At 72.0% G+C, this 56,069-nt stretch carries 54 protein-coding genes; 40 read left to right on the forward strand and 14 right to left on the reverse strand.

Annotated elements, in window-relative coordinates:
• Positions 1–10: 10 nt before the first annotated feature.
• Positions 11–2,512, forward strand: coding sequence for an ATP-dependent Clp protease ATP-binding subunit (locus tag BJ975_RS00295; protein WP_179422540.1), 2,502 nt, complete (start codon positions 11–13; stop codon positions 2,510–2,512).
• Between the two features lie 161 nt (positions 2,513–2,673).
• Complete coding sequence (locus tag BJ975_RS00300; RefSeq protein ID WP_218845693.1) at positions 2,674–3,258, forward strand: GrpB family protein; 585 nt, start codon at positions 2,674–2,676, stop codon at positions 3,256–3,258.
• 105 nt (positions 3,259–3,363) lie between these two features.
• Here BJ975_RS00300 and BJ975_RS00305 read toward each other — a convergent pair whose 3' ends face one another.
• Positions 3,364–4,251 (reverse strand): A/G-specific adenine glycosylase, encoded by an 888-nt coding sequence (locus BJ975_RS00305; RefSeq protein ID WP_179422542.1) that lies wholly within the window; start codon positions 4,249–4,251, stop codon positions 3,364–3,366.
• Between the two features lie 46 nt (positions 4,252–4,297).
• On the opposite strand from BJ975_RS00305, the gene BJ975_RS00310 reads away from it, so the two are divergent.
• On the forward strand, positions 4,298–5,044 hold the full coding sequence (locus tag BJ975_RS00310; RefSeq protein WP_179422544.1) for a hypothetical protein: 747 nt from the start codon (positions 4,298–4,300) through the stop codon (positions 5,042–5,044).
• 3 nt (positions 5,045–5,047) lie between these two features.
• Here BJ975_RS00310 and disA read toward each other — a convergent pair whose 3' ends face one another.
• The 4 genes from disA to BJ975_RS00330 are packed head-to-tail and all read right to left on the reverse strand — an operon-like array spanning position 5,048 to position 8,970.
• Positions 5,048–6,109: a DNA integrity scanning diadenylate cyclase DisA gene (gene disA, locus BJ975_RS00315; RefSeq protein ID WP_179422546.1), complete on the reverse strand. Its 1,062-nt coding sequence runs from the start codon at positions 6,107–6,109 to the stop codon at positions 5,048–5,050.
• A 40-nt stretch (positions 6,110–6,149) separates the two neighbouring features.
• Positions 6,150–7,499: a DNA repair protein RadA gene (gene radA / locus BJ975_RS00320; protein ID WP_179422548.1), complete on the reverse strand. Its 1,350-nt coding sequence runs from the start codon at positions 7,497–7,499 to the stop codon at positions 6,150–6,152.
• 49 nt (positions 7,500–7,548) lie between these two features.
• Positions 7,549–8,187 carry a VOC family protein gene (locus BJ975_RS00325; protein WP_179422550.1) on the reverse strand — a complete coding sequence of 213 codons (639 nt, stop codon included), beginning with the start codon at positions 8,185–8,187 and terminating at the stop codon, positions 7,549–7,551.
• A gap of 42 nt (positions 8,188–8,229) precedes the next feature.
• Complete coding sequence (locus BJ975_RS00330; protein WP_179422552.1) at positions 8,230–8,970, reverse strand: hypothetical protein; 741 nt, start codon at positions 8,968–8,970, stop codon at positions 8,230–8,232.
• Between the two features lie 46 nt (positions 8,971–9,016).
• Here BJ975_RS00330 and BJ975_RS17045 point away from each other — a divergent pair, with 46 nt between their 5' ends.
• Genes BJ975_RS17045 through BJ975_RS00345 form a run of 3 tightly spaced genes read left to right on the forward strand, consistent with a single transcriptional unit; the run spans position 9,017 to position 12,733 of the window.
• Entirely contained in the window at positions 9,017–11,002 is a 1,986-nt protein-coding gene (locus tag BJ975_RS17045; protein ID WP_179422554.1) for an SGNH hydrolase domain-containing protein, read from the forward strand.
• A 5-nt stretch (positions 11,003–11,007) separates the two neighbouring features.
• Positions 11,008–11,919 (forward strand): Ppx/GppA phosphatase family protein, encoded by a 912-nt coding sequence (locus BJ975_RS00340; RefSeq protein WP_179422556.1) that lies wholly within the window; start codon positions 11,008–11,010, stop codon positions 11,917–11,919.
• Between the two features lie 25 nt (positions 11,920–11,944).
• Positions 11,945–12,733 carry a sugar phosphate isomerase/epimerase family protein gene (locus tag BJ975_RS00345; RefSeq protein WP_317628234.1) on the forward strand — a complete coding sequence of 263 codons (789 nt, stop codon included), beginning with the start codon at positions 11,945–11,947 and terminating at the stop codon, positions 12,731–12,733.
• Positions 12,734–12,739: 6 nt separating this feature from the next.
• On the opposite strand, the gene BJ975_RS00350 is transcribed toward BJ975_RS00345, so the two are convergent.
• Complete coding sequence (locus BJ975_RS00350) at positions 12,740–13,087, reverse strand: VOC family protein (protein ID WP_179422558.1); 348 nt, start codon at positions 13,085–13,087, stop codon at positions 12,740–12,742.
• A complete protein-coding gene (locus tag BJ975_RS00355) occupies positions 13,084–14,034 on the reverse strand; it encodes a bile acid:sodium symporter family protein (protein WP_269303858.1) in 951 nt (316 codons plus the stop codon). Before BJ975_RS00355 ends, BJ975_RS00350 begins: the two co-directional genes overlap by 4 nt.
• A gap of 90 nt (positions 14,035–14,124) precedes the next feature.
• Between BJ975_RS00355 and BJ975_RS00360 the strand changes: the two genes are divergently transcribed.
• The 9 genes from BJ975_RS00360 (at position 14,125) to BJ975_RS00400 (ending at position 20,909) form a co-directional block, all read left to right on the forward strand.
• The gene (locus BJ975_RS00360; protein ID WP_179422560.1) at positions 14,125–14,682 is read left to right on the forward strand and encodes an LOG family protein; all 558 of its coding nucleotides are present in this window, start codon (positions 14,125–14,127) and stop codon (positions 14,680–14,682) included.
• A gap of 58 nt (positions 14,683–14,740) precedes the next feature.
• Positions 14,741–15,523: a pyrroline-5-carboxylate reductase gene (gene proC, locus BJ975_RS00365; protein WP_179422562.1), complete on the forward strand. Its 783-nt coding sequence runs from the start codon at positions 14,741–14,743 to the stop codon at positions 15,521–15,523.
• A 4-nt stretch (positions 15,524–15,527) separates the two neighbouring features.
• Entirely contained in the window at positions 15,528–16,703 is a 1,176-nt protein-coding gene (locus BJ975_RS00370; RefSeq protein ID WP_179422564.1) for an acetoin utilization protein AcuC, read from the forward strand.
• A 208-nt stretch (positions 16,704–16,911) separates the two neighbouring features.
• A complete protein-coding gene (locus BJ975_RS00375) occupies positions 16,912–17,097 on the forward strand; it encodes a helix-turn-helix domain-containing protein (RefSeq protein WP_179422566.1) in 186 nt (61 codons plus the stop codon).
• A 129-nt stretch (positions 17,098–17,226) separates the two neighbouring features.
• Positions 17,227–17,328 carry a 30S ribosomal protein bS22 gene (locus tag BJ975_RS00380; protein WP_019143756.1) on the forward strand — a complete coding sequence of 34 codons (102 nt, stop codon included), beginning with the start codon at positions 17,227–17,229 and terminating at the stop codon, positions 17,326–17,328.
• A gap of 3 nt (positions 17,329–17,331) precedes the next feature.
• The gene (locus BJ975_RS00385; protein WP_179422568.1) at positions 17,332–18,306 is read left to right on the forward strand and encodes an NAD-dependent epimerase/dehydratase family protein; all 975 of its coding nucleotides are present in this window, start codon (positions 17,332–17,334) and stop codon (positions 18,304–18,306) included.
• Complete coding sequence (locus BJ975_RS00390; protein ID WP_179422570.1) at positions 18,303–19,661, forward strand: lysophospholipid acyltransferase family protein; 1,359 nt, start codon at positions 18,303–18,305, stop codon at positions 19,659–19,661. Before BJ975_RS00385 ends, BJ975_RS00390 begins: the two co-directional genes overlap by 4 nt.
• Before the next feature lie 14 nt (positions 19,662–19,675).
• Positions 19,676–20,362 carry a hypothetical protein gene (locus BJ975_RS00395; protein ID WP_179422572.1) on the forward strand — a complete coding sequence of 229 codons (687 nt, stop codon included), beginning with the start codon at positions 19,676–19,678 and terminating at the stop codon, positions 20,360–20,362.
• Complete coding sequence (locus tag BJ975_RS00400; protein WP_179422574.1) at positions 20,355–20,909, forward strand: RNA polymerase sigma factor; 555 nt, start codon at positions 20,355–20,357, stop codon at positions 20,907–20,909. Before BJ975_RS00395 ends, BJ975_RS00400 begins: the two co-directional genes overlap by 8 nt.
• Before the next feature lie 90 nt (positions 20,910–20,999).
• Here the strand turns inward: BJ975_RS00400 and BJ975_RS00405 are convergent, their stop codons facing one another.
• Together BJ975_RS00405 and BJ975_RS00410 are read right to left on the reverse strand one after the other, a co-directional pair.
• On the reverse strand, positions 21,000–21,380 hold the full coding sequence (locus BJ975_RS00405; RefSeq protein ID WP_179422576.1) for a hypothetical protein: 381 nt from the start codon (positions 21,378–21,380) through the stop codon (positions 21,000–21,002).
• A 151-nt stretch (positions 21,381–21,531) separates the two neighbouring features.
• The gene (locus BJ975_RS00410) at positions 21,532–23,850 is read right to left on the reverse strand and encodes an MMPL family transporter (RefSeq protein ID WP_179422578.1); all 2,319 of its coding nucleotides are present in this window, start codon (positions 23,848–23,850) and stop codon (positions 21,532–21,534) included.
• Between the two features lie 81 nt (positions 23,851–23,931).
• Between BJ975_RS00410 and BJ975_RS00415 the strand changes: the two genes are divergently transcribed.
• Positions 23,932–24,543, forward strand: coding sequence for a TetR/AcrR family transcriptional regulator (locus BJ975_RS00415; RefSeq protein ID WP_179422580.1), 612 nt, complete (start codon positions 23,932–23,934; stop codon positions 24,541–24,543).
• Here BJ975_RS00415 and BJ975_RS00420 read toward each other — a convergent pair.
• Complete coding sequence (locus BJ975_RS00420) at positions 24,540–25,421, reverse strand: HAD family hydrolase (RefSeq protein ID WP_179422582.1); 882 nt, start codon at positions 25,419–25,421, stop codon at positions 24,540–24,542. The two genes, BJ975_RS00415 and BJ975_RS00420, sit on opposite strands and share 4 nt — an antisense overlap.
• 53 nt (positions 25,422–25,474) lie before the next feature.
• Between BJ975_RS00420 and BJ975_RS00425 the strand changes: the two genes are divergently transcribed.
• The 17 genes from BJ975_RS00425 to BJ975_RS00505 all read left to right on the forward strand — a co-directional run bounded on the left by BJ975_RS00425 (position 25,475) and on the right by BJ975_RS00505 (position 44,472).
• Positions 25,475–27,025: a class I adenylate-forming enzyme family protein gene (locus BJ975_RS00425; RefSeq protein ID WP_179422584.1), complete on the forward strand. Its 1,551-nt coding sequence runs from the start codon at positions 25,475–25,477 to the stop codon at positions 27,023–27,025.
• A 76-nt stretch (positions 27,026–27,101) separates the two neighbouring features.
• Entirely contained in the window at positions 27,102–27,362 is a 261-nt protein-coding gene (locus BJ975_RS00430) for a glutaredoxin family protein (RefSeq protein WP_179422586.1), read from the forward strand.
• A gap of 59 nt (positions 27,363–27,421) precedes the next feature.
• Positions 27,422–28,744: a polysaccharide pyruvyl transferase family protein gene (locus BJ975_RS00435; protein ID WP_179422588.1), complete on the forward strand. Its 1,323-nt coding sequence runs from the start codon at positions 27,422–27,424 to the stop codon at positions 28,742–28,744.
• 4 nt (positions 28,745–28,748) lie between these two features.
• Positions 28,749–30,794 carry an acyltransferase family protein gene (locus tag BJ975_RS00440; protein ID WP_179422590.1) on the forward strand — a complete coding sequence of 682 codons (2,046 nt, stop codon included), beginning with the start codon at positions 28,749–28,751 and terminating at the stop codon, positions 30,792–30,794.
• Between the two features lie 105 nt (positions 30,795–30,899).
• Positions 30,900–31,571 (forward strand): redox-sensing transcriptional repressor Rex, encoded by a 672-nt coding sequence (locus tag BJ975_RS00445; protein WP_179422592.1) that lies wholly within the window; start codon positions 30,900–30,902, stop codon positions 31,569–31,571.
• 76 nt (positions 31,572–31,647) lie between these two features.
• Positions 31,648–32,943, forward strand: coding sequence for a glutamyl-tRNA reductase (locus tag BJ975_RS00450; protein WP_179422594.1), 1,296 nt, complete (start codon positions 31,648–31,650; stop codon positions 32,941–32,943).
• On the forward strand, positions 32,940–33,866 hold the full coding sequence (gene hemC, locus BJ975_RS00455; RefSeq protein WP_179422596.1) for a hydroxymethylbilane synthase: 927 nt from the start codon (positions 32,940–32,942) through the stop codon (positions 33,864–33,866). The genes BJ975_RS00450 and hemC overlap by 4 nt, the downstream gene beginning before the upstream one ends.
• Positions 33,863–35,539, forward strand: coding sequence for a bifunctional uroporphyrinogen-III C-methyltransferase/uroporphyrinogen-III synthase (locus BJ975_RS00460; RefSeq protein WP_425545970.1), 1,677 nt, complete (start codon positions 33,863–33,865; stop codon positions 35,537–35,539). The genes hemC and BJ975_RS00460 overlap by 4 nt, the downstream gene beginning before the upstream one ends.
• Before the next feature lie 120 nt (positions 35,540–35,659).
• Complete coding sequence (hemB, locus tag BJ975_RS00465) at positions 35,660–36,628, forward strand: porphobilinogen synthase (RefSeq protein ID WP_179422598.1); 969 nt, start codon at positions 35,660–35,662, stop codon at positions 36,626–36,628.
• A 49-nt stretch (positions 36,629–36,677) separates the two neighbouring features.
• Entirely contained in the window at positions 36,678–37,997 is a 1,320-nt protein-coding gene (hemL, locus tag BJ975_RS00470) for a glutamate-1-semialdehyde 2,1-aminomutase (protein ID WP_179422600.1), read from the forward strand.
• A 14-nt stretch (positions 37,998–38,011) separates the two neighbouring features.
• A complete protein-coding gene (locus BJ975_RS00475) occupies positions 38,012–38,662 on the forward strand; it encodes a histidine phosphatase family protein (RefSeq protein WP_179422602.1) in 651 nt (216 codons plus the stop codon).
• Positions 38,659–39,234 (forward strand): TlpA family protein disulfide reductase, encoded by a 576-nt coding sequence (locus BJ975_RS00480; RefSeq protein ID WP_179422604.1) that lies wholly within the window; start codon positions 38,659–38,661, stop codon positions 39,232–39,234. The genes BJ975_RS00475 and BJ975_RS00480 overlap by 4 nt, the downstream gene beginning before the upstream one ends.
• Positions 39,231–39,992 carry a cytochrome c biogenesis CcdA family protein gene (locus tag BJ975_RS00485; RefSeq protein WP_317628233.1) on the forward strand — a complete coding sequence of 254 codons (762 nt, stop codon included), beginning with the start codon at positions 39,231–39,233 and terminating at the stop codon, positions 39,990–39,992. Before BJ975_RS00480 ends, BJ975_RS00485 begins: the two co-directional genes overlap by 4 nt.
• On the forward strand, positions 39,989–41,569 hold the full coding sequence (gene resB, locus BJ975_RS00490) for a cytochrome c biogenesis protein ResB (RefSeq protein ID WP_179422606.1): 1,581 nt from the start codon (positions 39,989–39,991) through the stop codon (positions 41,567–41,569). The genes BJ975_RS00485 and resB overlap by 4 nt, the downstream gene beginning before the upstream one ends.
• Positions 41,566–42,492, forward strand: coding sequence for a c-type cytochrome biogenesis protein CcsB (ccsB, locus tag BJ975_RS00495; RefSeq protein WP_179422608.1), 927 nt, complete (start codon positions 41,566–41,568; stop codon positions 42,490–42,492). The genes resB and ccsB overlap by 4 nt, the downstream gene beginning before the upstream one ends.
• A gap of 22 nt (positions 42,493–42,514) precedes the next feature.
• Entirely contained in the window at positions 42,515–43,417 is a 903-nt protein-coding gene (locus tag BJ975_RS00500; RefSeq protein ID WP_179422610.1) for an ABC transporter ATP-binding protein, read from the forward strand.
• The gene (locus tag BJ975_RS00505) at positions 43,414–44,472 is read left to right on the forward strand and encodes an ABC transporter permease (protein ID WP_218845694.1); all 1,059 of its coding nucleotides are present in this window, start codon (positions 43,414–43,416) and stop codon (positions 44,470–44,472) included. The genes BJ975_RS00500 and BJ975_RS00505 overlap by 4 nt, the downstream gene beginning before the upstream one ends.
• 142 nt (positions 44,473–44,614) lie before the next feature.
• On the opposite strand, the gene BJ975_RS00510 is transcribed toward BJ975_RS00505, so the two are convergent.
• On the reverse strand, positions 44,615–44,878 hold the full coding sequence (locus BJ975_RS00510; protein WP_179422612.1) for a PLD nuclease N-terminal domain-containing protein: 264 nt from the start codon (positions 44,876–44,878) through the stop codon (positions 44,615–44,617).
• Positions 44,879–44,973: 95 nt separating this feature from the next.
• Between BJ975_RS00510 and BJ975_RS00515 the strand changes: the two genes are divergently transcribed.
• Together BJ975_RS00515 and cds1 are read left to right on the forward strand one after the other, a co-directional pair.
• The gene (locus BJ975_RS00515) at positions 44,974–45,240 is read left to right on the forward strand and encodes a DUF4229 domain-containing protein (protein WP_179422614.1); all 267 of its coding nucleotides are present in this window, start codon (positions 44,974–44,976) and stop codon (positions 45,238–45,240) included.
• Entirely contained in the window at positions 45,221–46,306 is a 1,086-nt protein-coding gene (gene cds1, locus BJ975_RS00520; protein WP_179422616.1) for an L-cysteine desulfhydrase Cds1, read from the forward strand. The genes BJ975_RS00515 and cds1 overlap by 20 nt, the downstream gene beginning before the upstream one ends.
• Here cds1 and BJ975_RS00525 read toward each other — a convergent pair.
• A complete protein-coding gene (locus BJ975_RS00525; protein WP_269303820.1) occupies positions 46,290–47,177 on the reverse strand; it encodes a 1,4-dihydroxy-2-naphthoate polyprenyltransferase in 888 nt (295 codons plus the stop codon). The genes cds1 and BJ975_RS00525 overlap by 17 nt on opposite strands.
• Before the next feature lie 47 nt (positions 47,178–47,224).
• Between BJ975_RS00525 and BJ975_RS00530 the strand changes: the two genes are divergently transcribed.
• Positions 47,225–48,220, forward strand: coding sequence for an AMP-binding protein (locus BJ975_RS00530; protein ID WP_317628232.1), 996 nt, complete (start codon positions 47,225–47,227; stop codon positions 48,218–48,220).
• A 133-nt stretch (positions 48,221–48,353) separates the two neighbouring features.
• On the opposite strand, the gene BJ975_RS00535 is transcribed toward BJ975_RS00530, so the two are convergent.
• Positions 48,354–49,001 (reverse strand): SDR family oxidoreductase, encoded by a 648-nt coding sequence (locus tag BJ975_RS00535; protein ID WP_179422618.1) that lies wholly within the window; start codon positions 48,999–49,001, stop codon positions 48,354–48,356.
• Positions 49,002–49,093: 92 nt separating this feature from the next.
• Here BJ975_RS00535 and BJ975_RS00540 point away from each other — a divergent pair, with 92 nt between their 5' ends.
• From BJ975_RS00540 to BJ975_RS00555, 4 genes are read left to right on the forward strand one after another with little or no spacing between them, the layout of a single operon-like run.
• Positions 49,094–50,035, forward strand: coding sequence for an o-succinylbenzoate synthase (locus BJ975_RS00540; RefSeq protein ID WP_179422620.1), 942 nt, complete (start codon positions 49,094–49,096; stop codon positions 50,033–50,035).
• A complete protein-coding gene (menD, locus tag BJ975_RS00545) occupies positions 50,032–51,573 on the forward strand; it encodes a 2-succinyl-5-enolpyruvyl-6-hydroxy-3-cyclohexene-1-carboxylic-acid synthase (RefSeq protein WP_179422622.1) in 1,542 nt (513 codons plus the stop codon). The genes BJ975_RS00540 and menD overlap by 4 nt, the downstream gene beginning before the upstream one ends.
• A gap of 45 nt (positions 51,574–51,618) precedes the next feature.
• Positions 51,619–53,199 (forward strand): GMC family oxidoreductase, encoded by a 1,581-nt coding sequence (locus tag BJ975_RS00550; protein ID WP_179422624.1) that lies wholly within the window; start codon positions 51,619–51,621, stop codon positions 53,197–53,199.
• Between the two features lies 1 nt (position 53,200).
• Positions 53,201–54,730 carry an aldehyde dehydrogenase family protein gene (locus tag BJ975_RS00555; protein WP_179422626.1) on the forward strand — a complete coding sequence of 510 codons (1,530 nt, stop codon included), beginning with the start codon at positions 53,201–53,203 and terminating at the stop codon, positions 54,728–54,730.
• A gap of 59 nt (positions 54,731–54,789) precedes the next feature.
• Here the strand turns inward: BJ975_RS00555 and BJ975_RS00560 are convergent, their stop codons facing one another.
• Positions 54,790–56,010, reverse strand: coding sequence for an NHL repeat-containing protein (locus tag BJ975_RS00560; RefSeq protein ID WP_179422628.1), 1,221 nt, complete (start codon positions 56,008–56,010; stop codon positions 54,790–54,792).
• Positions 56,011–56,069 lie beyond the last annotated feature (59 nt).

The following is a 56,069-nucleotide window of genomic DNA, read 5'->3' on the forward strand; positions in this document are numbered from 1 at the left end:
GGGGACCGACATGTTCGAAAGATTCACCGACCGGGCCCGACGAGTCGTGGTGCTCGCGCAGGAAGAAGCGCGCATGCTCAGCCACAACTACATCGGCACCGAGCACATCCTGCTGGGCCTCATCCACGAGGGTGAGGGCGTTGCCGCAAAGGCACTGGAAAGCCTTGACATCTCGCTCGAAGCCGTCCGCGGCCAGGTCGAGGACATCATCGGTCAGGGCCAGCAGGCACCCAGCGGGCACATCCCGTTCACTCCGCGCGCCAAGAAGGTGCTCGAGCTGAGCCTGCGCGAGGCGCTGCAGCTGGGCCACACCTACATCGGCACCGAGCACATCCTGCTCGGCCTGATCCGCGAGGGCGAGGGCGTCGCCGCCCAGGTCCTGGTGAAGCTGGGCGCCGATCTCAACCGCGTCCGCCAGCAGGTCATCCAGCTGGTCAGCGGCTTCCAGGGCAAGGAGTCCGAGGCCACCGGCTCGGCCCCCGAGGCCCCCGCCGCCTCCAGCGCCGTGCTCGACCAGTTCGGCCGCAACCTGACGCAGGCCGCCCGCGAGGGCAAGCTCGACCCGGTCATCGGCCGGGACGACGAGGCCGAGCGCGTCATGCAGACGCTGAGCCGTCGCACCAAGAACAACCCTGTCCTCGTGGGCGAGCCCGGCGTCGGCAAGACCGCCGTCGTCGAGTCCCTGGCGCAGGACATCGTGCGCGGCGACGTGCCCGAGACGCTCAAGGACAAGCAGATCTACACGCTTGACCTCGGCGCCCTCGTGGCCGGCTCGCGCTACCGCGGTGACTTCGAGGAGCGCCTCAAGAAGGTGCTCAAGGAGATCCGCACGCGCGGCGACATCATCTTGTTCATCGACGAGATCCACACCCTGGTGGGTGCGGGTGCCGCCGAGGGCGCGATCGACGCCGCCAGCATCCTCAAGCCGATGCTGGCCCGCGGCGAGCTGCAGACCATCGGCGCCACGACGCTCGACGAGTACCGCAAGCACTTCGAGAAGGACGCGGCCCTCAACCGCCGCTTCCAGCCGGTGCTGGTCAACGAGCCGTCCGTCGTCGACTCCATCGAGATCCTCAAGGGGCTGCGTGATCGCTACGAGGCCCACCACCGGGTCTCGATCACCGACGACGCGCTCGTCGCGGCGGCCACCATGGCCGACCGCTACGTGAGCGACCGGTTCCTGCCGGACAAGGCGATCGACCTGATCGACGAGGCCGGTGCGCGCCTGCGCATCCGTCGCGCCGCCGCTCCGCCGGAGTTCAAGGAGTTCGACGAGCAGATCGCCGACGTCCGCCGCCGCAAGGAGGGCGCGATCGACGCCCAGGACTTCGAGCTCGCCGCCAGCCTGCGCGACGAGGAGAAGAAGCTCATCGCCGCCAAGCACGAGCGTGAGCGCGCCTGGAAGTCCGGCGACCTCGACCAGGTCGCGGTCGTCGACGAGCACCTCATCGCCGAGGTCCTGGCCAAGGCGACCGGCATCCCGGTCGGCCAGCTCAGCGAGGAGGAGTCCAGCCGACTCCTGCACATGGAGGAGGAGCTGCACAAGCGCGTCATCGGTCAGGACGAGGCCATCAAGGCCCTGTCCCGGGCGATCCGCCGCACGCGTGCCGGCCTGAAGGACCCCCGCCGTCCCGGTGGATCGTTCATCTTCGCCGGCCCCTCGGGCGTCGGCAAGACGTGGCTGTCCAAGGCGCTGGCGAACTTCCTCTTCGGCGACGACGAGGCGCTGATCCAGCTCGACATGAGCGAGTTCAGCGAGAAGCACACGGTGTCGCGCCTGTTCGGCTCGCCTCCGGGCTACGTCGGCTACGAAGAGGGCGGCCAGCTCACCGAGAAGGTGCGCCGCAAGCCGTTCAGCGTGGTCCTGTTCGACGAGATCGAGAAGGCCCACCCGGACATCTTCAACTCGCTCCTGCAGATCCTCGAGGAGGGTCACCTCACCGACGGTCAGGGTCGCGTCGTCAACTTCAAGAACGCCGTGATCATCATGACCACCAACCTCGGTGCGCGTGAGATCTCCAAGGGCGTCAACCTGGGCTTCGCCCAGGCCGGAGACGCGGTCGGCACGTACGAGCGGATGAAGGAGCGCGTCTCGACGGAGCTCAAGCAGCACTTCCGTCCCGAGTTCCTCAACCGTGTCGACGAGGTCATCGTGTTCCCGCCGCTGACGCAGGACGAGATCCTGCAGATGGTCGACATGATGATCGGCTCGCTCGAGCAGCGCCTCGGCGAGAAGGACATCGACATCGAGCTCACGTCCGCGGCCAAGGAGCAGCTCGCCAAGGTCGGGTTCGACCCGGTCCTGGGCGCGCGTCCGCTGCGTCGCACCGTGCAGCGCGAGGTCGAGGACGCCCTGGCCGAGAAGCTCCTCTACGGGGATCTCCACGCCGGTCAGATCGTCCTGGTCGACTTCGTGGACGGTGAGTTCACCTTCACCGGCACGTCGAAGGCCGACCTCGAGCTGCCCGAGGTCCCGCCGGCCGTCGAGGCCGGCGCGAGCTCCGACGACTGAGCACCGCCTGAACGAAGGGCCCGGGTCACCTGACCCGGGCCCTTCGTCGTGCGCGGGGATGGAAGTTTCCCCGGTTAACCGGGGAAACTGTCACTTCACGAGGTTCGCGAACCTCGCGAAGTGACAGAAAACCTCGTGAAGTGAGCGGCTACGGTCGGTGGGTGGACCGCGAGAGGCTGCTGGACTTCAGCGAGGCGCCGGCGCCGGCCGGGGCGAGTCCGTGGGTCGAGGGGTTCGGGCCCGGGACCGACCTGACGATCGCCGAGCCGGATCCGCGGTGGGCGAGCGACTTCGAGGCGCTGCGTGCGCAGATCGCCGGGGCGCTCGGTCCGTCGGTGGTGGTGGAGCACGTCGGCTCGACCTCGGTGCCGGGGCTGCCCGCGAAGCCGATCGTGGACGTCGACGTCATCGTCCCCGACCCCGACGACGAGGCGGCGTACGTGCCTGCGCTCGAGGCCGTCGGTCTGGTGCTCGCGGTACGGGAGCCGTGGTGGCAGGGGCACCGACTGCTGCGGTGCGCGGACCCCCGGGCCAACGTGCACGTGTTCGGGCCGGAGGCGACCGAGCCCGTCCGGCACCGCATCTTCCGTGACTGGCTGCGCACCCATCCCGACGACCGCGACCGCTACGCCGCCGCGAAGCTGGCCGCCTCCGCCGGCGGTGGGCACGTCATGGAGTACAACGTCCGCAAGCAGGACGTGCTGCGCGAGATCCTCGTCCGCGCCATCGAGGCCTCCGCCCCGTAGCTGCGGCCTCCGGTCGACCGCCGACGCCGAGTGGCGCCACTCGCGGAGGGGCAGGCGGGCGGGCCGGGGCAGGCGGGCGGGCCGGGGCAGGCGGGCGGGCCGGGGTCAGCCGGGGAGGGTGAGGCGGCCGTCGGGGGTGAGGTCGAGGAGCCCGTCGTCGAGGAGGGAGTCGAGGCAGCGCTCGCGCTGGGCGGCGTCCGACCAGGAGGCGGCGACGACCTCGGGTGCCACCGGACCGTCGGCGTCGCGGACCACGGCCATCAGGGCGCCGCGGCACTGGCGGTCGGTGCCGTGCCAGGCCTGGCCGCGTCGCGGCGGTCCGTCGTGCTCGGGGTAGCCGGCCGCGCGCCAGCGACACAGGTCGGCGACCGGGCAGGCCTCGCAGCGGGGCGAGCGCGCGGTGCACACCAGCGCGCCGAGCTCCATCGTCGCCGCGGCCCAGGCGGCAGCCCGGTCCTCGTCGTCGGGCAGCAGCGAGGTCGCGAGGTCGCGCTCGGCCCGCCGCACCGTGGGCGCCGGGTACTGCACGCCCTCGACCACCCGGGCGAACACCCGCCGCACGTTCGTGTCGAGGACGACCGCCCGCCGCCCGTACGCGAACGAGGCGATCGCGGCCGCCGTGTAGTCGCCGACGCCCGGCAGGGTCAGCAGCTCTTCATACGTGCTCGGCACCTCGCCGCCGTGGTCGGCGACGATCGCGGTGGCGGCGGCGTGCAGGCGCAGCGCGCGCCGCGGGTACCCCAAGCGACCCCAGGCGCGCACCGCCTCGCCCGAGGGCTCGGCCGCGAGATCCGCCGGGGTCGGCCAGCGCTCCATCCACGCCTCGAACACCGGCAGCACCCGCACGACGGGCGTCTGCTGGAGCATGAGCTCGGAGACCATGACGCGCCACGGCGCCGGGTCGTCGCGCCACGGCAGGCTCCGTCGATGGACGCCGAACCAGTCGATGATGCGCTCGTGCAGCTCGCGGGGCGGGGGAGTGGTGGCAGGCATGGCGCGTCGATCCTTTCACGCCGGGGCGGACGGATAACGTGGTGCGGTGAGCAACAGGTCGGTCGGACGCGACGTCTTCTGGCGTCGTCGGCTCCTCGTGCTGGCAGCCCTGCTCGCGCTCGCCTGGGGCGTCGTGAAGGTCGTCGAGCTGATGGGCGACGACGAGCCGAAGCCGGCCGCCGCCACGCAGCCCACGCCCACCCCGACCACTCCCAGCAGCCCGCCCACCACCGCGCCGCCCGCCGACCAGGTCTCCGTCGCGATCGAGACCGATGCGGCCCTGTGCGAGCCCGACAACGTGCGCATCGTCCCCTCCGTGCCGACCGGTCAGTTCGCCGGCGGTCCGGTCCGGATGGACCTCATGCTGACCGCGCTCGACGGCGCCGCCTGCACCTTCCGCCCCAGCGCGAGCGAGCTGCTCGCCGTGGTCGACACCGAGCGCGCGCCCATCTACGACTCCTCGGTCTGCCGGGCAGCATTCTTCGACGAGGCCGTCGCGATCCCGGCCGGCTGGAGCACGGTCACGTCGGTCGAGTGGACCGGCCGCGGCTCCGGCGCGGGCTGCGGCACCAGCGAGGGCTTCGCGCCCCCGGGCACCTACACGCTCAAGATCGGCACGTACGGCGGCGAGCCCGGCGAGGTCACGTTCAAGCTCGCGCGGCGCGCTCCCGAGATGCCCGAGACACCCGAGACCAAGGCCACCACCCAACCCACGACGGCGCCCACGAAGAAGCCGGCGTCGCAGCCGACACCGGCGCGGCCGACCGCCAGCTCGACCGCCGGCAACGACTGAGCGTCAGACGTAGCGCTCGAGGATGCTGGACTCGGCGAGGCGCGAGAGGCCGTCGCGGACGCCGCGGGCGCGCAGGTCGCCCACGCCCTCCACGGCCTGCAGGTCGTCGAGGCTGGCGCCCAGCAGGCGCTGGAGCGTGCCGAAGTGCGTGATGAGGCGCTCCACCACCGAGCCGGGCAGGCGCGGGATGCGCGCCAGCAGCCGGTAGCCGTGCGGCGACACCGAGGCATCGAGCGAGTTGCCGTCGCCGATGTGCAGCGCCGAGGCGACGATGCCGAGGTCGAGGACCTCCTGGGACTCCAGCTCGGCCAGCGCGTCGAGAACCTTCGCGGCCTGCTCGTCCGAGCCCGGCGGCAGGTAGTCGCGGACCACGAGCGTGCGCTCGGCGTCGACGCCGCCCACGAGCTCGTTCAGCTGGAGCGAGAGCAAACGGCCGTCGGAGCCGAGCTCGAGCACGTACATCTCGATCTCGTCGGAGATGCGGCGCACCATCTCGAGGCGCTGGGCGACGGCGGTGACGTCGCGGACGGTGACGAGGTCCTCGACCTCGAGGGCCGACAGCGCGTCGGAGACCTCGTCGAGGCGCGTGCGGTAGCGCTCGAGCGTCTGGAGCGCCTGGTTCGCCCGGCTGACGACGACGGTGGGCTCCTCCAGCACGTAGCGCTGGTCGTCCTGGTAGAGCGCGATCGTGTGCATCGACGCCGAGACCGAGATGACCGGGACGCCGGTCTGGCGGGCCACGCGCTCGGCGGTGCGGTGGCGGGTGCCGGACTCGGTGGTCGGGATCGACGGGTCGGGCATGAGGTGCACGGCGGCGCGCATGATCCGGGTGGCCGAGGAGTCGAGGATGATCGCGCCGTCCATCTTCGCCAGCTCGCGGACGCCGGTGGCGGTGAACGGGACGTCGAGGGCGAAGCCGCCCGTGGAGATCGAGTCGACCACGCGGTCCTGACCGATCACGATCAGGGCGCCGGTGCGCCCTCGCATGATGCGCTCCAGACCCTCACGCAGCGCCGTTCCGGGCGCGACGGAGCTCAGGGTCGCCCGCAGGTCGGAAGCCGGCACGACGTCTCTCGCTCTCGCTCACGTAGTGGTCGGCCTCATCCTAGGGCAGCGCCCGGAGCGCAGCGGCGAGATCTCCGGTTCGCAGCACCTTCAGGCCGACCCGGTCGAGGCTCTCGGTGCCGGTGGGGACGATCGCGTGGGTGAAGCCGATGCGCGCGGCCTCGCGCAGGCGGGCCTCGAGCCCGCGTACGGGCCGGACCTCGCCGGCCAGTCCGACCTCGCCGATCGCGACGAGTCCGCCGGGCAGCGGCGAGCCCCCGGCGGCCGAGATCACGGCCAGCGCGACCGCGAGGTCGACGGCCGGCTCGTGCAGTCGGGCACCGCCGACCGAGGCGGTGTAGACGTCCTGGTTGCCCAGCGAGACGCCCGTCTTGCTCAGCACCGCGAGCAGCATCGAGACGCGCGAGGAGTCCAGGCCGCTGGACGAGCGCCGCGGCGACGGCGTGGTGGCCGCGACCGTGAGCGCCTGCACCTCGGCCAGCAGCGGCCGGCGGCCCTCCATCGTGACGGTGACGCACGTGCCCGCGACCGGCGACTCGTGGCGGGACACGAACAGGCCTGTGGGGTCGGGCACCTCGACGATGCCGGCGTCGACGAGGTCGAAGCAGCCGATCTCGTCGACCGGGCCGAAGCGGTTCTTGGTGGCGCGCAGCAGGCGCAGCCGGCTGGTGCGGTCGCCCTCGAACTGCAGCACGACGTCGACGAGGTGCTCGAGCACGCGCGGTCCGGCGACCGATCCGTCCTTCGTGACGTGGCCGACCAGCAGCGTGGCGATGCCCTCGGCCTTCGCGCGGCCGATGACCGTGGCGGCGACCTCGCGCACCTGGGTGACGCCGCCGGGCACGCCGTCGACCGACGCCGACCCGATGGTCTGGACCGAGTCGACGATCAGCAGGCTGGGCTTGACCGCGTCGATGTGCGTGAGCAGACCGCCGAGGTCGGTCTCGGCGGCGAGGAACAGCTCGTCGGCCAAGGCCCCCGTGCGCTCGGCCCGCAGGCGCACCTGGGCCGCGGACTCCTCGCCCGAGACGTAGAGGGTGCGGCGCCCGGCGCGCGCCCAGCGGGCCGCGACCTCGAGCAGCAGCGTGGACTTGCCGACGCCCGGCTCGCCCGCCATCAGCATGACCGCGCCGGGGACGACGCCACCGCCGAGCACGCGGTCGAGCTCGGGGATGCCCGAGCCCATCGCGGCCGCCTCGGTGGCGGTGACCTCGGCGATCGGGACGGCGGGGCTGGAGACCGGTCCGGCGCTGGTGCGGCCGGTGCGCGAGCTGCCGCCGGCGACGTCGACGGTGCCCCACGCATGGCACTCACCACAGCGGCCGACCCACTTCGCGGTGGTCCAGCCGCACTCGGAGCAGGCGAAGGCGGACGCGGTCTTGGGCGGCATGGAAGACAGCGTAGGAGGGGCCACCGACAAGCCGGCGACCCCGCGGCGATCAGACCCGGACGATGCCGTTCGGGGTGTCGAACTCGGCGGCGAGGATGCCCGGCGCGCCGTTCGGGGCGACCCAGCGGACCTCGATCTGCTCGAGCGCGCCGACGGCGGGCTCGCCGAGCCAGTCGGCCAGCCGCTCGGGGCTGCCGGCGATCTCCAGGGCCGTCAGCGTGACCTCGGACTCCGCCATCTGCGAGGGGTGCTCGTCCTCGGGGATGTCCCACGAGATGACGAACGGCAGCTGCGGATCGGCGCGCATGCCGTGGACGCCGATCTGCTTCCACGTGAGGTTGAGGCCGTCGGGACGGTGACGGTTGCCCGGCACGGCGTGACGGCCGATGCGGTGCTCCACCGGGGTGATGTCCTCGACCGAGACGCACCAGCCGAGCCAGCCGCCGCCGAGCTCGGAGCGGGCGCGCACGGCCTGGCCGAACGGAGCCTTGTCCGACGCGGGGTGCTCGAGCGCCTCGACGACCTCTAGGTACTGGTGGTTCCTCAGCGGCAGGATCATGTTGTTGGTGCCGAAGCGGGGGTGGATGCCACCCGCCTGGAACACGGCGCCGAACTTCTCGCTCAGCTCGGTCGTGGTCGCGATGAGGCCCGCGGGTCCGACGGCGAACGACAGATGATCGAGGTGCATACGGCATTGTTGCCCGTCACGTGATCGCCGTCTCAGTCAGGGTCACCTTGGGTCGGCGGGGTGCGGCACCGGGCGACCCGCGGCGACGAAGCGCTCACAGTGACCCACCAGCTCGGCGTAGCCGGCCTCGCCCATGAGTGCCGTCAGCTCGGCGCGGCTGCCGAGGTAGACGGGCTCGGGCGCGACGTGCGCCTCGGTGTTCGACGAGCAGTACCAGTCGAGATCGGCACCACCCGGGCCCCAGCCCGTGCGGGTGTACTCGCCGATGCTGACCTCGGTGTAGTGCGAGCCGTCGCCGGGGTCGACCTCGCGGAACTCGCGGCGCAGCGGCAGCTGCCAGCACACGTCGGGCTTCGTGGTGTGCGGCTCGAGCCCCGTGGCGAGGGCGTGGGCGTGCAGGGCGCAGCCGTAGCCGCCGCGGAAGTCGCGCGAGTTGTGGAAGATGCAGGCGCCGTCCGCGACCCGCGTCTTGAGCTCGCCGTCGGCGTCGCGCTCGGTCCAGCCCTCGGCGCGGCCGAGGTCGTGCAGCTCCCACTCGGTGGGGTCGAGCTGCTCGACGAACCCGGCGACGCGGGCGTGGTCGTCCTCGTCGCTGAAGTGCGCGCCCAGGGTGCAGCAGCCCGAGTCGGGCGCGGAGGCGTAGATGCCCGCGCACCCCGCGCCGAAGATGCAGGTCCAGCGCGACGTGAGCCACGTGAGGTCGCAGCGGAAGACCTCGGTGGCGTCGTCGGGGTTCGCGAACTCCACGAACGAGCGGGGGAATCCCAGGTCGACCTCGGGCACGGAGTCAGGGTAGGTCACGTGGACCGGCCACGTAGGGTTGACGAACGTGACCGGGGGACGACTCACCACCGCGTGGTGCACGATCGCGGCCGCCGCGGCGGCCCTCTTCGTGCTCGGCGTGTACTGGCCCGGACGCCTTCCCGGGGCCGACGTCGCGGTCGAGGTCCTCCTGGTCGTGGCCGGCGCGCTGTTCGCCCAGGTCCTGCTCGTCGAGCGCGACCGTCCCCTCGCCACGGTGATCGGCACCGGCCTGCGGCTCCTCGTGCCGCCCCTGCTCGTGCTCGTCGCCACCGGCCTGGCCGTGCAGCGCTGGATGGACGTCCGTGACTGGGCGCCACTCCTGCACGACGTCCGCGACGCCGCGCTCGCACTCACCAACGTGCGCACCGTCGCCGCCGACTCGCCCGTGGCCACCTTCTGGCTCGTCTCGCTGCTCGTGCAGTCCGCCGTCGTCGTGCTGGTCCTGCGCCTCGTCGCCGACCGGCTCGCCAGCGGGCTGAGCCTCATCGTCCTGGTCCTGTCCGCCGCCTCCTTCGTCTGGTGGGCGTTCGACCCGGCGCTGCACCTCGGCGCCCGGTTCTGGCCCGTGGGCCTCGGCGTCCTCGTGGCGCTCGCCCTGTCGCGGGCGGGCGACGCGGCGCTCGGGGGCCCGATGGCGCTCATCGCGTGGGGCACGGGGCTCGGCGTCGGAGCGGTCGCCGTGCTCGCGTCCGGAGACCTCCTGCTGACCGTGGTCGGCGCCATGGCCGGCGTCCTCCTGGCCGCGTCGGGACCCGCTCACGGTTCGCCCGCCACGTGGCTCGGCCCGCGGCTGTCCGGCTGGCTCGCCGCGATCGCCTGGGCCGGTCTCTGCTGGGCCGGCCCCGCCCTGCGATTCGCCCCCGAGATCGCCGGCCGTGAGATCGGATTGCGCGACCGGGCGGAGCTCCTCCTGCTCGTCGGCCTGGCCGCGGTCGTCACGGTGGCGCTCGTCGCGGGCCTGCGCGCACTCGTCGACCACGGTGGCCTGTGGGTCACGGTCGCCGCCGCCGCGGTGCTGGCGGCGTTCCTCGTCACGGTGCCCGGGACGGACCGGGTCGAGGCCATCGAGAGCGACGTCTCGCGGGTCGAGGCGCTCATGACCGCCGACGAGCCGGACTGCTTCGGCGCGATGACGATGGCGGCCCTGACCGACGGGGAGTCGTGCGCGAACCCTGACCTGGACGGCGTGATCCGGCCCGACGTCAGCCGCGCCGGTCGGGACTTCGTGGCCTACCTCGAGTGCTGGTCCGATCCGGGCGACGCCAACCTCAACATCTGCGACCTGGCCCCCGGCGCGAAGCTGGCCGAGGACGCCCCGAAGATCCTCGTGCTGGGCGACTCGCACGCCCGCGTGCTGTTCGGCGCCTTCCGACGTCTCGCGGAGCAGGGCGTCGTCTCGGTGGACGCCGCGGCGAAGGCCAGCTGTGGCTGGAGCACCCTGCCGGTCGTCGACCGCAAGGACACCCAGCGTGGTCCGCTGTGCGACGAGTGGCGCGGCAAGCTCGCCGACTGGCTGGACGAGCACGCGACCGATTACGACGTCGTCGTGACCACCTCGTACAACGGCCGCATGAAGGGCCCGAAGGGCCGCCAGGTGGCCAGCCACGTCGAGGCGTGGGAGCCCGTCACGCGCGCCGGCGTGCCGATCGTGGCGCTGCGCGACAACCCGCGGATGCCGGACGACACCGTCGACTGCCTCGCCGCCCTCGGCTCCACGGACTGGTCGCAGTGCGACGTCCCGCTCGACGACGTCGTGCCCGAGTTCGACCCGTTCGGCCCCGCGGCCGAGCAGGTCGACGGCGCCCACTTCGTCGACACCGAGCCGCTGTTCTGCCACGACGACGTGTGCCCCGCGGTGATCGGCGGGGTCAACGTCTACCGCGACTACAACCACGTCTCGGCGTCCTACGCGGCCACGCTCGCGCCCGTGCTCTACCGCGAGATCGCGCGCACCGGAGTGTTCGAGCCGCCGCGCTCGCCTGCGCAGCCCGCCGCAGCGATGTCACACTGAGGCCCATGCGCATCGGCGTCCTCGACATCGGTTCCAACACCGGGCACCTGCTCATCGTCGACGCGTTCCGTGGCGGACCGCCGATCCCGGCCCACTCGTTCAGCGAGCCACTGCGCCTCGCCGAGAACCTCGACGCCGGCGGCCATCTCACGGCAGAAGGCACCGACCGACTCGTGAAGTACGTGACCGAGGCCGCCTCGCAGGCCGAGGACAAGGGCGCCGAGCGCGTGCTGGCGTTCGCGACCTCCGCCGTGCGCGACGCGGGCAACGCCGACGAGGTGATCGCGCGGGTCGCCGAGGCCAGTGGGACGCAGCTGCAGATCCTGCCCGGCGAGGACGAGGCGCGGCTGACCTTCCTGGCGGTGCGCCGCTGGTTCGGCTGGTCGTCGGGCCGCCTCGGCGTGTTCGACATCGGCGGCGGCTCGCTCGAGCTGGCCGTCGGTGCCGACGAGGAGCCCGAGACCGCCACGTCGCTGCCGCTGGGCGCCGGCCGGCTCACCCGCGAGTGGCTCGACCGCGGGATGGACCACGACGACCTGCGCCGCGAGGTGCGCCGGGAGATCGGCGCCGTCGCCGGCCCGCTGCTGCGCGGCGGTCCCTTCGACCGCGCCGTGGCCACCAGCAAGACCTTCCGCTCGCTGGCGCGCATGTGCGGCGCCGCGCCGTCGGGGGAGGGGCCCTACGTCCGGCGCACGCTCAAGCACCGCGATCTCGTGAGCCTGGGCCAGGAGCTGCGGGTCGCCACCGATGAGCAGATCGCCGCGATGCCGGGCGTCTCGGCGATGCGCGCGCACCAGATGCGCGCGGGTGCCGTGGTCGCCGAGGCCACCATGGAGCTGTTCGGCGTCGACGAGCTCCAGATCTGCCCGTGGGCCCTGCGCGAGGGCGTGCTGATCGAGTACCTGGACCACCTGTGACCAGTGCCGCCCTAGTCTGGAAGGCGTGAGTGTGAGCCAGCCGAGGGTCTCGCTGTCGACGTCGTCGGTCTATCCCGACGGCACGGCGGCGGGCTTCGCGACCGCGGCGCGCCTGGGCTACGACGGTGTCGAGGTCATGGTGGGCCTCGACGAGGTCAGTGCCGACACCACCGCGATCAAGGCGCTGGCCCAGGCGCACGACATCCCGGTCGTCTCGATCCACGCGCCGTGCCTGCTGGTGACGCAGCGCGTGTGGGGCACCGACCCGTGGGGCAAGATCCACCGCAGCGCCGAGATGGCGCTCGACGTGGGCGCCGACACCGTGGTGGTGCATCCGCCGTTCCGGTGGCAGCGCGAGTACGCGCGCGGCTTCGTCGAGGGCATCGCCCGGCTCGAGGACGAGTACGACGTGGCCTTCGCCGTGGAGAACATGTATCCGTGGCGCTCGGGCAAGCGTGAGTTCCAGGCCTACGCGCCCGGCTGGGACCCGGTGCCGTTCGAGTACGAGAACGTCACGGTGGACTTCTCGCACAGCGCCACCTCGCGGATCGACTCGATGCAGCTGATCGACGACCTCGGCGACCGGCTGCGGCACATCCACCTCGCCGACGGGTCGGGCTCGATCAAGGACGAGCACCTCATCCCGGGCCGCGGCACGCAGGGCTGCGACCGCCTGCTGGGCCACCTCGCCGACCGCGGCTTCACGGGCCACGTCGTGGTGGAGGTCAACACCCGCAAGGCGGACGACCGCGATGCGGACCTGCTGGAGGCACTGGCGTACGCACGCCTGCACCTCGCGCCGACGCCGGTCTGAGCCGGCTCAGGACCGCTGCGCGACGCAGAACTCGTTACCGGCGGGATCGGTCAGCGTGACCCACCGGAAGCTCGCGTCGCCGCGCTCGGCCACGAGCCCCGCGCCGGCCTCGCGCAGCCGCGCGACCTCGGCATCGAGGTCGTCCGCGAGCACGTCGAGGTGCAGCCGGTTCTTGCCCGGCGTGGGGTCCTCGACCTTCTGGAACGCCAGCGTGGGGCTGTCGGGGACCGAGACGATGACGTACCAGCCGTCGTTCTCCTCGGTGATGGTGCCGCCGGTCTGCTCGGCCCACCAGGTGGCCAACGCCAGGGCGTCGGTCGTGTCGCACGTGATCATCGCGGGTGTGACAGTCATGGCTGCACGCTACGACCGTGCCCCGACAGTCTGGTGGCGACGATCGAGCCGACCACGAGCTGGAGCTGGTGGTAGACCATCAGCGGCAGGATCATGAGCGGGAACGTGGTGGCCGAGAACAGCACGCTGGCCATCGGCAGGCCCGCGGCGAGCGACTTGTTCGTGCCGCAGAAGTAGATCGCCACCTGCGCCCCGCGGCCGAACCGGCGCCCCGCCAGCCAGCACACGAGCGACGAGACGGCGAGCAGGCCCGCGCAGACCCCGGCGACGACGGCGCCGTCGCCCCAGTCCAGGACGTCCCACACGTCGGCGTTCGTGCCGCGGCTGAAGCCGGCGTAGACCACCAGCAGCACGGTGGACCGGTCGAAGCGGCGCAGTCCCACGTCGTGCCGCACGAGCCACGGTCGCAGCCAGCGCCGCGCCACCTGGCCCGCGAGGAACGGCAGCAGGAGCAGGCCGACGATGCGCAGGATCGCCTCCGCGTCCACCGTGACGTCGCCACCGAGGAGCAGGGCCACCAGCAGGGGCGTGAGGAACACGCCGAGCAGGCTGGAGGTCGAGGCCGCGACGACGGCGATCGCGCGGTCGCCGCCGGCGATCGACGTGAACGCCACCGACGACTGGACGGTCGAGGGGACCAGGCACAGGAACACGAGCGCGGTCAGCAGCTGCTGCGAGATCACCGAGGGCGCCAGCGGCGACAGCGCCAGGCCCAGCAGCGGGAAGACGACGAACGTGACCGCGACGATCAGGACGTGGACCCGCCACGCGGTCAACCCGTGCACGACCTCGGCCGTCGACAGCCGCGCGCCGTAGAGGAAGAACAGCGCGACGATGCCGACCTGCACGAGCACGTTGACGACCTCGAGCACCTCGCCCTGCGCCGGCAGCACGATCCCGAGGCCGGCCAGGCCGAGGATCATCACGACGAAGGGGTCGATGCGCACCGGGCCACGATAGGCGCAGGCGGCGCGCCGTCGTCGCGCGGTTGCCGGGCCGTCGCCGGGCGTTCGCCCCAGACTGGCACCGTGAGTGCCATGAGCGAGACCAGCATCGACGCCGTCTGCGTGTTCTGCGGCGCCCGCGACGGGGCCCGGCCCGAGTACCTCCGGGCCGCCGAGCAGATCGGCACCGCCCTGGCCCGCGCGGGCGTGGACCTGGTGTTCGGCGGCGGCGGCATCGGCATCATGGGCGCGGCCTCCCGCGCCGCCCGCGAGCACGGCGGCCGCGTCGTCGGGGTCATCCCGCAGTCGCTGCTGGAGCGCGAGGGCGGCCGTACCGAGGACCCGGACATGCACGTCGTGGAGACGATGCACGAGCGCAAGGCCCTCATGCACGAGCTCTCCGACGCGTTCGTCGTCCTGCCCGGCGGGCTCGGAACCTACGAGGAGTTCTTCGAGATCCTCACGTGGCGCCAGCTCGGCTTCCACGACAAGCCGATCGTCGTGGTCGACACCGAGGGCTACTACGGCCCGCTGCGCGAGATCGTGTCGCACGGCGCGGCCGAGGGCTTCATCGGTCCGCGCGACGAGGAGCTGTTCACGATCGTGCAGTCCGTGGACGAGGCCCTCGCGGTCCTCGGCATCGACGCCTGAGAGACGCCCGTCACGCCCGCTGGCCGGGCCGGGCCCACCGCCAACTACCCTCGGTCCCATGAGGATCGCGGTCATCGGTGGCGGTGTCATGGGAGGCACGCTGGCCGAGGCGATGGCCCGCGCGGGCCGGGACGACATCGTCGTCGTGGAGCGCAGCGCCGAGCGTCGTGCCGAGCTGGAGGCCCGGGGCCACGAGACGTCGGACGACGTCGCCGCGGTCGCCGGGGCCGAGATGATCCTGCTGGTCGTGAAGCCGCAGGACGTGGCCTCGGTCCTGCCCGAGATCTCGGCGGTGGCCGGGGACGGCGCCACCGTGGTCTCGCTGGCCGCCGGAGTCCGCACCGCCACGATCGAGGCCGCGCTGCCCGAGGGCGTCGCCGTGGTCCGTGCGATGCCGAACACGCCCGCCGTCATCGGCCGCGGCATGTTCGGCGTCTCGCCCGGCAGCCGCGTCCCCGTCGAGAGGCTCGACGCGGTCGTCGACCTCCTCCGCTCCGGCGGCGAGGTCGTCGTGGTGGACGAGTCGCACCAGGACGCCGTCACGGCCGTCTCGGGCTCCGGCCCGGCCTACCTGTTCCACCTCGCCGAGCACATGATCGCCGCGGGCATCGAGGGCGGCCTCGACCCCGAGGCGGCGCGCGCGCTGACCGTGCAGACCCTCGTCGGGGCCTCCGAGCTGCTGGCCGGCTCGGACGAGTCGCCCGAGGAGCTGCGCCGCCGCGTCACCTCCCCGAACGGCACCACCCACGCGGCGATCACCACGTTCGACCAGCACGGCGTCGGCGAGGGGATCCGCGCTGGCGTTCTGGCCGCGATCGCCCGCTCCGCGGAACTAGGCTGACGACATGGACGATCGCGCCGCGGTGGTGTTCGACGAGCACCTCACCGACTACGACTTCGGGCCGTCGCACCCGATGGCGCCCGTCCGCGTGAAGCTGACGATGGCGCTCGCCGAGGAGCTGGGCGTCCTGGAGGACCTCGACGTCGTCGGCGCCCGTCCCGCCACCGAGAGCGAGCTGCTGAGCGTCCACACGCCCGACTACGTCGAGCGCGTCGTCAACCTGAGCAAGCACCCCACGCACTCCGACCCCGCACACGGTCTCGGCACCGAGGACAACCCCGTGTTCCGCGGGATGCACGACGCCAGCGCGCTCATCGCCGGGGCCAGCCTCGAGGCCGCGCGCCTGGTCTGGACCGGTGAGCGCAAGCGGGCGATCAACGTCAGCGGCGGCCTGCACCATGCGATGCCCGGACGGGCGAGCGGCTTCTGCGTCTACAACGACGTGGCGATGGGCATCCAGTGGATGCTCGACCACGGTGCGAAGAAGATCGTCTACATCGACGTCGACGCCCATCACGGCGACGGCGTGCAGGCGATCTTCTACCACGACCCGCGGGTCCTGACGATCTCCCTGCACGAGTCCCCGCAGACCCTCTTCCCTGGCACGGGCTACTCCACCGAGGTGGGCGCCGAGGGCGCCGAGGGCTCGGCGGTCAACGTCCCGCTGCCGCCCGGCACGTCCGACGCGGGCTGGCTGCGCGCGTTCCACGCGGTGGTGCCGCCGATCGTGCGCGAGTTCGCGCCGGAGGTCATCGTCAGCCAGCACGGCTGCGACTCCCACATGGACGACCCGCTGACCAACCTCATGCTGAGCATCGACGGCCAGCGCGCCTCGTACCTCGCCGTCCGCGACCTCGCCGAGGAGCTCACCGGCGGGCGCTGGCTGGCCACCGGTGGCGGCGGCTACGCCGTGGTCGACGTCGTGCCGCGCGCCTGGGGACACCTGCTGTCGATCGTCAGCGGCAACCCGCTGCCGCCCGAGACCGAGACGCCCGAGGCCTGGCGCCGGGCCGTGGAGCAGCTGCGCGGCCAGCCCGCCCCGACGCGGATGACCGATGGTCGCCGGGCCCTCTACCGCCGCTGGGAGGACGGCTACGACCCCGCGTCGTGGCTCGACCGGTCGATCCAGGCGACGCGCACCGAGAGTTTTCCGCTGAACGGCCTCGACCCGTCGTACTGACTGAAATTCCCGGTGAAACCACGAGTTTCGCGGTACGGCCGCGGTACACAAGGACGGCTGCGGCGGCCGAAGGTACGTGAGTTTCCTGAGAGTTTCAAGTTTTCCGTTCACAGGTGACTCACGTGCCACTACGCTTCCATCAAGCACGCGCGCTCACTCTCCGGTGGGGAAGCCGGAGAGCGCGCGTGCCCTGGGAGGATGGTGTGAGATGACTGAGGGAACCCGCTTCATGACCGTCGCCGAGGTCGCGGACCAGATCCGTGTCTCGAAGATGACGGTGTACCGACTCGTGCACTCGGGTGAGCTCGAGGCCGTGCGTGTCGGTCGCTCCTTCCGCGTGCCCGAGCACGCGGTCGAGGAGCTGCTGCAGAAGTCGTTCTACCAAGCCGGCTGACGCAACCTGGGGTCCGTGGGGGGCGGACCGACAGGACTTCGCCCCCGAGCGCCCACCGCGTGTGCGCCGACGGGGTGCGATCGCCTAGTGTTGGTCTGTCCTGTGTGAAAGATCAGATCGAGGTGAGTCGTGGGTTCTGTCATCAAGAAGCGCCGCAAGCGGATGTCGAAGAAGAAGCACCGCAAGATGCTCAAGCGCACGCGAGTGCAGCGCCGCCGTCTGGGCAAGTGACCGATGGCCGGGGTCGTCCTCGTCACGGGCGCGGCCACGCCGGGCGTGGCTCAGGCCGCCCGGCGCATCGCTGAAGCGGAGGATGTCAGGGTCGTCGCCGTCGACACGACCCTGCCCACCGACGATCTCGGGTCAGTCAAGTTCGTGCGTGCGGACATCCGCACGCCCGTCATCTCCAAGGTGCTCGCCGTCGAGGACGTCGACACCGTCGTCCACGCGGACCTGGCGCCGATGCGCTCACGCGCGGGCGGCAGCGCCACCAAGGAGATCAACGTCATCGGCACGATGCAGGTGCTCGCCGCCTGTCAGCGCTCCGAGACGGTCAAGCGCGTCGTCCTGGCCAGCAGTGCGGCTGTGTACGGCGCGTCCCCGCGCGACCCCGCGGTGTTCACCGAGTCCGCGACGGCGCGCGGAGGCACCAAGTCCGGGTTCGCCAAGGACATCGTCGAGGTCGAGGGCTACACGCGCGGCTTCGCGCGCCGCCGTCCCGACGTCTGCGTGACCACCCTGCGCATGGCGCAGTGGCTGTCGCCGCATTTCCCGACCGTGCTCGGGACGTACTTCTCCAACCCGGTCCTGCCGGTGCCGATGGGCTTCGACGCGCGCCTGCAGCTGCTGCACCCGCAGGACGCCCTCGAGGTCATCGCGATGGCCGCGCACGAGGACCACCCCGGCACCTTCAACGTGGCCGGCGACGGGATCCTCATGCTCAGCCAGGCCGCCCGGATCATGGGCAAGCCCACGCTCCCGCTGCTGCCGCTGGGCTTCGGCTCGGTGCTGCGCCGAATGGTGCACTACATGGGATCCGACGTGTCGCCGGGCGTGCACCGCCTGCTCACGTACGGCCGGGTGCTCGACACCACGGCGCTGCACGAGATCTTCGGCTACCGTCCCCGGCACACGACCCGCGAGACCTTCGAGTGGTACGCCGAGACGGCGCGCCCGGGCCTGCTGCACGCATGGGGGATCACCGGATGAAGGACGACCTGAAGGGCATCGGCACCTCCGGCCGGCCGGGACGGGGCAATGGCTCCACGTCCCCGTCGCGAGCCGCGCGCTCGCTCGCCGGTCCGGCGGCCAAGAAGGCCACCGGCAAGTCCGCCGCGAAGAAGGCCGCGAAGACCTCGGGCACCAAGCCCACCTCGGCCGCCCAGGCCGACGCCGCGACCTCCGCCTCGGCCCGCTCGGCCGCGCCGAAGCAGGACGCGCCCCGGACCGCGAAGAAGACCGCCGCGAAGAGGACGGCGGCCAAGAAGGCCGCCGCGAAGACCACCACGACGAAGGCCGCCTCCGCCAAGAAGGCGGCACCGAAGAAGGCCACGCCGCCGCCGGTCGAGCCCGAGCAGCCCACCACCGGACGCACCCGCGAGCGTCACCTGCGCGCGGTGCCCGAGGACGAGGGGCAGGACCACCGCCAGGAGGCGCCGCGCGAGGCCACCGCCGACATCGACCCCGAGGACGTCGCCGCCGCCTTCGCCGAGGGCGCCCGCCGGCTCATGGGCACGGACTGGCAGGTCAAGGTGCTCGAGATCGTCGGCAGCCTGCGTCGCCGCCTCTCCGGCTCCTACGAGGTCGACGAGTTCGGCCTCGACCCCGAGGTGCTCGACCTGCTGTCGCACCTCGTCGAGCCGCTGGCCGAGAGCTGGTTCCGGCTCGAGGTGCGCGGCGTCGAGAACATCCCCACCGACGGCGGCGCGCTGCTGGTGGCCAACCACTCCGGCACCGTCCCGGTCGACGGCCTCATCACGGGCTACGCCGTGCGCAAGCACACCGGTCGCCCGATCCGCCCGCTCGGCGCCGACCTCGTCTTCCGGCTGCCCTACGTCGGCCAGGTCGCGCGCAAGATGGGCGCCACGCTCGCCTGCGCCGAGGACGCCGAGCGGCTGCTGACCTCCGGCGAGCTCGCCGCGGTGTGGCCCGAGGGGTTCAAGGGCATCGGCAAGCCGTTCAGCGAGCGCTACAAGCTCCAGCGGTTCGGACGTGGTGGCTTCGTGTCGTCCGCGATGCGGGCGCAGGTGCCGATCGTGCCGGTCTCGATCGTGGGCGCCGAGGAGATCTACCCGCTCGTGGGCAACATCCCGTCGCTCGCGCGGCTGCTCGGGGTGCCGTACATCCCCATCACGCCGTTCTTCCCGCTGTTCGGGCCGCTCGGCCTGATCCCGCTGCCGAGCAAGTGGATCATCGAGTTCGGCGAGCCGGTACGCACCGACGCCTACGCGCCCGAGTCGGCCGACGACCCGATGCTGCTGTTCAACGTGACCGACCAGGTCCGCGAGACCATCCAGCAGACGCTCTACAGCCTGCTCGTCGAGCGTGGCAATCCCTTCATCTGAGTCGAGGAGCCGACATGCCTGACCGACGGCCGGACCTGCGCCTCGACGCCCCCACGCTCGAGCCGTCCGACGACCTCGTGTTCCGCCTCGCGATGGCGGCGCGCAGCAACGCCTCGACGGCACCCACGCGCAGTCGTGGTCGGCGGCTGGCCCTCGTCGTGGGGTCCTTCCTCGGCGTCAGCGTCATCTCGGTGGGCGGCGCTTGGGCGGTCGGCGCGATCGACGTGCCGCTGCTGCCGCCCTCGCCACTGCGCGACGTCATCGTCACGCCCACTGAGCCGCCCCCGCGGGACCGTCAGGACGGCGGCTCCACATCGGGTGGCGGAGCCGACCTCGATCCCGCCGGAAAGGTCGTCACCCCTGCGGGTGCCGACCGTGGATCGGGCGCGGGCGACGTCTCCGACTCTGCCGACCGATCGCCGTCGGACCCCGCACCGAAGGACCCGGGTGACGACACCGCGGCGCCCGTCGACCAGCCCCCGGCCAAGGACCGCGGTCAGGGCGACACTCGCAGTCAGGACAAGGGCGACAACGGCCAGCACCGCGGGCAGGACAAGGACCCCTCGGACCGGGGCTCGTCCGAGGAGGCTCGAGAGCGCGGCAACGGCAACGGCAACGGCAACGGCTCCAACAAGCCGAAGCCCGAGAAGCCCTCGGCCAAGCCCGAGAAGGACAAGAACGCGCAGGCCGCCGATGACTGACGACGCCGTCATCAAGGCCGCCAAGTGCGGCGAGCCCGACGCGTGGCGCGAGCTCTACCGCGCCCACGCGGGCCGGCTCGTCACGTGGCTGCAGACCCGGCCCACCGGAGACACCGCCGCGTCGCCGGAGGACGTCGCCAGCGAGGCCTGGTACGTCGCCGCCACGAAGGTCTCGCAGTTCGAGGGCACCGCCGCCGACTTCGGCGGCTGGCTGTTCGGCATCGCCCGGCGGATCAGCGCGAACTCGCGCCGGACCTCGCAGCGACGCAACACCCTGCCGGTGGAGACCGACGAGCTCCACGAGGTCGTCCCCGACCACGGGCCCGAGGTGGAGGGTCAGGACTGGCTGCGATCGATGCTCGCTTCGCTGCCCCCGCGCGAGCGGGCTGCCGTGGGCCTGGTCGACGGGATGGGGATGGACCTCTCCACGGCGGCCGACGTCCTGGGCGTCAGCGCGGTGTCCGTACGCGTGGCGCGGCATCGGGGCCTGCGCAAGCTCGCCGGCCGCACCCCGGCGCGCTCGGTCGACGCGTCGCCTCGCGGCTGAGACCCCCTGACAGGAAGATGCCGGCCCGCCCCGGGGGTTGGGGCGGACCGGCCTCCCTCGTCCCGCGACGCGGGCGAGTCTGTGCCTCGCTCAGGCGGCGGGCTGGTTGGCCAGGCACTTGGCGAGGCGCGCCTTGGCCTTGGCGACGCGCTGGACCTGCGCCTTCTTGGTCTTGGCGACCTTGGTGCGGCGATCCTTCGCGACCTTGAGCTTCTTGACGGCCTTGCGCTTCTCCGAGGCGGTGTCGGCCTGGCGGACTTCCTTCTTCGCCTTCTTGACCTTCGCCTGCTGCTTGGCGAACACGGCGTTCACCTTGGCCAGCTGGGCCTCGGCGCGCTCGACCTGAGTGGTCTGGGTGGCGCAGGGCTCCGACGTGGTCGGGCGATCGGCGTGGGCGGCCGGGGCCGCGAGCGGGCCGAGGGCCAGGGCCAGGCCGGCGGCGAGCGCACCGATGCGAGCGCGGTGAGTCATGTGAATCTCCTCAGGTGGTGGGCAGTCCGAGAACTGCTGACACCCGAGACCTGTCACGACTCGCGTCCGGCGTTACATCCGGACGAGAGAAAGATCGCCGGCGGTGGCGTGCGGGGGACGACACGACCCACGCACGCCACCGCCGAGCGGGTCAGGGCTGCTTGGCGCCGAGGCGCTTGAGCAGCTGGTCTCCCTCGATGTCGAGGTCGGGCAGGGCGCGATCGAGCCACTTCGGCAGGCGCCAGGCGCGGTCGCCGAACATCGCCATCAGCGCGGGCACGAGCGTCATGCGCACGAGGAACGCGTCGATCGCGATCGCGACGGCGAGGGCGAAGCCGATCTGCTTGATCATCGGGTCGCCGTTGAAGATGAAGCCGGCGAAGACGGCGGTCATGATCACGGCGGCCGCCACGACGACGCGGCTGGAGTGGCTGAAGCCGTCGATCACGGACTCGCGCCCGCTGTGGCCGTGCACCCACGACTCGCGCATCGACGACACCAGGAACACCTGGTAGTCCATCGCCAGGCCGTACGCGATGCCCGTGACGAGGATCGGCAGCAGGGCCATCACCGGGCCCGTCGAGTCCAGCCCGAAGAGGCTGTTCAGCCAGCCCCACTGGAACACGGCGGTCGTGGCGCCGAGCGTGGCCAGGATCGTCAGCAGGAAGCCGGCGGTGGCCTTGAGCGGCACGATGATCGAGCGGAACACGATCGTCAGGACGATGAGCGACAGGACGATGACGATCGCGAGATAGATCGGCATGACCTCGCTCATCTTCTCGGCGATGTCGATGCCCATGGCCGTCTGCCCGGTGACGCCGAGGTCGATGTCGTACTGCTGCGAGAACTCGGCCGAGCGGTCGCGCAGCTCGTGCACGAGCGTCTCGGTGGACGGGTCCGTCGGGCCCTCGCGGGGGATGAGCGAGACCAGCACGGTGCGGCCGTCCTCGCTCATGCCGGCGGCGTTGGCCGAGGCCACGTCCTTCACCTGGCCGAGCTCGGCCAGGACCGCGCCGGCGGCCTGCTGGTCGACCGGCTGGTCGGTGCGCGACGACAGCACCACGAGCAGCGGGCCGTTGAGGCCCTCGCCGAACGCGTCGCTCACCGTCTCGTAGCTCTCGCGCTGGTCGGAGCCGGCGTTGTAGTTCTCGCTCGACGGCAGGCCGAGTCGCATGTCGAGCGCGGGGATGGCGATGACGAGCGTGGTGACCACGACGACGGCCGCGGCGACGAAGCGGTTCTTGGACAGGAACGTCGCCCAGCGGCGCGCCGTGGCGTGGTCGTTGCCCTCGGCCTCGCGCTCGGCGAACTGCGAGCGGGCCTTCTCCGACACGATCCGCTCACCGACCAGGCCGAGCAGGGCCGGCAGGGCGGTGAGGGCGACGAGCACGGCCACCGCGATCGTGGCGGCGGCGATGATCGCCATCGTGGTGAGCAGGCTGATGCCGATGACCACGAGGGCGGCGAGCGCGATGATCACGGTGGTGCCGGCGAAGAACACGGCGCTGCCGGCGGTGCCGACGGCGCGTCCGGTGGCCTCGTGGGCGCTGAGCCGCTCGCGCATGATGAGGCGGCGCTGGCGGTTGACGATGAAGAGCGCGTAGTCGATGCCGACGGCCAGGCCGAGCATGAGGCCCAGGACGACGCTCATCGAGCCGAGCTCGTAGAAGTGGCCGAGCGCGTACGCGCCGCCGACGCCCACGCCGACGCCGAGGATGGCGGTCAGCAGGGGCAGGCCGGCCGCGACGACCGAGCCGAGGACGAGGAACAGCACGACCGCGGCGATGACGATGCCGACGGCCTCGCCGATGCCCGCGACCTCGGGCAGCTCCTGCAGGGAGGCGCCGGGGAGCACCTGGATGTCAGCGGCCTCGACCGGCGCCTCGGCGGCCTCGAGGACGTCGTGGATCGTGCCCTCGGGCAGGTCGGTGGTCTGCTTCGTGAACTGGAACTGCGCCATCGCGACGGTGCCGTCGGGCGAGATCGTCACTCCCGGGACGAGCTGACCGCCCACGACGAGGGGCAGCGGCTGGTCGAGCTCCTGGCCGGCGCGCGCGGCGGCCGCGGCCTGCTCGGCGGCCTTCACCTGCGCGGCCATCTCCTGCTGGGCGGCGGCCTGCGCCTCGGCCGAGCCCGCGAGGTCGGCCGGGTTCACGACCGTGTCGTTCCCGTAGATCTCCTGCATCGACTGGGCGAGCAGCCCGGCGGACTGCTCGTCGAAGAAGCTGACGCCGTCCGGGGCGCGGTAGACGATCTGGCCCGCGCCACCCGCGGCGGCGGGCATCTCCTCCTCGAGCTGCTCCAGCACCTCCTGCGCGGCGACGCCGTTGATCGTCACCTCGCCGCTGAGCTTCGGTGCGTTGACGGCGATCGAGCCGACGATCACGGCCAGCAGGACCAGCCAGGCGCCGAGGAAGCGGAACGGGTGAGCGAAGGCGGACTTGCCCCAGCGGTACAGGAGTGTCGACACGGGTGTTCCTCACGAAGTGATAGGTGACTCTCACATCGTAGAATGGGGGGTGAAACGAGGCCAGAGGAGGTGAGGAGACGTATGTCACGACGTGACTCGCGCGAGAACGCCGAGCGCATCCTCGCCGCCGTGCAGCGGCTCTGGGCCGACGACGCCTCCCCGTCGATGGAGCGAATCGCCACCGAAGCCGGCGTCGGCGTCGCCACGGTCTACCGCCACTTCCCGAACCGCGCCGCGCTCGAGAGCGCAGCGTTCGGTCGGATCTTCGCCGAGGAGCTCATGCCGCTCGTCGACGGCGCCGAGGACGAGGACGCCGACCTGCTCGAGGTCGCCGAGCGCTTCGTCGAGGTCATCGGGCGCTACGCGCCGGTGCTGAGCGAGGTCGGCGCCAGCCACGTCACCGACGAGGCCCTCGAGGAGCTGGGCGAGCCCTTCGTCGATCTGCTCCGCCGCGGCCAGGTCACGGGCGTCCTGCGCGCCGACCTCGAGCCGGTCGACATCTACTGGCTGCTGCGGATGATCGTGCTGGGCCTGAACTCGCCCGTCGCCTCGCCCACGGTGCGCCGCCGCTACGTCGCGATGCTGCTGCCCGCCCTCGCGCCGGGCGACCACGACCCGCTGCCCCGGCTCTCCGACGAGGACTACGACCGCCTCGGCGTCCTGCCCGAGCACCGCCGACCCCCGGCGGACTAGAGGCGGCGGCGGAGCCGCTTGCCGACGAGGTAGGTGGCCGAGGCGGCGGCGCCCACGGCGCCGGCCTTCAGGCTGGCGGCGGCCACCTTGCGACCCGTGCGGTAGTCGCGGACGAGCCAGCCGTTGGCCTTGGCGTGCGAGCGCAGGTGGCCGTCGGGGTTCACGGCGCAGGGGTGCCCGACGAGGGACAGCATCGGGATGTCGTTCGAGGAGTCGGAGTACGCGTAGCAGCGCTCGAGGTCGAGACCCTCGGACTCCGCGAGTGCCCGGACGGCCACGGACTTGCCCTCGCCGTGCAGCATGTCGCCGACGAGCCGGCCCGTGTAGACGCCGTCGACGTGCTCAGCGACGGTGCCCAGCCCGCCCGTGAGGCCGAGCCGGCGCGCGATGACCTGGGCGATCTCGACGGGCGCCGCGGTCATCAGCCACACGCGCTGCCCGCGGTCGAGGTGCCACTGGGCCATCGCGCGGGTGCCGGGCCAGATCTTCTCGGCCATGTACTCGTCGAAGACCTCCTCGCCGATCTCCTCGAGCTCGCGGACCTCGTGCCCGGCGATGAACTTGAGCGCGGCGCTGCGGGCCTGCTCGATGTGCTCGGGGTCCTCCACGCCGACGTACTTGAAGTAGGCCTGCTGCCAGGCGGCCCGGGCGATGTCGCGCGTGGTGAAGAACTGGCGCCGGTGCAGCCCGCGGGCGAGCAGGAAGATCGACGCGCCCTGCATGATCGTGTTGTCCACGTCGAAGAACGCCGCCGCGGTGGGGTCCACCGGCTGCGCGAGCGCCTGTTCGACCTCCGCGGCCGCCGCTGCGGCCTGGCCGGCCAGGATCGAGCGCGACTGCAGGTTCCGTGGTCCTTCGGGCGGTCGTCGCGGGGACATGGCGATCACTGTAACGGCGTTGTGCGGCCAGCAGGTGTGGTTGACTCGTCGGCATGACCGTCAACGTGAGTGACGATCTGCGTGAGACCGCGCGTCGCGACCCCGAGGGCATCGCCCTGATCGAGCCCCGCACCGACCGCCGGGTCACGTGGGCCGAGTTCGACCAGTGGGCCGATCGCGTGGCCCAGACCCTCCTCGCGCGCGGCGTCCTGGCCGGCCAGCGCGTCGCCCTCGTCATGTCCAACGGCATCGACCTCGCGGTCGCCTACTACGGCGTGCTCCGCGGCGGTCTCGTCGCCGTGCCGATCAACCCGCGCGCCACGCCCCGCGAGATCTCGCGCATGGTCGCGGCCTGCTCGCCCAAGATCGTCGTCGGCGACGCCCAGTCGATCACCCAGGTGCGCCAGGCCGACACCGGGGACTCCCTCATCGTGGTCCACCGGGCCGCCCCGCAGGAGGGCGAGCTGCGCTTCGGTGCCCTCCTCGACCAGGCCAGGGACGCCGCCCCCGTCGCGCCGCGCGACCCCGAGTCGCTCGCCGTCGTGCTCTTCACCTCCGGCGCCACCGGCCTGCCGCGCGGCGTGATGCTCACGCACCGCGCGCTGGCCGCCGACATCGACCAGCTGCTGCAGATCGAGTCCCCGCCCGTGATCACGTCCGACGACGTCGTCCTCGGACTGCTGCCGATGTTCCACGTCTACGGACTCAACTGCGTGCTCGCGCTGTCGGTCCGCGCGGGCGCCACCGTCGTGCTGATCGAGGAGTTCCACCCCGGTGCGCTGCTCGGCGACATCGTCGACCACGGCATCACCAACCTCCCCCTCGCGCCGCAGGTGATCCAGGCGCTCGTCGGACTCGAGGGCCTCGCCGAGGCGTTCGCGAACGTCCGGCTCATCGTCTCGGGCGCCTCCGCCCTCGACCCCGACCTGGCGCAGGCGTTCCACGCCCTGTCGGGCAAGCCGGTCGAGCAGGGCTACGGCCTCACCGAGACCTCGCCGGTCGTCACCACCACGGTCGGCGACGGTCGCGAGCCCGGCCAGCTGCCGCCCGCGGGCTCGGTGGGCCGTCCGCTGCCCGGTGTCGAGATCGCGCTGCGCGACTTCCTCGGCCAGCCGGCCGCCCCCGGCGACCCCGCCCAGGTCTTCGTCCGCGGCGCCAACCTGTTCTCCGGCTACTGGCCCGACGGCTCGGACGGCCCCGACGCCGACGGCTGGTGGGCCACGGGTGACATCGGCCTGCTGGACGACCAGGACAACCTCGTCCTCGTGGACCGGCTCAAGGAGACGATCAACGTCTCGGGCTTCAACGTGTACCCCTCCGAGATCGAGGAGGCGATCGTCGACGCGCCCGGCGTGGAGTCCGTCGCCGTGATCGGCGTGGAGGACGAGCGCACCGGCGAGGCCGTCGTCGCGTTCGTCGTGCCCGACGACCCCGAGGGAGACGCCGCCCCGGTCGAGGAGGCCGTCCGCACGATCGCCGCCGAGCGCCTGGCGCGCTTCAAGGTGCCGTCGCGCGTCATCGTGGTGGCCGCGCTGCCGCACTCGCCCACCGGCAAGGTCGCGAAGGGACGCCTGCGCGCCCTCGTGCGCTCGGAGCCGGCATGAGCGAGCACGAGCGAGCGAACATGCGGTCGGTCATGCCGGCACGCTCGTACTGTCGTCTTTCCGCGGGCGTGGCGGCATGACGATCGCGCACGCCGACGACGCTCGCGTCGTCGTCTACTCCCGTGAGGGCTGCCACCTGTGCGAGGCCGCCGAGCAGGTCGTCGCGCAGCTCGTGGCCGAGACCGGCGACGACTGGGTGCGGGTCGACATCGACACCGAGCCCGACCTGCAGGAGCGGTTCACCGAGCAGGTGCCGGTGACCTTCGTCGACGGACGCCAGCACGACTTCTGGCGCGTGGATCCCACGCGCCTGCGCGCGGCGCTCGCCCGCGGCTGAGCCGGGCCCGCGGCGGGGCGCATTAGCGTTCCTTGTCGCGGTCGGGGAAACTTCTAGGCGTGTCAGATCGCATCTACGTCCGCCGTTACGTCGACCCGCTGGACCCGCCGTCGATGAAGCGGTTCCGCGCCGGATGCGGCAAGAACTCCGGCAACCTCATCTTCGCCGCGTCCGCGCAGCGCTCGGTGATGGTGGACGGCGTCGACGTCGAGGCGAACAACCTCAACACGCTGATGCGCAGCGTCGACCGCCTCAACGAGGAGCAGCGGCACGTCGTCATCCCGCTGGCCAACGCGTTCCGCCGCGGCTACCTGCCCCAGCTCGGCGACCTGACCTCGGCGATCGAGCGCCTCACGGTCCCGGTCACGATCCTCGGCGTCGGCGGCCAGTTCCAGCTGGACGGCACCCCCGAGCGCTCCGAGGAGGTCGACGCGGCCGCCCGGCGCTTCATGCGCGCGGTGCTGGCCCACGGCCCCTCGATCGGCGTGCGCGGCGAGCGCACCGCCGCCTACCTGTCCGACCTCGGCTTCTCCGAGGTCGACGTCATCGGCTGCCCGTCGATGTTCCTGCGCGGCCGCGACCTGCACGTCCGCGACACCGCGCCCACGTTCGACAAGAGCACCAAGGTCAGCCTGAACCTGACGCCGCACGTGCCGATCCCCGACGGCTGGGTCGCCGACGTCTTCAAGCGCCACCCCCGTGCCGAGTTCGTCGCGCAGGAGATCCGCGACCTCGACGCGATGCTCGGCGGCCCCGCGGTCAAGGCCGGCTCGCGCGAGTACCCCGGCTCGATGCGCCACGACGTCATCGCCGACAACAAGGCCGTGCTGCACTGCCACGCGCCCACGTGGATCGAGTCGATGGCCGCGCGCGACTTCACGGTCGGCCACCGCATCCACGGCAACATCTCCTCGCTGCTGGCCGGCACGCCCGCGCACGTGATCGTGCACGACAGCCGCACCCGCGAGCTGTGCGAGTACTTCGAGATCCCGCACACGCAGGTCACCGAGCACCGACTCGAGGACACGCCCGAGCGGATCTTCGAGCGCTCGGACTACGCGGCCCTCATCGGCAACCACCCCGAGCGCCTCGCCCGCTTCGCCGGCTTCCTGGAGAGGCACGGCCTGCGTCACGCGCTCGACCTGCCGGCGGGGGAGACCCCGTTCGACCGCGCGGTCGCGCAGGTCGAGGCGCGTCCCGGCCTGGTCGTCCGGCCCCGCTCCACCGAGCCCGAGCTGATGGACCTCCGCGTCTGGAACGCGGCGCGGGCCGCCCACCAGGGCATCGCGCAGGCCGAGGCGCGCGCGAAGAAGGCCGAGGCGCGCCTCAAGGCCCTCGAGGCGAACCAGGGCCTGAAGGGCCTGCTGCGGCGCGGCCGCTGACCTGATGCGTCCTGAGATCCAAGCCCTGAGGGCCGCCGCCGTCCTGGCGGTCGTCCTCTTCCACCTGTGGCCCGGCCGGCTGAGCGGCGGCTACATCGGCGTCGACGTCTTCTTCGTCATCTCCGGCTTCCTCATCACGAGCCACCTCATGCGCGAGGTCGAGCGCCGGGACCGCGTCGACCTGGCGCAGTTCTGGGCGCGGCGCGCGCGGCGTCTGCTGCCCGCGGCCTACCTCGTGCTGTTCGTCACCGCGATCGGCGTCCTCGTCTGGCTGCCGCCGGCGCAGTGGACGCAGAACTTCCGCGAGATCATCGGCTCGACGCTCTACGTCGAGAACTGGGTGCTGGCGATCGACTCGGTGGACTACCTCGCCGCCGACGGCGTCCCCTCGGCGGTCCAGCACTACTGGACCCTCTCGGTCGAGGAGCAGTTCTACCTCGTCTGGCCGCTGCTCATCGTGGGGGCCCTCGCCCTGGCCCGGCGCCGCGGCTGGGCGCGCGCGAAGGCCGTCCTGGTCGTCCTGTCGGTCGTCACGGTGACGTGCTTCCTGTTCTCGCTGTGGCTGACCTCGCAGCACCCGCAGCTGGCCTACTTCGCCACCCCCGCGCGGGCGTGGCAGTTCGGTGCCGGAGCGCTGTTCGCGGTCGCCCTCGTCGACCGGATCCGGCTGCCCAGACGCACGGCGATCGCGGCCTCCTGGCTCGGCTTCGGCGTCATCGCGGTGTGCGCCCTCGTCTACGACGAGAGCACCCCGTTCCCCGGCACGGCCGCCATCGCGCCCGTCCTGGCGACGCTGCTGGTGATCGCGGCGGGCACCCCGTCCGGCCGCCTCTCGCCGACGCCGATCATGGCGTGGCGGCCCGTGCAGGTCACGGGCGACCTCTCGTACTCGATGTACCTGTGGCACTGGCCGCCGATCATCCTGCTGCCCGAGATCCTGGGCGAGGAGATGGGCCTGTGGCCACGGGTCGGCATCCTCCTCGGCACGTTCGTGCTGGCCTGGCTGACGATGAGGTTCGTGGAGAACCCGATCCGCTTCGGCACCCGGTTCGGCATCCGGCGCCCCCGGGTCACGGGGCTCGTGTCCGTGTTCGCCGCCGCCCTGGTGGTCGGCTTCTCCGTGTTCGGCTACCAGGCCGGTCAGGCCGAGGAGCAGCGTGCCGAGGAGTTCACCGCCCGGGTCAACGCCGACATGCCGAAGTGCTTCGGCGCGGCGTCGATGCCGCCCGCCGGCGACTGCGAGAACCCCGAGCTCGCGACCATGCGGGTGCCGGCCGGCCCCGACGTGAGCCGCGACTGGGGCGGCCGCAGCGAGTGCTGGGGCAAGAACGACCAGGTCGAGCTCAAGTCCTGCGACTTCGGCGAGCGCTCGGGCGACCGGCCCCACGTGGTGCTGCTGGGTGACTCCCACGCCCGCGCCCTGCTGCCGGGCTTCGTGCGTCTGGCCGAGCTCGACGAGCTCTCGCTCACCACGCAGCTCAAGGGTGGCTGCGCGTGGTCCACCGACCTGCCCGGTCGCACGGCCGTGCCCGAGGTCCTGCAGACCTGCCCCGCGTGGCGCGAGAACGTCCAGGAGTGGATCGAGCAGAACCAGGACGACATCGACCTCATCGTCACCACGGGCTACTCCCGCAACCTCGCCGGCTCGCGGGCGCAGCAGGCGAAGGCGCTCTCGGAGGCGTGGACGAAGGCGACGAAGCTGGGCATCCCGGTGGCCGCCGTCGTCGACAACCCCGACAACGGCACGCCGCCCGCGAAGTGCCTCGACCGCGTCGACTCGTGGGACGAGACCACGTGCTCGGTGCCGCGCGACGAGGCCTTCCCGTACGGCGACGCGTTCGGCGAGGCCGCCCGGATGACCAAGGGAGCCGAGCGGATCGACATGACCGACTTCTACTGCCTCGAGGACGTCTGCCCGGCGATGATCGGCGGCGTGAACGTGTACCGCGACCGTCACCATTTCACCGCGACGTTCACGCGGACGCTGGCTCCGTTCCTGTGGAGCCGCATCACCGCGCAGGTCGACGGGCTCCCCACCAGTGACCGCTGAACGGGCCGCGTCGCCGTCGCCGATTTTGTGAAAGGGTTCCCAAACTCCTAGACTGGCGGCGCGCCACGGCCCAAAATTCCCGTCATTCCGCGGCGCAGGAGCATCGTGACCATTCTTCGCAGCCCCGCTGGGATCCCCGACGCGACCGTCGCCCGGCTCCCGCTGTACCTGCGGGCTCTCGATGAGCTCGCGGAGCGAGGAACCGACGTCTGCTCCTCCGAGCACCTGGCCACCGCGGCCGGCGTGAACTCCGCGATCGTCCGCAAGGACCTGTCGCACCTGGGCTCCTACGGCACCCGCGGAGTCGGCTACGACGTCCGCTTCCTGGCCGGCCACATCGCCGCCGTCGTGGGCCAGACCCAGCCGTGGCCCGTCGTCATCGTCGGCGCCGGTCACCTGGGCTCGGCGCTGGCCGCCTACCAGGGCTTCGGCGCCCGCGGCGTCAAGGTCGCCGCCGTCGTCGACGCCGACCCCGAGCTCATCGGCACCACCGTCGGCGGGCACGAGGTGCTCTCGATCGAGGACCTGCCGGGGATCGTCGAGCGCGACGCCGTCTCGCTCGGCATCATCGCCACCCCGCCTGCCGCGGCGCAGAGCGTCGCCGACGCCCTCGTCGAGGCCGGCATCAGCAGCATCCTGAACTTCGCGCCCACCGCCCTGCGGGTCCCGGCCGAGGTCGACCTGCGCCAGGTCGACGTCGCCGCCGAGCTGCAGATCCTGGGCTACCACGCACACCGCCGCCAGGCGGGTTCCACCGAGGAGGCGGTGATCTCATGAGCGAGCGTCAGCGAGTGACCATGGGGCACCTCATGCCGGCACGTCCGTACCTTCGCTTTTCTACGGAGGTGACGGCATGAGCGTGCTCGTCGTGGGCCTGTCCCACCGCTCCGCTCCCGTCGACCTGCTCGAGCAGGCGTCCCTCGACACCGATGCGGCGGTCAAGCTGTCGCACCAGGCGCTCGACGTCCCCGCCGTGACCGAGTCGGCCGTCATCTCGACCTGCAACCGGGTCGAGGTCTACGTGGAGGCCGACCGCTTCCACGGCTCGGTCGAGGAGGTCACGCAGCTGCTCGCCGACCAGTCGGGCCTGCGCCGCGAGGCCTTGCTGCCGTACGTCTACGTGCACTACGACCAGGCCGCCGTCGCGCACCTCTTCCGCGTCGCCGCCGGCCTCGACTCGATGATCCTGGGTGAGAGCCAGATCCTCGGCCAGGTCCGCAGCACGCTGCACCAGGCGCAGGCCGAGTCCACCGCCGGCACGAGCCTCAACGCCCTGTTCCAGCAGGCGCTGCGCATCGGCAAGCGCGGTCACGCCGAGACCGGCATCGACCGCCTCGCGCCGTCGCTGGTCACCGCCGCGCTCGACGCCGCGGGCGACGCCGTGATCGGCGACCAGAAGCGCTTCCTCGTCGCCGGCGCGGGCACGATGAGCCTGCTCGCCGTGCGCACCCTGATCGAGCGCGGCGTCGACCCGTCGCGCATCTGGGTCGCCAACCGCACGTTCCAGCGCGCCTTCGAGCTCGTCGCCACGCACGGCGTCAGCGCCGTCCGCTGGGAATCGCTCGACGTCGAGCTGTCCGCCGCCGACGTGCTCGTCACGTGCACCGGCGCCACGGGCGTCGTCTTCGACACGCCGCGCATCGAGCGCGCCACGGCCGACGGCCGCGAGCTCACCGTGATCGACCTCGCGCTGCCGCGCGACGTCGCCCACGAGGTCCGCGACCTGCCGGGCGTCGAGGTCATCGACATCGAGGTGCTCGCCGCCCGCGCCACCGCCGACTCCGTCGCCGAGGACGTCGAGCAGGTCCGCCGCATCGTGCAGTCCGAGGTCGACGCGTTCCTCGCCTCGCGTCAGCAGGCCAAGGTGACCCCCACCGTGGTCGCGCTGCGCAGCATGGCCACCGAGGTCGTCAGCGCCGAGACCGCGCGCCTGCAGTCCCGCCTGTCCGGCCTGGACGAGGCCCAGCTCGACGAGGTCCGCCGCGCGATGCGCCGGGTCGCCGAGAAGCTGATCCACCAGCCCACCGTGCGCGTCAAGGAGCTCGTCGAGGGCCCCGAGAACCTCACGTACGCCGATGCGCTGGCCCACCTGTTCCAGCTCGACCCGTCGGCGGTCACCGCCGTCACCGACCCCGGAGGAGACGCATGACCCTCCGACTCGGAACCCGCGCCAGCGCCCTGGCCACCACCCAGTCCGGCTGGGTGGCCGACCGTATCCGCGAGGCCCACGGCGTCGACGTCGAGCTCGTGATGATCTCCACCGAGGGCGACCGCTCCAGCGCGCCGCTCACGCAGATCGGCGGCACCGGCGTGTTCGTCGCCGCGGTCCGCGAGGCCGTGCTCGACGGCACGGTCGACTTCGCCGTGCACTCGCTCAAGGACCTGCCCACCGGCGACGCCGAGGGCCTGGCCCTGGCCGCCGTGCCGCAGCGCGAGGACCCCCGCGACGTGCTGATCGCCCGCGACGGGCTCACCCTCGGCGAGCTGCCCCGCGGCTCCCGCGTCGGCACCGGCAGCCCGCGCCGGGTCAGCCAGCTCAACGCGCTCGGCCTCGGCATCGAGATCGCCGAGCTGCGCGGCAATGTCGACACCCGGATCGGCAAGGTCACCGGCGGCCAGCTCGACGCGATCGTGCTCGCCCGCGCCGGACTGCTGCGCCTGGGCCGTGCCGACGAGGCCACCGAGGTCCTCGACCCCCTGCAGATGCTGCCGGCTCCCGGACAGGGAGCCCTCGCCGTCGAGTGCCGCGCCGATGACGACGCGACCCTCGACCTGCTCTCCGTGATCGACGATCCCGACACCCGGGCCGCCGTCACGGCCGAGCGCACCCTCCTCGCCACCCTCGAGGCCGGGTGCAGCGCGCCCGTCGGAGCTCTCGCCGACGTCGTCTGGGGGGACGACGGAGACGAGCTCTGGCTGCGCGCCGTCGTCGGAGACCTCTCCGGCAACCCCGTCATCCGACGGTCCGCCTCCGGTACTCCCACGGAAGCCGCCGCCCTCGGGCGCCGGCTCGCCGAGGAGCTGCTGGCCGAGGGCGCCGATCAGCTCATGGGCTCGGTGACCGCCCCATGAGCACCACCACGCAGCACGAGACTCCGCCACCGAACAAAGCAAGGAAGAGCGTGTCCACCACCTCCGCGATGCCCACGTCCCCCGCCACCACCGCGACCAGCACCCAGCCTGTGGGCCGGGTCAGCTTCGTCGGTGCCGGCCCCGGCGACGCCAGCCTGCTGACCGTGCGAGCCACCGAGGTGCTCGCCCAGGCCGACGTCGTGATCGTCGAGTCCCCCGAGCAGGAGGCGCTCGTCACCAACGGTGCTGAGATCGTCGACGGCGGCACGAACGCCTCGGGCGAGACCCTCACGCACGCCGCCCGCGGCAAGCTCGTCGTCAAGCACGCCAAGACCGGCGCCCACGTCGTGCGCCTCATGGTCGGCGACCCGTTCACGTACGCCACGGGCCCCGAGGAGGCGACGGCCTGCGCCAAGGCCGGCATCTCCTTCGAGGTCGTCCCGGGCGTCTCGTCGGTCTCCGCGGTCCCGGCGTACGCCGGCGTGCCGCTGACCGACAAGCAGCACCGCGAGTTCAAGGTCGTCAGCGTCGGCGACGCCTCGGTCGACTGGACCGAGGCCGCCCGCCACGAGACGCTCGTGCTGCTCTCGGCCGTGAACCGCATCGCCGAGGTCGCCTCCGGCCTGGTCGAGGCGGGCCGCTCGCCCGAGACGCCCGTCGCCATGACGCGCCTGGGCACCACCACCCGCCAGGAGACCGTGGTCTCCACGCTCGCCGGCATCGCCGACGCCGCGAAGGCCGCGCAGATGACCCCGCCGGCGATCGTCGTCGTGGGCGAGGTCGTCGCCCAGCGCGACGCGCTGTCGTGGTTCGAGACCAAGCCGCTCTACGGCTGGCGCGTGCTGGTGCCCCGCACGAAGGAGCAGTCGCAGTCGCTCGCGGCGCGCCTGCGGATGTACGGCGCGGTCTCCGAGGAGGTCCCCACCATCTCGGTCGAGCCGCCGCGCAACCCGCAGCAGATGGACAAGGCCGTCCGCGGCCTCGTCGAGGGTCGCTACGAGTGGGTCGCCTTCACCAGCGTCAACGCCGTCAAGGCCGTCCGCGAGAAGTTCGAGGAGTACGGACTCGACGCGCGCGCCTTCTCGGGCCTGAAGATCGCCGCCGTCGGCGAGAAGACCGCCGAGGCCATCGAGACCTGGGGCATCCGTCCCGACCTCGTGCCCTCGGGCGAGCAGTCCGGTCGTGGCCTGCTCGAGGACTGGCCGCCGTTCGACGAGCTGCTCGACCCGATCAACCGCGTCTTCCTGCCGCGCGCCGACATCGCCACCGAGACCCTCGCGGCCGGCCTGGTCGAGCTGGGCTGGGAGGTCGACGACGTCACCGCCTACCGCACCGTCCGGGCCTCGCCGCCGCCGGCGCCCACCCGCGAGGCGATCAAGTCGGGCAAGTTCGACGCCGTGCTGTTCACGTCGAGCTCGACCGTGCGCAACCTCGTCGGCATCGCCGGCAAGCCGCACGCGACGACGATCATCGCCTGCATCGGTCCCGCCACGGCGAAGACCGCGGAGGAACACGGCCTGCGCGTCGACGTGATGGCCGAGAAGCCGTCCGCCGAGGAGCTGGCCGACGCCCTCGCGCAGTTCGGCGAGGCGCGCCGCCTGCAGTTCGTGGAGGCCGGCGAGCCGGTCCTGCGTCCCTCGCAGAAGAAGCCGTCCTCGCGCCGCAAGGCCTGAGACTGTCGGTTTCCCCGGTTAAGTGGGTTTCCTGTCACTGAACGAGGTTTGCGAACCCCGTTCAGTGACAGTTTCCCCGCTTAACCGGGGAAACTGCGCCCCGCCGAAGGAGAGGCAAGCATGATCGAGCGCCCCCGCAGGCTGCGGTCCACCGCGGCCGTGCGCCGCCTGGTGCGTGAGACGCACCTGGCCCCGTCGCAGCTGGTGCTGCCGATGTTCGTGGCCGAGGGGATCTCCGAGCCCCGGCCGATCACGAGCATGCCGGGCGTCGTCCAGCACTCGCGCGAGCACGCCCGCCGCGCCTACGCCGAGGCGGTCGAACTCGGTCTCGGCGGCGTCATGCTGTTCGGCGTGCCCGAGCACAAGGACGCCGTGGGGTCGGGCGCGCTCGATCCCGAGGGCATCCTCAACCTCGCGATCGCCGACGCGCGCGCCGAGGTCGGCGACGACCTGCTGGTGATGAGCGACCTGTGCCTCGACGAGTTCACCGACCACGGCCACTGCGGCGTGCTCGACGCGCAGGGCCGGGTCGACAACGACGCCACCGTGGAGATCTACGGCCGGATGGGCGTGGCGCAGGCGCAGGCCGGCGCCCACGTCGTCGGCCCCAGCGGCATGATGGACGGCCAGGTCGAGGTCATCCGCCGTGAGCTCGACGCCGTCGGCCACCAGGACGTCGTCATCCTCGCCTACGCCGCGAAGTACGCCTCGGCGTTCTACGGCCCCTTCCGCGAGGCGGTCGACTCGTCGCTGCAGGGCGACCGCCGCACCTACCAGCAGGACCCGGGCAACCGCCGCGAGTCACTGCGCGAGACCCTCCTCGACCTCGAGCAGGGCGCCGACATCGTCATGGTCAAGCCGGCCATGTCGTACCTCGACATCGTCGCCGACGTGCGCCTGGCCGTGGACGTGCCGGTCGCGGCCTACCAGGTGTCGGGGGAGTACGCGATGATCGAGGCCGCCGCCGCCAACGGGTGGATCGACCGCGACCGCGCGATCGACGAGTCGCTGCTCAGCATCCGCCGCGCGGGCGCCGACATCGTCCTGACCTACTGGGCGGCCGAGGTCGCCCGCCGCCTGACGCGCTGACCGTGACGTCCTCGCGGACATCACCGCAGCGCTCCCGAGAGGAGCACGCATGAGCACCACCGCATCCGAGGAGCTGTTCGCCCGGGCCCAGCAGGTGTCGCCCGGCGGCGTGAACTCGCCGGTCCGCGCCTTCCGCGCCGTGGGCGGCACGCCGCGCTTCATGGCCTCGGGCACGGGCGCGTGGCTGACCGATGCCGACGGCAACCGCTACGTCGACCTCGTCGGCTCGTGGGGCCCGATGCTGCTGGGCCACGCGCACCCCGAGGTCATCGAGGCCGTCACCGCCGCGGCCGCCCGCGGCACCAGCTTCGGCACGCCCGCGGAGCCCGAGGTGCTGCTCGCCGAGGAGATCGTCGGCCGCACGCCGGTCGACCGCGTGCGCCTGGTCTCCTCGGGCACCGAGGCCACCATGTCGGCCATCCGACTGGCCCGCGGCTTCACGGGTCGCGACCGCATCGTGAAGTTCAGCGGCTGCTACCACGGTCACGTCGACGCGCTGCTGGCCGAGGCCGGCTCGGGCGTCGTCACCCTCGGCATCCCGGGCACGCCCGGCGTCCCGGCCCACGTCACCGCCGACACGATCGTGCTGCCCTACAACGACCCGGCCGCCGTCGACGCGGCCTTCGCCGAGTACGGCGACCAGATCGCCTGCGTCATCACCGAGGCCGCCGCCGGGAACATGGGCGTCGTCCCGCCGCACCCGGGCTTCAACGAGCACCTCGCCCGCACGTGCGCCGAGCACGGCGCGCTGTTCATCACCGACGAGGTGATGACCGGCTTCCGCGCCGCGCGCAGCGGCTACTGGGAGATCGACGGGAAGGTCGAGGGCTGGAAGCCCGACCTCATGACCTTCGGCAAGGTCATGGGCGGTGGCTTCCCGGCCGCGGCGTTCGGCGGGCGCGCCGACGTCATGGACCTGCTCGCGCCGGTCGGCCCGGTCTACCAGGCGGGCACACTGTCGGGGAACCCCGTGGCCACCACCGCCGGCCTCACCACGCTGCGCTTGGCCACCCCGGAGGTCTACGACCGGCTGAACGCGACGTCCACGCAGGTGCAGTCGCTCGTCTCCGACGCCCTCGCCGAGGCGGGCGTCCCGCACACCCTGCAGACCGCCGGCACGATGTTCAGCGTCTTCTGGGGCGTCGCCGAGCCGGTGGCCGACTTCGCCGGCGCGCAGTCCCAGGACACCGCCGCCTACACGGCGTTCTTCCACGCCATGCTCGACGCCGGCGTCTACCTGCCGCCCAGCGCGTACGAGGCCTGGTTCCTCTCCGCGGCACACGACCCCGACGTCGACTCCGAGCCCCTCTCTAGACTGGCCGAAGCCCTCCCCGGCGCCGCCCGCGCGGCCGCCGCCGCGGCCCGCTGACACGAAGGAACCAGATGAGCACCCGCACGATCGTCCACCTGATGCGCCACGGTGAGGTCCACAACCCCGAGGGCGTCCTCTACGGCCGTCTCGCCGGCTACAACCTCTCCGACCTCGGCCACGAGATGGCCGCCACGGTCGCCGAGTCGCTGAAGTCCCACGACATCACGCACCTGGTCGCCTCGCCGCTGGAGCGCGCGCAGCAGACCGCGAAGCCGGTCGCGGACATCCTCAAGCTCGACATCCACACCGACGAGCGCGTCATCGAGGCGGGCAACAAGTTCGAGGGCCGCACCGTCGGCGTCGGACCGAAGGCGTTCCTGAACCCGCGCTTCTGGCCGTGGCTGTGGAACCCGTTCCGTCCGTCCTGGGGCGAGGCGTACGCGCACATCGCCGGCCGCATGCTGCTGGCGATCGACGACGCCCGCGAGGCCGCCCGCGGTCACGAGGCGCTCATCGTGTCGCACCAGCTGCCCGTGTGGATCGCGCGCAAGTCCTACGAGAAGGGCCGCTTCGCGCACGACCCGCGCAACCGCCAGTGCACGCTCGCCAGCCTCACCACGCTGACCTTCGAGGACGACACCTTCAAGGGCCTCGTCTACAGCGAGCCCGCCGGTCACCTCATCCCCGACGCCCTGCGCGGGAAGTTCGTCGGCGGGGCATGACGAACAGGCAGTCCGCGCGACTCCTCGTGGTCGCGCTCATGGCGCTCGTCCTCTCGGCGTGCGTCGGCGGGGTCAAGGACACCGGCGACGACGGCTTCATCTCGGGCAACGGCGAGATCACCTTCATCGACCCGGGCAAGCGCCAGCCCGCGCCCGAGCTGAAGGGCACCGACCTCGACGGCAACGAGATCAGCTCGGCCGACTTCGCCGGGCAGGTCCTCGTCGTCAACCTGTGGGGTTCGTGGTGCGCGCCCTGCCGTGCCGAGGCGCCCGCGCTGCAGAAGGCCTCCAGTGAGCTGGCCGACGAGAAGGTGCAGTTCCTCGGCCTGCTGACCAAGGACAACCCGGCGCCGGCCAAGGCGTTCAACGCCGAGTTCGGCATCGACTACCCGAGCATCGACGACTCCGCGGGTCGCAACCAGGCCGCGTTCGCCGACTCGCTGCCGTCGGTCGCGATCCCCACCACGTGGGTCATCGACAAGAACGGCAAGGTCGCCGCCCGCGTGATGGGCGAGCTCACCGACGCGACGCTGCGTGGTCTGGTGGAGCAGACCAAGAAGAGCACGTCGTGATCTCTGGCGACATCACCGAGTGGTTCCTGGACACGGCTGCCTCGGGCAACCTCGTCCTCACGGTGCCCGTCGCCCTGCTCGCCGGCCTCGTCTCCTTCTTCAGCCCGTGCGTGGTCCCGCTGCTGCCGGGCTACCTGTCCTACGTCTCCGGCGTCGCCGTCACCGAGCTCGAGACCGCGCGACGCGGCCGGGTCGTGGCGGGCTCCCTGCTCTTCGTGCTGGGCTTCAGCGCGGTGTTCGTGGCCGGGGGAGCGCTGTTCGGCGCCGCCGGCCAGCAGCTGCTGCCGTACCAGCGGGAGATCTCGATCGTCGCCGGCATCCTGCTCGTGGTGATGGGCCTGGCGTTCCTGGGCTGGGTCCCGCTGCTCCAGCGCGACGTCCGCAAGCACGGCGTCCGCCGCGTCGGCCTCGTCGCCGCGCCGCTGCTGGGCGTCGTGTTCGGTGTCGGCTGGACCCCCTGCATCGGCCCCACGCTCACCGCCGTGCTGGCCCTCTCGGCGAACGAGGCCACGGCCGGGCGAGGCGCGTTCCTCGCGCTCGTCTACTGCCTGGGCCTCGGCCTGCCGTTCGTCGTCGCGGCCCTGTTCCTGAGCCGGTTCCTGCGCGTCACCGGGTGGGTGCGCCGCCACCAGCGCCTCGTCTCGGCCATCGGCGCCGCCCTGCTCATCGCCACCGGCGTCCTGCTGATCACCGGCTGGTGGCAGGACATGGTCATCGCCCTGCAGCACTGGATCAGTGGATTCGAGGTCCTCCTGTGAGTCCCCGCGACAAGCGCAACGAGGTCGCGTCCGAGCTGCGCCCGCTCGAGTTCGGTCGCTGGGCCTGGCGCCAGCTGACGTCGATGCGCACGGCCCTGCTGCTCCTGCTGCTGCTGGCGATCGCGGCCGTGCCGGGCTCGTTCATCCCGCAGCGCGGCGTCGACGCCCGCGCGGTCCAGGCGTACTACCTCGACCACCCGAAGCTCGCGCCCGTGCTGGAGAAGCTGGGCATGTTCAGCGTGTTCTCCTCGGTGTGGTTCAGCGCCATCTACCTGCTGCTGATGGTGTCGCTGATCGGCTGCATCCTGCCGCGCTGCAAGGTCTACGCCCAAGGCCTGAGGGCACGCCCGCCGAAGGCGCCGCGCAACTTCGGGCGGCTGCCCGCGAACGACCGCTTCGAGACCGAGAAGTCGGTCGCCGAGGTGCTCGAGGCCGGTCGCCGCGCGCTGCCGCGCGCCCGCATCGACGTGGTGCAGGAGAGCGACGACGCCGGCGAGCTGCGCGCCGAGAAGGGCTACCTGCGCGAGCTGGGCAACCTGGTCTTCCACATCTGCATCGTCGTGGCACTGCTCGGCGTGGCCGCCGCCGCGCTGTGGGGCTACCGCGGCAACGTGATCGTGGTCGAGGGCGGCGGCTTCAGCAACACGCTCTCGCAGTACGACGAGTTCTCCTCCGGCGCGATGTTCGACGCCCAGACCGACCTCGACCCGTGGTCGATCCAGCTCGAGGACGTCCTGACCCGCTTCTACGTCGAGGGCAACCAGCGCGGCGCGCCGAAGCTCTTCCGCGCGACCGGCACCTACAACGAGGCCGGCAGCGACGACGACGGCGAGTTCTCGATCGAGGTCAACCACCCGCTCGCGGTGGGCGGCGAGGACGTCTTCCTCGTCGGCCAGGGCTACGCGCCGGTCATCCGCGTCACCGACTCCACCGGGCGGGTCGCGTTCGACGGTCCCGTGCCGTTCCTGCCGGCCGACTCCACCTACACGTCCACGGGCGTCGTCAAGGTGCCCGACGCCGACGGCGAGCAGCTCGGCTTCCAGGGCTTCTTCCTGCCGACCGCGTTCTCGTCCGACCCCGACAAGCCCTCGGTCTCGGTGTTCCCCGGCGCGCTCAACCCGCGCATCGGCATGAACCTGTGGACCGGCGACCTCGGCCTCGACGAGGGCGTCTCGCAGTCGGTCTACTCGCTCGACACCACGAACATGACGCAGGTGAAGGAGGGCGACGGGAACTTCCGCGTCGACCTCGGCCCGGGCGAGAGCCAGGACCTCCCCGGCGGCGGGACGATCGAGTTCGTCGAGCTGAAGCAGTTCGCGCGCTTCCAGATCGGTCACACGCCCGTCCCGTGGCTGCCGCTGTTCGGCGTGGGCGTTGGCATCCTGGGCCTGACGGCCTCGCTGATCGTCCGCCCGCGGCGCACCTGGATCCGAGCCCGCCGGGACGGATCACGTACCGTGGTGGAGGTGGCAGCGCTCGATCGCGTTCCGCGCGACGACCTCCCCGCAGAACTCGACGACCTGTTGACCCGGCTGCACGCGGAGCTGGGCGACGAGCACGCGAAGGAACCGGCATGACTCTCGACCAGTGGGCCCAGCTGTCCAACTACCTCACCGGTTCGGCATTCGCCGTCCTGTGCATCGCGTTCTTCTGCCATGTGGCCGAGTGGGTCTCGGCCCGCCGCCAGGCGCCGGTCGCCGTCGCCGCCGGCGCGTCCGAGGGCGCCGTCGCCACGGCCGACGCCGACGACGAGCCCGAGACGCCCGACCGCCTCGTCGGCATCGCCGTCTCGCTCACCGTGCTGGGCACCCTGCTGCTGATCGGCGGCTCGGTCACCCGCGCCCTGGCGACGCAGCGCGCCCCGTTCGGCAACATGTACGAGTTCGGCGTCACCGGCACGGCCATCGCGCTGACTGTCTACCTGATCATGGTGTGGCGCTCGCGCATCCAGTGGATGGGCGGCGTCGTCCTGGGGGTCAGCCTGTTCATCCTGGGCATGTCGATCTCCAGCTACACGCCCGCCGGCCCGCTCGTGCCCGCGCTCAACACGTTCTGGAAGTACATCCACGTCAGCTCGATCATGGTCGCCGCGGCGATGTTCATGGTCGGCGCCGCAGCCAGCGTGCTCTACCTCGTGAAGGTCCGCGCCGAGGAGCGCGGCAAGGTCGGACCCGTCCTGGCCCGCTTCCCGACGTCCGCGCGGATCGACCAGGTCGCCTTCCGGATGAACGCCATCGGCTTCCCGATGTGGACCTTCGGCGCGCTGATCTCCGGCCCGATCTGGGCCCACCTGGCCTGGGGCCGCTACTGGGGCTGGGACCCCAAGGAGGTCTGGGCGCTCATCACCTGGATCGTCTACGCGGGCTACCTGCACGCGCGCGTCACGGCCGGCTGGAAGGGCAAGCGCGCCGCCTACCTCGCGCTGATCGGCTTCGTCACGTTCATCATCAGCTACTACGTGGTGAACCTGTTCGTCTCGGGCCAGCACAGCTACGCCTGAGCCGTCCGTTAGCCTCGCGCTCATGGGCGCACGCATCGAGGTCGCCGGCCTCACCAAGGTCTACGGCGACCTGACCGCCGTCGACGACCTGACCTTCACCGTCGAGCCGGGGGAGTTCTTCGGTCTCCTCGGACCCAACGGCGCGGGCAAGACCACCGCGCTGGAGATGATCGAGGGGCTGCGTCACCCCGACGCGGGCTCGGTCTCGATCGACGGCCACGACCCGTGGAAGCGCGACCCCGTGCTGCAGCGCCGCCTCGGCGTCCAACTGCAGTCCTCGGCGTTCTTCGAGCGCCTCACCGCCCGTGAGCAGCTGGCCACGTTCGCCGCGCTCTACGACGTGCCCGCGGCCCGCGCCGACGCCCTGCTCGAGCAGGTCGGGCTCGAGGAGAAGGCCGACTCGCGCGTCGAGGACCTCTCGGGCGGCCAGGCGCAGCGACTCTCGATCGCGTGCGCGCTCGTGCACGATCCCGAGGTGGTCTTCCTCGACGAGCCCACCGCCGCGCTCGACCCGCAGGCGCGACGCAACCTGTGGGACTTCCTGCGCGGCCTCAACGACTCCGGACGCACCGTCGTGCTGACGACGCACTACATGGAGGAGGCCGAGGTGCTGTGCGACCGGGTCGCGATCGTCGACCGCGGCCGGCTGCTGGAGCTCGACTCGCCCGCGGCGCTCGTGCGCGGCCTCGACGCGCCCACCCGGATCAGCCTCGCGCCCGATGCGATCGACGAGGCCGGTGCCCGCGCCATCCCCGGCGTCGAGGAGGTGCAGGTGCACCCCGACCGCACGATCCTGTCCACCCGCCGCCCCGCCGAGGTGCTCGCCGAGCTGGCCCGCCTCGACGCCCTCAACGGACTCACCGCCTCGGGCGCCACGCTCGAGGACGTGTTCCTGAGCCTGACCGGACGGAAGTACCGCTCGTGACCGCACTGCTCTCGCTCTCGCGCGCGATGTTCAAGGGCTTCGTCCGCGACCGCATGACCCTGTTCTGGGCGGTGCTGTTCCCGCTCATGTTCCTCGTGCTCTTCGGCGGCATCCTCACCGACCAGGGCGCCCCGCGGCTCGAGGTCGTCCAGGTGGGCACGGTCGCCGCGCTCGACGACATGCCCGCCGACGCACGCAAGGCGCTCGACGAGAGCGTGGAGATCACGAAGTCCTCCGACGAGGCCCAAGCCCTCCAGGAGGTCCGCGACGGCGACATCGCCGCCGTGGTCACCGAGGAGGGCGACCGGATGGTCGTGCACTTCTCGCAGGCCGACCAGGTCGCCGCGGCTCGCGTGCGCGGCACGTTCCAAGGCGTCGTCGACTCGGCCAACCTCGCGGCCGCGGGCGGCACGCCGGCGTTCACGCTCGAGCCACGTCAGGTGGAGGACGAGTCCCTCGAGACGATCCAGTACGTCACCCCCGGCCTGCTGGGCTGGGCCATCGCCATGAGCGCCACGTTCGGCGCCGCGGTGAACCTCGTCGCCTGGCGCCAGTCCGGGCTGCTGCGGCGGCTGCGGCTCGCGCCGATCCCGACCTCGTCGGTGGTGCTCGCGCGCGTGGGCGTCAGCGTCTCGGTCGCGCTCGGCCAGACCGCGATCTTCCTCGGCCTCGCCGTCGGGGCGTTCGGTCTCGTGCTCACCGGCTCGTGGCCGCTCGTGATCCCGCTCGTCCTGGCGGGCACACTCGCCTTCCTCTCGATCGGCATGCTGGCCGGCTCGATCAGCAAGACCGAGGAGGGGGCGGTCGGCCTGGCGAACTTCATCGTGCTGCCGATGGCGTTCCTGTCGGGCTCGTTCTTCTCGCTGGAGGGGGCGCCGGACTGGCTGCAGGCCATCAGTCGGCTGCTGCCGCTGCGGCACCTCAACGACGCCATGCTCGACGTGATGGTGCGCGGTCAGGGCGTCGAGGCGATCATCGCGCCGATGGCGATCCTGCTCGGCTTCACCGCCGTGTGCGCGCTCATCTCCGCGCGCGTCTTCCGCTGGGACGCCTGACCCCTCAGGAGGCGGTGAGCTGTCAACCCTTCCCGGGGTGGGGCGGTGCGTCAGCAACCGCATGGGAGTCCCCATCGGTTGAGGACTCACCGGGCACCCGCGGGTTCGGTTGAGGACTCACCGCCCACCGAGGGGCAGCGGCTCAGAGGCCGCGCAGGAAGTCGGGGTCGTCGTCGGGGCCGAGGGGCCGCGGCGGACGCTTGCGCGGGCCACTGCCGGGGGAGCGGCCCTTGGCCACGCCGAAGATCAGCCACAGGGCGGCGCCGGCGTACGGCGCGAGGACGATCAGCAGGGCCCAGCCCCACTTCGGCAGGTGCTGCACGCGGTCCCGCGGCGTCGCCACGAGGTCGTAGAGGCTGTAGACCGTGAGGACCACGGCCGCCAGCACGAGGAACACCTTGCCCATGGCCAGAGCGTACCGACCCGGTTCCAGCCGCGCGCCCGGATGCGGCGGCCTCCCGCGCGTCCGGGGGCTCGGTCCCGGCGACTAGAATCCGGGGCATGAAGGCCTTCTGGACGTACACGCTCGCTCGACTCGGGGTCTTCCTCGTCACGTGGGCGGTGCTGTTCGGGATCTCCCGCCTCGTCTTCGACCCGACCGCGGTGCTCGACCTCTGGGTCCTGCTGCTCGCGCTCGTCGTGTCCTCGGTCATCGCGATGTTCACCCTGCGCGGCCTGCGCGACCAGGTGGCGGTGAAGCTGCAGGAGCGCGCCCAGGCCCTCAACGACCGCATCGAGGAGTCGCGGCGTGCCGAAGACGTCGACTGACGACCGCGCCTGGCTGGCCGACGCGGTCCGCCGCGTCGAGGCCGACGCCAACCGCAGCGCCGACACCCACCTGCACGCCCTGGACCTGCCGTTCCCGGGCGTGCAGATCTATCTCAAGGACGAGTCGGTCCACCCGACCGGCAGCCTGAAGCACCGCCTCGCGCGCTCGCTGTTCCTCTACGCCCTGTGCAACGGCTGGATCCACCGCGGGACCACGATCGTCGAGGCGTCCAGCGGCTCCACCGCGGTCTCGGAGGCCTACTTCGCGCGGCTGCTGGGGCTCCCGTTCGTGGCGGTCATGCCGCGCAGCACCAGCGCCGAGAAGATCTCCTTGATCGAGTGGTACGGCGGTCGCTGTCACTTCGTCGACGACGCCCGGCGGATGTACGCCGAGGCGCAGCGGCTGGCCGACGAGTGCGACGGCCACTACATGGACCAGTTCACCTACGCCGAGCGCGCCACCGACTGGCGCGGCAACAACAACATCGCGGAGTCGATCTTCGCCCAGCTGTCGGCCGAGCCGCACCCGATCCCGGAGTGGATCGTCGTCAGCGCGGGCACCGGCGGCACGTCGGCCACGATCGGCCGCTTCGTGCGCTACCGCCGCTTCGACACCCGGCTGCTGGTCGCCGACCCCGAGGGCTCGGCGTTCTACGACGGCTGGGACACCGACTCCTCCGACGTCACCACCGACCGGGCGCCGCGGATCGAGGGCATCGGCCGGCCGCGCGTCGAGCCGTCGTTCGTCGGCGGCGTCGTCGACGAGATGGTGCGGGTGCCCGACGCCGCCTCGATCGCCGCGATGCGCTGGACCTCCGACCTCATCGGCCGGCCCGTCGGCGGCTCCACCGGCACCAACATGTGGGCGGCGCTCGGCCTGGCCTCGCGGATGGTCGCGGAGGGATGCGAGGGCTCGATCGTCACGCTGCTGTGCGACGGCGGCGACCGCTACACGCACACCTACTTCGACGACCGATGGGTGGCCGAGCACGACCTCGACCCCACGCCCTACCTGCAGCAGCTGTCCGAGCTCACCCGGACGGGCACGTTCACACCGGACCGATGAACAGGCCCACGGTCAGGCCCACGGCGTAGACCAGCTCGGCGATGCCCGTCTCCTTGAGCACCGGGATCAGCGCCGGGCCCGTCGCGCCCGAGCGGACGGCCGAGGCGGCCCGGCCCGCGGTGGGCATGCCCAGCCAGGCCAGCAGCGCCCACGGGGTCTGGGTGGCGCACCAGGCGACGACGAGGACGAACGCCACGAGGACCAGGCCGACGTAGAGCCAGCGCGTGCGCCGGTCGCCCAGCACGACGGCCAGGGTGCGCTTGCCCGTCTCGGTGTCGGTGGGGATGTCGCGCAGGTTGTTGGCCACGAGGATCGCGCAGGCCAGCGAGCCGACGCCGATCGCGCCCGCGACGCTCACGCCGTTGATGCTGCCCAGCTGGACGTAGGTGGTGCCGAGGACGGCCACGAGGCCGAAGAACACGAACACGCTCACCTCGCCGAGCGCCCGGTAGCCGTACGGCTTCGAGCCACCGGTGTAGCCCCAGGCCGCGAGGATCGCGACGGCACCGACGGCGATCAGCCACCAGCCCGACGTGGCGGCGAGGACCAGTCCGAGGAGGGCGCCGAGGCCGAGGAACGCGAACGCCGCGCGCTTGACCTTCTCGGGCGCGACGAGGCCTGACCCGACGAGGCGCAGCGGGCCGACGCGGTTCTCGTCGGTGCCCTTCACGCCGTCGGAGTAGTCGTTGGCGTAGTTGACCCCGACCTGCAGTGCGAGGGAGACGCCGAGCGCCACGAGCGCCTTCCACCAGACGAATCCGTCGTCGTAGGCGGCGGCGCCGGTGCCGACGGCGACGGGGGCGATGGCGGCGGGCAGCGTGCGCAGCCGCGCGCCCTCGATCCACAGTTTCAGGCCGGTCGGGGAGGTCACCCCGTGAGTGTAGGAGGCGCCTGTCGGCCCGGTCCTACAGTGGTCGGGTGGCTGCCTCCCTGTCTCCCGTCGCCGGTTCCGCACGCGAGGTGCTGGAGCTGCTGCGGCCCTGGGTGACGGGTGGCGGCGAGCCGCTGCTCATGCACACGTCGGGCAGCACCGGCGAGCCGAAGCCTCTCCGGCTGTCCCACGCGGCGGTCCTCGCGTCGGCGCACGCCGCACTGTCGCGGCTCGGCGGACCGGCGCAGTGGCTCTCGGCGCTGCCGCCGACCGGGGTGGGCGGGCTGCAGGTGCTCGTGCGCTCGATCGTCGCGGGCACCGAGCCGGTCTTCCTGGACGAGCACGCCGGCATCGCCTCGGCCGCCGCGGCGATGACGGGGTCGCGACGCTACGCCTCGCTCGTGCCCACCCAGCTGTTCCGGCTGGTGGAGTCCGGGCGGGCCGGCGACCTCGCCTCGTTCGACGCGGTGCTGCTCGGCGGTGCCGCCGCGCCGCGTGCCGTGCTGGAGCGTGCGGCCGAGGCGGGCGTGCGGATCGTGCGGACCTACGGCATGACCGAGACGTGCGGCGGCTGCGTGTACGACGGGATCCCACTCGACGGGGTACGGCTGCGGATCGAGGACGACGGCCGGGTGGCGATCGCGGGTGCCGTGCTGGCCGACGGCGTCGGCGAGTGGCTCGTGACGAACGACCTCGGCCGGATCGACGACGACGGTCGCCTGCACGTGCTGGGTCGCGCCGACCAGGTGGCGGTGAGCGGCGGGGTGAACGTGCCTTTGGCCGCGGTCGAGTCCACGCTGCGCGACGAGCCGGGCGTGTTGGACGTCGTGGTCGTCGCGCGGCCCGACCCCGAGTGGGGACAGGCGGTGGTGGCGTTCGTCGTGGGCGATCTCGACCGCGCCCAGGCCGCGGCGGCCCTCGAACGCGCTGGCCACCCGCGCACCTGGACCCCTCGCGCCGTCCACCGCCTCGACGCCCTCCCGCTCCTGCCGAACGGCAAGCCCGACCGCGTCGCGCTGGCGGGTGACGGTTTCCCCGGTTAACCGGGGAAACTGTCACTTCACGAGGTTTGCGAACCACGCGAAGTGACAGGAAACCTCGTTCAGTCGAGGTGTCGGGGCCGAGCGAGGCACCGGCCGGGAAGCCCACGTCACCGGGGAAACCGTCAGACGGACATCAGAGCGAGGCGAGAGCGTCGGCGACGGGGGTGTCGCCGCCCACGACCTCGAACTGCTTCCCGATGGTGCTGTCGTCGGCGAGGACGGCCGCGAGGACGGCGGCCACGTCGGCGCGGGGGATCTCGCCGCGGTCGACGGTCTCGCCCACCTCGACCCGGCCCGTGCCGGCGTCGTCGGTGAGGGCGCCGGGGCGCACGATCGTCCAGTCGAGGCCGCTCTCGCGCAGGGCGGTGTCGGCGTCGCGCTTGGCCTCCACGTAGGCCTTCCACACCGGCTCGACGTCGTCTCCGGGGGCGGTGTCGACGCCCATCGCCGACAACTGCACGAAGCGCTTGACGCCGAGCGACTTCGCCGCCTCGATCGACTTCAGCGAGCCCTCGAGGTCGACGCTCCTCTTCCGCTCGATCTTGCCGTCGGGCCCGCCGCCGGCCGCGAACACCACGGCGTGGCAGTCGGTGAAGACCGTCGCGAAGTCCTCGGCCGAGGCGTTCTCGATGTCGAGCAGCCGGATCGCCGCGCCGGGCAGGTCGGCGGCGTGGTCGGGGTTGCGGACGAGGGCGACCGGGAGGTCGCCGCGGTCGGTGAGCAGAGGGACGAGGAGGCGGGCCACCTGGCCGTGGCCTCCCACGATGGCGATGTCGGACATGACTCCACCGTAGGCAGGTCCGCGCGACTCCGCCCGTCGCGAAGTTCGAGGCGCAGTGGAACCTGAGCGCCTCACCGTGGATACTCTCGTGGGTGGAGTTCCGTACCTATTCGATCCCCATGCGCACGCGGTTCCGTGGACTCGAGAATCGTCAGGGGATGCTCGCCGAGGGCCCGGCCGGGTGGGCCGAGTTCAGCCCGTTCCCCGAGTACGACCACATCACCTCGCTGCCCTGGCTGCAGGCCGCCGTCGAGGCCGCGTGCAAGCCGTGGCCCGAGCCGGTGCGCGAGTGCGTCCCGATCAACGGCATCGTCCCCGCAGTCGGCGACGGCGCTACCGCCGCCCGCACCGCCGTCGAGAGCGGCTGCAAGACCATCAAGATCAAGGTCGCCGAGGCCGGCGAGACGATCGAGAACGACATCGAGCGCATCGCCGCCATCCGCGACGCCCTGCCCGGCGTGCTGATCCGCATCGACGCCAACGGCGCGTGGAGCGTCAAGGACGCGGTCAAGGCCATCAAGAAGCTCGACCACGTGGCCCGCGGCCTCGAGTACGTCGAGCAGCCGTGCGCCACCGTCGAGGAGCTCGCGCAGGTGCGCCGCAAGGTCGATGTCCCGATCGCGGCCGACGAGTCGATCCGCCGCGCCGCCGACCCGTTCCGCGTGCGCGACCTCGACGCCGCCGACATCGCGGTGCTCAAGGTGCAGCCGCTCGGCGGCGTCCGCGCGTGCCTGCGCATCGCCGAGCAGATCGACATGCCGATCAGCGTCTCCAGCGCGGTCGAGACCTCGATCGGGCTGGCCGCCAGCGTCGCGCTCGCCGCGGCCCTGCCGGATCTTCCGTACGCGTGCGGCATCGGCACGGCCCACCTCCTGACCAGCGACGTCGTCGCCGAGCCGCTCGAGCCGGTGGACGGCAGCCTGTGGCCCACGCGCCCCGTGCTCGACGAGGAGGCCTACGCCAAGGTCGCCGCCCCGGCCGAGGTCGACGAGCGCTGGCAGGCCCGCCTCGACCACGTACGGGAGTCGTTGTGACCGACGAGAGAGCCGTCGAGACCGCACGCCGGCTCGTCGCGACCCTCCTCGCGCAGGAGGTCTCCGACGCCGTCCTGTCTCCCGGCTCGCGCTCGGGTCCGATCGCGCTGGCGCTGCACGCCGCCGACGACCAGGGCCTCATCCGGCTGCACGTCCGCGTCGACGAGCGCGAGGCCGGCTTCCTGGCGCTCGGCCTGGCCAAGGCGTCCGGCCGCCTCACCCCCGTCATCACCACGTCCGGCACCGCCGTGGCCAACCTGCACCCCGCCCTGCTCGAGGCGCTGCACGCGAACGTGCCCGTCCTGGCCGTCACCGCCGACCGCCCGGGCGCCCTGCGCGGCACGGGCGCGAACCAGACCACCGTGCAGCCGGGCATGTTCCCCGGCATCACCTTCACCGACCGCATCACCGGCCTGGCCGGTGCGGTGCGCGGCGGCGGCCCGGTGCACCTCAACGTCGAGCTCGACGAGCCGCTCGTCGAGTCCGTCTCGTGGAAGTTCCCGCAGAACTCGTGGTCGATGAGCCAGCCCGTCGCGGGCCGCACCGAGGTGCTGGAGACCGGTCCCCGCACCCTCGTCGTCGCGGGCGACGGCGCCGACCCCACGCTCGCCGCCGCGGCGCAGCAGGCCGGCTGGCCGATCATCGCCGAGCCCTCGTCGGGACTGCGCGGCGCGCCCACCTCGGTGGCGTGCGGCCGCGTCGTGCTGGGCGGGCGGCTGATCGAGCGGATCGAGCGCATCGTCAGCGCCGGCCATCCCACGCTCTCGCGTCCCGTGACGAACCTGCTGACGAAGACGAACCTGCCCACGGTGCACGTCGGCGACGCGTCCACGTTCCCGGGCGTCCCCGGTGGCAACGTGACGTTCGCCGACCGCATCTCCGTGCGTGGCGGCGTGACCGACGAGTCCTGGCTGCGCAGCTGGCTGCAGGCGGGCGACCGCATCCAGAACGCCCTGCTGCAGGCCGAGCAGTTCACCGTCGCGGAGGCGGTCTGGAAGGCCGCCACCCGCGGGCTCCTCGTGCTCGGCTCGTCCAACACCGTCCGCGACGTCGACCTCGTCGCGCCCGTGCGCGCGCCGGGCCCGCGCGTCCTGGCGAACCGGGGCCTCGCCGGCATCGACGGCACCGTCTCGACCGCGGTCGGCGCCGCGCTCACCAGCTACGGCCGCGCGATCGCGCTGATGGGCGACCTCACGTTCCTGCACGGCGCCAACGGCCTGCTCATCGGCCCGATCGAACCGCGCCCCGACCTGACGATCGTCGTGCTCAACGACGACGGCGGTGGCATCTTCCACACGCTCGAGCAGGGATCGCCCGAGTACTCCCAGGCGTTCGAGCGCGTCTTCGGCACGCCCACGCGCACGAGGATCGACGCGCTGTGCGCCGCGCACGGGGTGAAGCACCGGCTCGTCGAGGCGAGCCAGCTGGCGGCCCACCTGTCGCGCGCGCCCGTCGGGATCGAGGTGCTCGAGGTGCAGGTCCAGCGCGCCGGACGCCGTGCCCTGCAATCGGTTGTCTCGGGTCTCGCCGCCGTCTAGGTTTGTGGCCAGCGTCACACCGGGTTGCGCTGGGCAGGAGCAGACATGGCCGACGAGGCGTTCGACCACATCGTCATCGGTGCGGGAAGTGCCGGTGGCGTGATCGCCGCGAGGCTGAGCGAGGACCGCGACCGGCGCGTCCTGCTGCTCGAGGCGGGGCCCGCCGACGAGGACGACATGATCAAGATCCCGGCCGGCTTCAGCCAGCTGTTCAAGACCCGCTGGGACTGGAACTACGAGACCAGCGCGCAGAAGCACCTGGGCGGCCGTCGCGCCTACTGGCCGCGCGGCAGGACCCTCGGCGGCAGCTCCTCGATCAACGCGATGATCTACATCCGCGGCAACGCCGCCGACTACGACGAGTGGCGCGACGCGTACGGCGCCACCGGCTGGGGCTACGACGACGTGCTGCCCTACTTCGTGAAGTCGGAGGCCAACCAGCGTCTCGCCGGGCCGTACCACGGCACGCAGGGCCCGCTGGTCGTCGAGGACCGCCGCTTCACCCACGAGCTGACCTCGGCGTTCGTCGAGTCGGCCGTCGCGGCGGGTCTGAAGCAGAACGACGACTTCAACGGCGCCACGCAGGAGGGCGCCGGCGTCTACCAGGTCACGAACCGCCGCGGCGAGCGCTGGTCGGTGGCCGACGCCTACATCCGGCCCGCGATGGGTCGCCCGAACCTCACGGTGCGCACCGAGGCCTTCGTGACCCGCATCCTCATCGAGAACGGCCGCGCCACCGGCGTCGCCTACCGCAAGCACGGCCAGGAGCACGTGGTCCGGGCGGACGGCGAGGTCATCCTGTCCGGCGGTGCGATCAACAGCCCGCAGCTGCTCATGCTCTCGGGCGTCGGCCCCGGCGCGCACCTGCGCGAGGTCGGCATCGACGTGGTGGTGGACTCACCGGGCGTGGGCCAGAACCTCCAGGACCACCCGGTGGCCGGCAGCCTGGTCTACACGCGCAACACCACCGACCTCGCCGACGCGATCACCGTGGCGAACATGCTGCGGTGGAAGGCCACCAAGACGGGGCCGCTGGTGTCCAACATCGGCGAGGGCGGTGCGTTCTACGCCTCGCGCGACGACCTCGACCTGCCCGACATCCAGATCCACGTGGCGCCCAGCGGCTTCTACGACAACGGTCTGCACGAGCCCGTGCGCCGCTCGGTCACGGTGGCGCCGACGCTGGTCAACGTGCAGAGCCGCGGCCAGATCCGGCTCCGCTCGGCCGACCCGTCGTGGCACCCCGAGATCGACCCCGCGTACTTCGACGACCGCGCCGACCTCGACGCGATGCTCGGCGGCTACCGCCGGATGCTCGACATGATCTGGCAGGGCCCGATGGCGCGGATGCTCGACGAGCCGTGGGAGCCCGCCGTGCGCAACCCCACCGACGACCAGATCCTCGACGTCGTCTCGCGGCTGGGCCAGACGCTGTACCACCCGACCTCCACGTGTGCCATGGGTACCGTCGAGGGCAGCGTCGTCGATCCCGAGCTGAAGGTCCACGGCGTCGACGGCCTGCGGGTCGCCGACGCCTCGGTCATGCCGCGTGTCCCGCGTGGCAACACCAACGCACCCACCATCATGATCGGCGAGAAGGTCGCCGATCTCATCCGAGGAGCCTGACATGACCGCCACCATCGAGCCCTCCGTGGAGACCACCGAGGGTCCCCGGCCCACGTTCGACTCGCTGAACCCCGCCACGGGAGACGTCGTCGGCACCTTCCCGATCGACGGCCGGGCCGAGGTCGACGCCGCGGTGGCGGCCGCGCGCGAGGCCTCCGCCTGGTGGCGCGACCTGGGCTTCGACGGCCGCAAGGAGTACCTGCTCCAGTGGCGCAGCGTGCTGACCCGCCGGCTCAGCCAGCTCGCCGACCAGGTGCACCGCGAGGGCGGCAAGCCGCACGGCGACGCGCTGCTCGAGGCCGGCCTGGCGATCGACCACATCGCGTGGGCCGCCAAGTCCGCCGGCAAGGTGCTCGGCCGCCACAAGGTCGGCACGGGCCTGCTGATGTCCAACCAGACCGCCTACGTCGAGTACAAGCCGCTCGGCGTCGTCGGCGTGATCGGCCCGTGGAACTACCCGACCTTCACGCCGATGGGCTCGATCGCGTACGCGCTGGCCGCCGGCAACGCCGTGGTGTTCAAGCCCAGCGAGTACACGCCGGGCGTCGGCCGCTTCCTCGTGGACACGTTCACCGAGGTCGTGCACGGCCGCCCCGTCCTGAACCTCGTCACCGGCCTGGGCGAGACCGGCAACCACCTGTGCACCGCCGCCGTCGACAAGATCGCGTTCACCGGCTCGGCCGCCACGGGCAAGAAGGTGATGGCGGCCTGCGCCGAGAACCTCACGCCCGTCGTCATCGAGGCCGGCGGCAAGGACTCGCTCATCGTCGACGAGGACGCCGACCTGCAGTCGGCCGCCGAGGCGGCGCTGTGGGCGGGCATGTCGAACGCGGGCCAGACCTGCATCGGCACCGAGCGCGTCTACGTGCACGAGAAGGTCTTCGACCCGTTCATGGCCGAGCTGCTCAAGCAGGCCGAGGGCATCCGTCCCGGCTACGACGACGGCGGCGTCTACGGCCCCGCCACGATGCCCAAGCAGCTCGACGTCATCCGCAGCCACATCGACGACGCCCTCGCCCGCGGCGGCCAGGCGGTCCTGGGTGGCGCCGGTGCGGTCGGCGACAAGTACGTGCAGCCCACGATCATCACCCACGTGCCCGAGGACTCGCTCGCGGTCACCGAGGAGACCTTCGGCCCCACCCTCGTGGTCAACCCGGTCAAGGACATGGACGAGGCCGTCGAGCTGACCAACGCCACGAAGTACGGCCTGGCCGGCGCGGTCTTCGGCAAGAAGCGCGCCATGGACGTGGCCGCGCGGATCCGGTCGGGCATGACCTCGGTGAACTCGGTGATCTCCTTCGCCGCGATCCCGGGCCTGCCGTTCGGCGGCGTGGGCGACTCGGGCTTCGGCCGCATCCACGGCCCCGACGGCCTGCGCGAGTTCACCTACCCGAAGGCCATCACGAAGCAGCGGATGAAGCCCGTCCTCATGCTGCAGTCGCTCACCCGCGACGAGAAGACCGAGAGCCGGTTCCAGCAGATCCTCACCGTCATGCACGGCGGGTCCAGCACGCTGCCGAAGCGGCGCTGACACGCGGCAGCACGCCCCGGGCCCTGAGGGTCCGGGGCGTGCTGCCGTTCGGGTGGCGATCACTTCCGCACGCGGAAGCTCTTCTTGGCCGCCGGGCCGAGACCCTTGCTGTTCTTCGCCTGCACGTAGACGGTGTTGACGCCGTTGCGCAGCTTCGAGCGCTTGATCTTCAGAGAGCGGCTCGAGCCGCTCACGTTGCGCTTGAGCAGGGTCTTGCCGCCCTTCTTCACCACGATCCGGTAGGACGTGATCTTCGCACCGCCGTTGGACGACGGAGCCTTCCAGACGACCTTGCGGACCTTCGAGGTGCGCTTGCCGCCGACCTTCAGCGACCGCACCTTGCCGGGCTTGGTGGCCGGCTTGACGAACAGGCTCTTGAAGACCCGGTAGCGACCCTGGCCGAAGTCGGCCACGGCGAACGATCCGCCGCCCAGGATCGTGAGGCCCGTCGACTGGCTCAGCGTCGAGGCGGGTCCGCCGAGGATCTTCAGCGCCGTGTCGTTCCCGTCCGCGTTCGGTGCGAACACGCGTACCGTGGCGGGGCTGAACGTCGCGACGTGGATGCGCCCGGCCGAGTCCGCGTCGAGTCCGTTGATCTCGGTGTTCGGCAGCGCGTTGTTGATCGACTGGATCGGCGTGGCGGCACCGTCCGCCGTGCGGGAGTACGCCCGCAGCTGGGTGCCGTTGGCGGTCCACACGCGAGGTCCGGAGACCACGATCGACCGGCCCTGGCCGAGCCCGGTGACCACGCGCTCGGTCGGCGCCGGGGACCCGGTCGCAGCGGGGGAGTAGACGTTGTACGCGTTCGTCTTGCGCACGTAGATCTCGCCCCCGGCGATGTCGATGCCCCAGGCGTTGCCCGCGCCGGTGCCGAAGGTCTTCGTCGGCGCGACGTTGCCGCTGGCGTTCGGCGCGAACACGCGCACGTCCCCGGTGAGGTTGACGACGTAGAGGAAGCCGTTCGCGTCGAGGGCGACGTCGCGGGGCGAGGCCAGCCCCGTGGCCGCGCCGCTGATCCGCCGTAGCGGAGCCGAGGCGCCCGAGGCGTTCGCCCGATGCACCACGACGGCGTTGTTGTTCTGGGACGCCACGTAGACGTTCCCGGCCGCGTCGTCCTCGATGCCGATGGGGCCGGACAGCTCGCCGCTGACGGTCTTGGTGGGCGGTACGTCCACGTTCACCGCGGCGCTCGCGGGCGCGGCGGCGATCAGTCCGGCGACCAGGGCGCCGGTGGTCCCGAGCGCCAGCGCGCGGGAGGTGGTCTTCACGAGGGGGCTCATCGGATTCTCCAATCTGGAAGGGAAGCGTCGTTCCCATGGCGATGGAGAGGCCGGGGACC

The organism is Aeromicrobium tamlense (genome assembly GCF_013408555.1).
GTDB lineage: Bacteria > Actinomycetota > Actinomycetes > Propionibacteriales > Nocardioidaceae > Aeromicrobium > Aeromicrobium tamlense.

What these genes read in the sequence shown, in the direction of transcription:
- BJ975_RS00295 (WP_179422540.1), top strand. Translation starts at nt 11, where the DNA reads ATGTTCGAAAGATTCACCGACCGGGCCCGACGAGTCGTGGTGCTCGCG.
- BJ975_RS00305 (WP_179422542.1), bottom strand. Translation starts at nt 4,251, where the DNA reads ATGCCTGCCACCACTCCCCCGCCCCGCGAGCTGCACGAGCGCATCATC.
- radA (WP_179422548.1), bottom strand. Translation starts at nt 7,499, where the DNA reads ATGCCGCCCAAGACCGCGTCCGCCTTCGCCTGCTCCGAGTGCGGCTGG.
- BJ975_RS00325 (WP_179422550.1), bottom strand. Translation starts at nt 8,187, where the DNA reads ATGCACCTCGATCATCTGTCGTTCGCCGTCGGACCCGCGGGCCTCATC.
- BJ975_RS00340 (WP_179422556.1), top strand. Translation starts at nt 11,008, where the DNA reads ATGCGCATCGGCGTCCTCGACATCGGTTCCAACACCGGGCACCTGCTC.
- BJ975_RS00350 (WP_179422558.1), bottom strand. Translation starts at nt 13,087, where the DNA reads ATGACTGTCACACCCGCGATGATCACGTGCGACACGACCGACGCCCTG.
- BJ975_RS00360 (WP_179422560.1), top strand. Translation starts at nt 14,125, where the DNA reads ATGAGCGAGACCAGCATCGACGCCGTCTGCGTGTTCTGCGGCGCCCGC.
- proC (WP_179422562.1), top strand. Translation starts at nt 14,741, where the DNA reads ATGAGGATCGCGGTCATCGGTGGCGGTGTCATGGGAGGCACGCTGGCC.
- BJ975_RS00370 (WP_179422564.1), top strand. Translation starts at nt 15,528, where the DNA reads ATGGACGATCGCGCCGCGGTGGTGTTCGACGAGCACCTCACCGACTAC.
- BJ975_RS00375 (WP_179422566.1), top strand. Translation starts at nt 16,912, where the DNA reads ATGACTGAGGGAACCCGCTTCATGACCGTCGCCGAGGTCGCGGACCAG.
- BJ975_RS00385 (WP_179422568.1), top strand. Translation starts at nt 17,332, where the DNA reads ATGGCCGGGGTCGTCCTCGTCACGGGCGCGGCCACGCCGGGCGTGGCT.
- BJ975_RS00390 (WP_179422570.1), top strand. Translation starts at nt 18,303, where the DNA reads ATGAAGGACGACCTGAAGGGCATCGGCACCTCCGGCCGGCCGGGACGG.
- BJ975_RS00395 (WP_179422572.1), top strand. Translation starts at nt 19,676, where the DNA reads ATGCCTGACCGACGGCCGGACCTGCGCCTCGACGCCCCCACGCTCGAG.
- BJ975_RS00400 (WP_179422574.1), top strand. Translation starts at nt 20,355, where the DNA reads ATGACTGACGACGCCGTCATCAAGGCCGCCAAGTGCGGCGAGCCCGAC.
- BJ975_RS00405 (WP_179422576.1), bottom strand. Translation starts at nt 21,380, where the DNA reads ATGACTCACCGCGCTCGCATCGGTGCGCTCGCCGCCGGCCTGGCCCTG.
- BJ975_RS00415 (WP_179422580.1), top strand. Translation starts at nt 23,932, where the DNA reads ATGTCACGACGTGACTCGCGCGAGAACGCCGAGCGCATCCTCGCCGCC.
- BJ975_RS00420 (WP_179422582.1), bottom strand. Translation starts at nt 25,421, where the DNA reads ATGTCCCCGCGACGACCGCCCGAAGGACCACGGAACCTGCAGTCGCGC.
- BJ975_RS00425 (WP_179422584.1), top strand. Translation starts at nt 25,475, where the DNA reads ATGACCGTCAACGTGAGTGACGATCTGCGTGAGACCGCGCGTCGCGAC.
- BJ975_RS00430 (WP_179422586.1), top strand. Translation starts at nt 27,102, where the DNA reads ATGACGATCGCGCACGCCGACGACGCTCGCGTCGTCGTCTACTCCCGT.
- BJ975_RS00440 (WP_179422590.1), top strand. Translation starts at nt 28,749, where the DNA reads ATGCGTCCTGAGATCCAAGCCCTGAGGGCCGCCGCCGTCCTGGCGGTC.
- BJ975_RS00450 (WP_179422594.1), top strand. Translation starts at nt 31,648, where the DNA reads ATGAGCGTGCTCGTCGTGGGCCTGTCCCACCGCTCCGCTCCCGTCGAC.
- hemC (WP_179422596.1), top strand. Translation starts at nt 32,940, where the DNA reads ATGACCCTCCGACTCGGAACCCGCGCCAGCGCCCTGGCCACCACCCAG.
- BJ975_RS00460 (WP_425545970.1), top strand. Translation starts at nt 33,863, where the DNA reads ATGAGCACCACCACGCAGCACGAGACTCCGCCACCGAACAAAGCAAGG.
- hemB (WP_179422598.1), top strand. Translation starts at nt 35,660, where the DNA reads ATGATCGAGCGCCCCCGCAGGCTGCGGTCCACCGCGGCCGTGCGCCGC.
- hemL (WP_179422600.1), top strand. Translation starts at nt 36,678, where the DNA reads ATGAGCACCACCGCATCCGAGGAGCTGTTCGCCCGGGCCCAGCAGGTG.
- BJ975_RS00475 (WP_179422602.1), top strand. Translation starts at nt 38,012, where the DNA reads ATGAGCACCCGCACGATCGTCCACCTGATGCGCCACGGTGAGGTCCAC.
- BJ975_RS00480 (WP_179422604.1), top strand. Translation starts at nt 38,659, where the DNA reads ATGACGAACAGGCAGTCCGCGCGACTCCTCGTGGTCGCGCTCATGGCG.
- ccsB (WP_179422608.1), top strand. Translation starts at nt 41,566, where the DNA reads ATGACTCTCGACCAGTGGGCCCAGCTGTCCAACTACCTCACCGGTTCG.
- BJ975_RS00500 (WP_179422610.1), top strand. Translation starts at nt 42,515, where the DNA reads ATGGGCGCACGCATCGAGGTCGCCGGCCTCACCAAGGTCTACGGCGAC.
- BJ975_RS00510 (WP_179422612.1), bottom strand. Translation starts at nt 44,878, where the DNA reads ATGGGCAAGGTGTTCCTCGTGCTGGCGGCCGTGGTCCTCACGGTCTAC.
- BJ975_RS00515 (WP_179422614.1), top strand. Translation starts at nt 44,974, where the DNA reads ATGAAGGCCTTCTGGACGTACACGCTCGCTCGACTCGGGGTCTTCCTC.
- BJ975_RS00535 (WP_179422618.1), bottom strand. Translation starts at nt 49,001, where the DNA reads ATGTCCGACATCGCCATCGTGGGAGGCCACGGCCAGGTGGCCCGCCTC.
- BJ975_RS00550 (WP_179422624.1), top strand. Translation starts at nt 51,619, where the DNA reads ATGGCCGACGAGGCGTTCGACCACATCGTCATCGGTGCGGGAAGTGCC.
- BJ975_RS00555 (WP_179422626.1), top strand. Translation starts at nt 53,201, where the DNA reads ATGACCGCCACCATCGAGCCCTCCGTGGAGACCACCGAGGGTCCCCGG.
- BJ975_RS00560 (WP_179422628.1), bottom strand. Translation starts at nt 56,010, where the DNA reads ATGAGCCCCCTCGTGAAGACCACCTCCCGCGCGCTGGCGCTCGGGACC.